This window comes from Streptomyces sp. NPDC001717, assembly GCF_042892775.1.
Classification (GTDB): Bacteria; Actinomycetota; Actinomycetes; order Streptomycetales; family Streptomycetaceae; genus Streptomyces.
In genome coordinates this window covers 55585-112118 of record NZ_JBIAUK010000027.1, presented here as the reverse complement: position 1 = coordinate 112118, position 56534 = coordinate 55585, and the positions used below count along the sequence as shown (strand labels likewise).

The 56534-nt window shown below is 71.5% G+C and carries 53 protein-coding genes and 2 pseudogenes (1 of these 55 running past the window's edge); 38 read left to right on the top strand and 17 right to left on the bottom strand.

The annotated features are described in order from the left end of the window. Window positions 1–453, top strand: the end of a protein-coding gene (locus ACFYZL_RS31540; RefSeq protein ID WP_388683719.1) for an MFS transporter. Its footprint begins 897 nt before the window's first position; 453 of the gene's 1350 nt are visible here — the last part of the coding sequence; its start codon lies off the left edge, out of view; its stop codon occupies window positions 451–453. 33 nt (window positions 454–486) lie between these two features. Continuing rightward, the gene (locus ACFYZL_RS31535; RefSeq protein WP_388683703.1) at window positions 487–780 is read left to right on the top strand and encodes a DUF1330 domain-containing protein; all 294 of its coding nucleotides are present in this window, start codon (window positions 487–489) and stop codon (window positions 778–780) included. Window positions 781–1067: 287 nt separating this feature from the next. Here ACFYZL_RS31535 and ACFYZL_RS31530 read toward each other — a convergent pair whose 3' ends face one another. Beyond that, window positions 1068–1613 (bottom strand): RICIN domain-containing protein, encoded by a 546-nt coding sequence (locus tag ACFYZL_RS31530; RefSeq protein WP_384752164.1) that lies wholly within the window; start codon window positions 1611–1613, stop codon window positions 1068–1070. Between the two features lie 554 nt (window positions 1614–2167). Here ACFYZL_RS31530 and ACFYZL_RS31525 point away from each other — a divergent pair. From ACFYZL_RS31525 to ACFYZL_RS31515, 3 genes are all read left to right on the top strand, one after another. Then, window positions 2168–2905, top strand: a complete 738-nt coding sequence (locus ACFYZL_RS31525; RefSeq protein ID WP_388683700.1) for a dienelactone hydrolase family protein — start codon at window positions 2168–2170, stop codon at window positions 2903–2905. Between the two features lie 385 nt (window positions 2906–3290). After that, complete coding sequence (locus ACFYZL_RS31520; protein WP_388683698.1) at window positions 3291–3713, top strand: hypothetical protein; 423 nt, start codon at window positions 3291–3293, stop codon at window positions 3711–3713. A 9-nt stretch (window positions 3714–3722) separates the two neighbouring features. Continuing rightward, entirely contained in the window at window positions 3723–6104 is a 2382-nt protein-coding gene (locus ACFYZL_RS31515; RefSeq protein WP_388683696.1) for a hypothetical protein, read from the top strand. Window positions 6105–6215: 111 nt separating this feature from the next. On the opposite strand, the gene ACFYZL_RS31510 is transcribed toward ACFYZL_RS31515, so the two are convergent. Together ACFYZL_RS31510 and ACFYZL_RS31505 are read right to left on the bottom strand one after the other, a co-directional pair. Beyond that, window positions 6216–7022: an ABC transporter permease gene (locus ACFYZL_RS31510; protein WP_388683715.1), complete on the bottom strand. Its 807-nt coding sequence runs from the start codon at window positions 7020–7022 to the stop codon at window positions 6216–6218. Window positions 7023–7078: 56 nt separating this feature from the next. After that, complete coding sequence (locus ACFYZL_RS31505; protein ID WP_388683693.1) at window positions 7079–8017, bottom strand: ATP-binding cassette domain-containing protein; 939 nt, start codon at window positions 8015–8017, stop codon at window positions 7079–7081. A 161-nt stretch (window positions 8018–8178) separates the two neighbouring features. Between ACFYZL_RS31505 and ACFYZL_RS31500 the strand changes: the two genes are divergently transcribed. The 5 genes and pseudogenes from ACFYZL_RS31500 to ACFYZL_RS31480 all read left to right on the top strand — a co-directional run bounded on the left by ACFYZL_RS31500 (window position 8179) and on the right by ACFYZL_RS31480 (window position 11299). Next, window positions 8179–8817, top strand: coding sequence for a PadR family transcriptional regulator (locus ACFYZL_RS31500; protein WP_388683691.1), 639 nt, complete (start codon window positions 8179–8181; stop codon window positions 8815–8817). Between the two features lie 596 nt (window positions 8818–9413). Then, complete coding sequence (locus ACFYZL_RS31495; protein ID WP_388683688.1) at window positions 9414–9779, top strand: hypothetical protein; 366 nt, start codon at window positions 9414–9416, stop codon at window positions 9777–9779. A gap of 212 nt (window positions 9780–9991) precedes the next feature. Further along, window positions 9992–10218 (top strand): annotated as a pseudogene (locus tag ACFYZL_RS31490) (IS110 family transposase); the annotation flags it as partial. Between the two features lie 500 nt (window positions 10219–10718). After that, window positions 10719–10958 (top strand): hypothetical protein, encoded by a 240-nt coding sequence (locus tag ACFYZL_RS31485; protein ID WP_388683686.1) that lies wholly within the window; start codon window positions 10719–10721, stop codon window positions 10956–10958. Further along, a complete protein-coding gene (locus ACFYZL_RS31480; protein WP_388683683.1) occupies window positions 10955–11299 on the top strand; it encodes a hypothetical protein in 345 nt (114 codons plus the stop codon). Before ACFYZL_RS31485 ends, ACFYZL_RS31480 begins: the two co-directional genes overlap by 4 nt. A 108-nt stretch (window positions 11300–11407) precedes the next feature. Here the strand turns inward: ACFYZL_RS31480 and ACFYZL_RS31475 are convergent, their stop codons facing one another. Then, window positions 11408–11821 carry a hypothetical protein gene (locus tag ACFYZL_RS31475; protein WP_388683681.1) on the bottom strand — a complete coding sequence of 138 codons (414 nt, stop codon included), beginning with the start codon at window positions 11819–11821 and terminating at the stop codon, window positions 11408–11410. 208 nt (window positions 11822–12029) lie between these two features. Here ACFYZL_RS31475 and ACFYZL_RS31470 point away from each other — a divergent pair, with 208 nt between their 5' ends. Both ACFYZL_RS31470 and ACFYZL_RS31465 read left to right on the top strand, forming a co-directional pair. Next, on the top strand, window positions 12030–12263 hold the full coding sequence (locus ACFYZL_RS31470) for a hypothetical protein (RefSeq protein WP_388683679.1): 234 nt from the start codon (window positions 12030–12032) through the stop codon (window positions 12261–12263). A gap of 35 nt (window positions 12264–12298) precedes the next feature. Beyond that, window positions 12299–12821, top strand: a pseudogene (locus tag ACFYZL_RS31465) (transposase); the annotation flags it as partial. A 270-nt stretch (window positions 12822–13091) separates the two neighbouring features. Here the strand turns inward: ACFYZL_RS31465 and ACFYZL_RS31460 are convergent. Then, window positions 13092–14030, bottom strand: coding sequence for a LysR family transcriptional regulator (locus ACFYZL_RS31460; RefSeq protein ID WP_388683677.1), 939 nt, complete (start codon window positions 14028–14030; stop codon window positions 13092–13094). A gap of 71 nt (window positions 14031–14101) precedes the next feature. On the opposite strand from ACFYZL_RS31460, the gene ACFYZL_RS31455 reads away from it, so the two are divergent. Beyond that, on the top strand, window positions 14102–14836 hold the full coding sequence (locus ACFYZL_RS31455) for an SDR family oxidoreductase (protein WP_384746823.1): 735 nt from the start codon (window positions 14102–14104) through the stop codon (window positions 14834–14836). Window positions 14837–14861: 25 nt separating this feature from the next. Here the strand turns inward: ACFYZL_RS31455 and ACFYZL_RS31450 are convergent, their stop codons facing one another. Beyond that, entirely contained in the window at window positions 14862–15812 is a 951-nt protein-coding gene (locus tag ACFYZL_RS31450) for a hypothetical protein (protein ID WP_388683674.1), read from the bottom strand. Between the two features lie 453 nt (window positions 15813–16265). Here ACFYZL_RS31450 and ACFYZL_RS31445 point away from each other — a divergent pair, with 453 nt between their 5' ends. From ACFYZL_RS31445 to ACFYZL_RS31375, 15 genes are all read left to right on the top strand, one after another. Beyond that, window positions 16266–17069: a hypothetical protein gene (locus ACFYZL_RS31445; RefSeq protein WP_388683672.1), complete on the top strand. Its 804-nt coding sequence runs from the start codon at window positions 16266–16268 to the stop codon at window positions 17067–17069. An 83-nt stretch (window positions 17070–17152) separates the two neighbouring features. Further along, complete coding sequence (locus ACFYZL_RS31440; RefSeq protein ID WP_384746818.1) at window positions 17153–18289, top strand: hypothetical protein; 1137 nt, start codon at window positions 17153–17155, stop codon at window positions 18287–18289. A 22-nt stretch (window positions 18290–18311) separates the two neighbouring features. Continuing rightward, window positions 18312–18704 carry a hypothetical protein gene (locus tag ACFYZL_RS31435; protein ID WP_384746816.1) on the top strand — a complete coding sequence of 131 codons (393 nt, stop codon included), beginning with the start codon at window positions 18312–18314 and terminating at the stop codon, window positions 18702–18704. Between the two features lie 2 nt (window positions 18705–18706). After that, window positions 18707–18985 (top strand): hypothetical protein, encoded by a 279-nt coding sequence (locus ACFYZL_RS31430; RefSeq protein ID WP_384746814.1) that lies wholly within the window; start codon window positions 18707–18709, stop codon window positions 18983–18985. 3 nt (window positions 18986–18988) lie between these two features. After that, window positions 18989–19489, top strand: a complete 501-nt coding sequence (locus ACFYZL_RS31425; RefSeq protein ID WP_384746812.1) for a hypothetical protein — start codon at window positions 18989–18991, stop codon at window positions 19487–19489. A gap of 42 nt (window positions 19490–19531) precedes the next feature. Next, entirely contained in the window at window positions 19532–19885 is a 354-nt protein-coding gene (locus ACFYZL_RS31420; RefSeq protein ID WP_384746811.1) for a hypothetical protein, read from the top strand. Continuing rightward, window positions 19882–21600, top strand: a complete 1719-nt coding sequence (locus ACFYZL_RS31415) for a hypothetical protein (RefSeq protein WP_384746809.1) — start codon at window positions 19882–19884, stop codon at window positions 21598–21600. The genes ACFYZL_RS31420 and ACFYZL_RS31415 overlap by 4 nt, the downstream gene beginning before the upstream one ends. Then, entirely contained in the window at window positions 21600–21944 is a 345-nt protein-coding gene (locus ACFYZL_RS31410) for a hypothetical protein (RefSeq protein ID WP_384746807.1), read from the top strand. Before ACFYZL_RS31415 ends, ACFYZL_RS31410 begins: the two co-directional genes overlap by 1 nt. A gap of 14 nt (window positions 21945–21958) precedes the next feature. Continuing rightward, window positions 21959–22357, top strand: coding sequence for a hypothetical protein (locus ACFYZL_RS31405; RefSeq protein WP_384746805.1), 399 nt, complete (start codon window positions 21959–21961; stop codon window positions 22355–22357). A 3-nt stretch (window positions 22358–22360) separates the two neighbouring features. Beyond that, window positions 22361–23671: a baseplate J/gp47 family protein gene (locus ACFYZL_RS31400; RefSeq protein ID WP_384746803.1), complete on the top strand. Its 1311-nt coding sequence runs from the start codon at window positions 22361–22363 to the stop codon at window positions 23669–23671. Further along, the gene (locus tag ACFYZL_RS31395; protein WP_384746801.1) at window positions 23668–25890 is read left to right on the top strand and encodes a hypothetical protein; all 2223 of its coding nucleotides are present in this window, start codon (window positions 23668–23670) and stop codon (window positions 25888–25890) included. Before ACFYZL_RS31400 ends, ACFYZL_RS31395 begins: the two co-directional genes overlap by 4 nt. Then, the gene (locus tag ACFYZL_RS31390) at window positions 25887–26504 is read left to right on the top strand and encodes a hypothetical protein (RefSeq protein WP_384746800.1); all 618 of its coding nucleotides are present in this window, start codon (window positions 25887–25889) and stop codon (window positions 26502–26504) included. The genes ACFYZL_RS31395 and ACFYZL_RS31390 overlap by 4 nt, the downstream gene beginning before the upstream one ends. A gap of 11 nt (window positions 26505–26515) precedes the next feature. Then, window positions 26516–27508 carry a hypothetical protein gene (locus ACFYZL_RS31385; RefSeq protein WP_384746798.1) on the top strand — a complete coding sequence of 331 codons (993 nt, stop codon included), beginning with the start codon at window positions 26516–26518 and terminating at the stop codon, window positions 27506–27508. A 16-nt stretch (window positions 27509–27524) separates the two neighbouring features. Beyond that, window positions 27525–31340, top strand: coding sequence for a hypothetical protein (locus ACFYZL_RS31380; RefSeq protein WP_388683666.1), 3816 nt, complete (start codon window positions 27525–27527; stop codon window positions 31338–31340). Then, window positions 31337–32920: a hypothetical protein gene (locus tag ACFYZL_RS31375; RefSeq protein ID WP_388683663.1), complete on the top strand. Its 1584-nt coding sequence runs from the start codon at window positions 31337–31339 to the stop codon at window positions 32918–32920. Before ACFYZL_RS31380 ends, ACFYZL_RS31375 begins: the two co-directional genes overlap by 4 nt. A 60-nt stretch (window positions 32921–32980) precedes the next feature. On the opposite strand, the gene ACFYZL_RS31370 is transcribed toward ACFYZL_RS31375, so the two are convergent. Together ACFYZL_RS31370 and ACFYZL_RS31365 are read right to left on the bottom strand one after the other, a co-directional pair. Next, a complete protein-coding gene (locus ACFYZL_RS31370) occupies window positions 32981–33703 on the bottom strand; it encodes a B3/4 domain-containing protein (protein WP_384746792.1) in 723 nt (240 codons plus the stop codon). Window positions 33704–33924: 221 nt separating this feature from the next. Then, entirely contained in the window at window positions 33925–34761 is an 837-nt protein-coding gene (locus ACFYZL_RS31365; RefSeq protein ID WP_384746790.1) for an EamA family transporter, read from the bottom strand. 119 nt (window positions 34762–34880) lie between these two features. Here ACFYZL_RS31365 and ACFYZL_RS31360 point away from each other — a divergent pair, with 119 nt between their 5' ends. The 4 genes from ACFYZL_RS31360 to ACFYZL_RS31345 all read left to right on the top strand — a co-directional run bounded on the left by ACFYZL_RS31360 (window position 34881) and on the right by ACFYZL_RS31345 (window position 37596). Next, window positions 34881–35456 (top strand): helix-turn-helix domain-containing protein, encoded by a 576-nt coding sequence (locus ACFYZL_RS31360; protein ID WP_384746788.1) that lies wholly within the window; start codon window positions 34881–34883, stop codon window positions 35454–35456. A gap of 143 nt (window positions 35457–35599) precedes the next feature. Beyond that, a complete protein-coding gene (locus ACFYZL_RS31355) occupies window positions 35600–36121 on the top strand; it encodes a MarR family winged helix-turn-helix transcriptional regulator (RefSeq protein WP_388683660.1) in 522 nt (173 codons plus the stop codon). A gap of 114 nt (window positions 36122–36235) precedes the next feature. Beyond that, on the top strand, window positions 36236–36697 hold the full coding sequence (locus tag ACFYZL_RS31350) for a hypothetical protein (RefSeq protein ID WP_388683658.1): 462 nt from the start codon (window positions 36236–36238) through the stop codon (window positions 36695–36697). Between the two features lie 32 nt (window positions 36698–36729). Next, complete coding sequence (locus tag ACFYZL_RS31345) at window positions 36730–37596, top strand: NmrA family NAD(P)-binding protein (protein ID WP_388683656.1); 867 nt, start codon at window positions 36730–36732, stop codon at window positions 37594–37596. 359 nt (window positions 37597–37955) lie between these two features. Here ACFYZL_RS31345 and ACFYZL_RS31340 read toward each other — a convergent pair whose 3' ends face one another. The 3 genes from ACFYZL_RS31340 to ACFYZL_RS31330 form a co-directional block, all read right to left on the bottom strand. Then, window positions 37956–38435 carry a hypothetical protein gene (locus ACFYZL_RS31340; protein ID WP_388683654.1) on the bottom strand — a complete coding sequence of 160 codons (480 nt, stop codon included), beginning with the start codon at window positions 38433–38435 and terminating at the stop codon, window positions 37956–37958. Window positions 38436–38671: 236 nt separating this feature from the next. Next, complete coding sequence (locus ACFYZL_RS31335) at window positions 38672–39112, bottom strand: nucleoside deaminase (RefSeq protein ID WP_388683652.1); 441 nt, start codon at window positions 39110–39112, stop codon at window positions 38672–38674. After that, window positions 39109–39927, bottom strand: a complete 819-nt coding sequence (locus ACFYZL_RS31330; RefSeq protein ID WP_384746776.1) for an LLM class flavin-dependent oxidoreductase — start codon at window positions 39925–39927, stop codon at window positions 39109–39111. The genes ACFYZL_RS31335 and ACFYZL_RS31330 overlap by 4 nt, the downstream gene beginning before the upstream one ends. Window positions 39928–40020: 93 nt before the next feature. Between ACFYZL_RS31330 and ACFYZL_RS31325 the strand changes: the two genes are divergently transcribed. Continuing rightward, a complete protein-coding gene (locus ACFYZL_RS31325; protein WP_388683648.1) occupies window positions 40021–40467 on the top strand; it encodes an Lrp/AsnC family transcriptional regulator in 447 nt (148 codons plus the stop codon). Between the two features lie 58 nt (window positions 40468–40525). Here the strand turns inward: ACFYZL_RS31325 and ACFYZL_RS31320 are convergent, their stop codons facing one another. From ACFYZL_RS31320 to ACFYZL_RS31310, 3 genes are all read right to left on the bottom strand, one after another. Then, window positions 40526–40672: a LuxR C-terminal-related transcriptional regulator gene (locus tag ACFYZL_RS31320; protein ID WP_384746827.1), complete on the bottom strand. Its 147-nt coding sequence runs from the start codon at window positions 40670–40672 to the stop codon at window positions 40526–40528. Between the two features lie 190 nt (window positions 40673–40862). Then, the gene (locus ACFYZL_RS31315; protein ID WP_388683711.1) at window positions 40863–42245 is read right to left on the bottom strand and encodes a carotenoid oxygenase family protein; all 1383 of its coding nucleotides are present in this window, start codon (window positions 42243–42245) and stop codon (window positions 40863–40865) included. Between the two features lie 213 nt (window positions 42246–42458). Beyond that, window positions 42459–43796 (bottom strand): PLP-dependent aminotransferase family protein, encoded by a 1338-nt coding sequence (locus ACFYZL_RS31310; protein WP_388683645.1) that lies wholly within the window; start codon window positions 43794–43796, stop codon window positions 42459–42461. A gap of 89 nt (window positions 43797–43885) precedes the next feature. Here ACFYZL_RS31310 and ACFYZL_RS31305 point away from each other — a divergent pair, with 89 nt between their 5' ends. Further along, a complete protein-coding gene (locus ACFYZL_RS31305; RefSeq protein ID WP_388683642.1) occupies window positions 43886–44512 on the top strand; it encodes a DJ-1/PfpI family protein in 627 nt (208 codons plus the stop codon). Window positions 44513–44529: 17 nt separating this feature from the next. On the opposite strand, the gene ACFYZL_RS31300 is transcribed toward ACFYZL_RS31305, so the two are convergent. Beyond that, window positions 44530–45636: a protease gene (locus ACFYZL_RS31300; protein ID WP_388683640.1), complete on the bottom strand. Its 1107-nt coding sequence runs from the start codon at window positions 45634–45636 to the stop codon at window positions 44530–44532. A 395-nt stretch (window positions 45637–46031) separates the two neighbouring features. On the opposite strand from ACFYZL_RS31300, the gene ACFYZL_RS31295 reads away from it, so the two are divergent. Then, a complete protein-coding gene (locus ACFYZL_RS31295; protein WP_384746764.1) occupies window positions 46032–48071 on the top strand; it encodes a M4 family metallopeptidase in 2040 nt (679 codons plus the stop codon). Between the two features lie 108 nt (window positions 48072–48179). Here ACFYZL_RS31295 and ACFYZL_RS31290 read toward each other — a convergent pair whose 3' ends face one another. Continuing rightward, the gene (locus ACFYZL_RS31290; RefSeq protein WP_384746762.1) at window positions 48180–49073 is read right to left on the bottom strand and encodes a hypothetical protein; all 894 of its coding nucleotides are present in this window, start codon (window positions 49071–49073) and stop codon (window positions 48180–48182) included. Beyond that, complete coding sequence (locus ACFYZL_RS31285) at window positions 49070–53530, bottom strand: caspase family protein (protein WP_388683636.1); 4461 nt, start codon at window positions 53528–53530, stop codon at window positions 49070–49072. Before ACFYZL_RS31285 ends, ACFYZL_RS31290 begins: the two co-directional genes overlap by 4 nt. A gap of 319 nt (window positions 53531–53849) precedes the next feature. Here ACFYZL_RS31285 and ACFYZL_RS31280 point away from each other — a divergent pair, with 319 nt between their 5' ends. The 3 genes from ACFYZL_RS31280 (at window position 53850) to ACFYZL_RS31270 (ending at window position 56399) form a co-directional block, all read left to right on the top strand. Further along, complete coding sequence (locus ACFYZL_RS31280; RefSeq protein WP_388683633.1) at window positions 53850–54404, top strand: GNAT family N-acetyltransferase; 555 nt, start codon at window positions 53850–53852, stop codon at window positions 54402–54404. Between the two features lie 179 nt (window positions 54405–54583). Then, entirely contained in the window at window positions 54584–54856 is a 273-nt protein-coding gene (locus ACFYZL_RS31275) for a hypothetical protein (protein ID WP_388683631.1), read from the top strand. A 274-nt stretch (window positions 54857–55130) separates the two neighbouring features. Then, window positions 55131–56399, top strand: a complete 1269-nt coding sequence (locus ACFYZL_RS31270) for a TerD family protein (RefSeq protein ID WP_388683630.1) — start codon at window positions 55131–55133, stop codon at window positions 56397–56399. The last annotated feature ends 135 nt before the right edge of the window (window positions 56400–56534 follow it).

Below are 56534 nucleotides of genomic sequence, written 5' to 3'. Positions count from 1 at the left end.
CTGGGGTTCGTCGCCGGCAAGCTCACGCCGCGCATCCGGACGCGCATCGCCGATCCCCTGCTCCTGGCCGGCAGCGCCGTCGTGGTCGGCGGCGGGTTCGCCCTGTTCGCGGCGGCCCGGTCGGACCTGGTCGACGTGTTCGCGGCGATGGGCGTGCTCGGCTTCGGCGTCGGCGGCTTCTCGGCCGCGATGCCCGGCGTCATCCTGGCCGTCACCCCCAAGAGCGAGACGTCGAGCGCCATGAGCTTCAACTACGTCGTTCGCAGCGTCGGCTACTCCCTGGGCAGCGCCATCGGCGGCCTGATCCTCGCCGCGGGCACCGGCCCCGGCCACCTCTTCCCCGACGACAGCGCCTACACCACCGCGGCGATGGTCGGCATCGGCGCCATGGCGATCACTACGCTGACGAGCGTGGCACTCGCCCGCCGACGCCCGTCCGAGACCAACCCGTAAGTCAGATGCACTCATCCCCACACTGGAGGTTCCATGCCCAAGGCCTACTGGGTCAGCGTCTACCGCACCATTTCAGACCCCGAGAAGCTGGCTGCCTACAGCGAGTTGGCCGCTCCGGCCGTCAAGGCCGCAGGCGGTCGGACCCTCGTCCGCGGCGGTCGGGTCGTGGCGCACGACGACGGAATCGCCGAGCGCACCGTCCTGGTCGAGTTCGACAGCTTCGAGCAGGCCGTCGCGGCGCGCGAGAGCGCGGCCTACCAGGAGGCGCTGGCCGCCCTCTCCGACGGCGTCGAGCGCGACTTCCGCATCGTCGAGGGCATCGACTGACCGAGGTCCGGTCGGATCTTCGGCGAAGCTCCCCGCGGCGCGGCCCGAACCCCTCGACGAATGACCACGCGGACAGGCCACCGAGGACGGGGCTTCGGTGACCGCTTCCCGTTCGAAGCGATCGCCCTGGTCGCCGGCCCGTAGGCCGGAGGCGTCCGGGGTCCGCGGCGGCCACTGACCGACGGTGCCCTGCCCACGGCTGTGGGCAGGGCACCTTTGCGGGTGACTCCCGATGCCCCAGGCACACCTGTCGTGCCCGCGAGCCGGTTTTTTCTACCGTGAGGTCGTCACCCCACGCGCCACCTCTGGTCCGCGAGACCGACGCAGTCGTACTGGAACACCGGGGAGTTGCTGTAGCCCTGCGCCACCAGGCACTTGGCGCTGTTCCAGTTCTGGAGCCCGTACCCCGCGTTGCCGAAGTCCTTCAGGTACCAGTACTGGTCCTCGTAGTTGGCACAGTCGTACTGGAACGCCTGGCGATTGTTTTCGTCGGTCTGGACCACCAGGCACTTCTGACTGTTGAGGTTCCTCAACCGGAAGTGGTTGGCCGTGCCTTCCCGCATCCAGTACTCGTCGTCGAAGTTGGTGCAGTCGTACTGAACGGCCTTGTTGCCGTTGGCGTAGCCCTGGATCAAGAGGCACTTGCCGCTGTTGACGTTCTCCAACCTTTCGTAGACGCCCGGGACGACGCTCGACAGGCCCTGGGCTGCCGCGAGGCTCTGGGCCTCGGCCGGCGTGACCACCTTGGACTGCGCCTTGTCGGTCGGTTGCGCCTTCGGTGCGGGGCTGTCGGCCGATGCGGTTCCGGTGGCAGCGGTTGCGATGAGTCCCAACGAACCGAGGACAATGGCCATGCGACGGAGCACTTGATTCCCTTTCAATGGAACGCAGATTGAACGAGAGTGGGCAGCCCGACTCACCCGACTCACCCGAAGGTCGAAGGGGTCGGGAGGCCGCCGCTGTGCAGGGCGAAGACACGGCCGATACGGACGGGCCGCCACCGTCGGTGTGGGCGACGCACCAGGCCGGGTTGTAGCCCCCTGGATCGGTTCGATCGTGCCCGTGCCTTCGCGGAACGAACCTCTGCCCGCCCGGCGCGCAGGGGTGTGCGTGGTGTGCCGGATCGCTGTGCTGTGCGTGCCGCCCGAGCGGCCGGAGAAAGCGCGCGGTCTTCCGTCTACGTCATCCCGTAGGCCTCTCGGAAGGCCGCCTGAACCCGCCGACGCTGCAGAACCCCCCAGCGGGCCGCGATCGCCTGGGCGGTCCGGCTGCCCGGCCCCTGACCGTTCTTGTGGCCTTTGCCGTATCTCGGAAGGACACCCTCACTGTTCTGCCGGCGGCAGAACGGCGGCCGGACCGGGCTCGACGATCGCTACCGTCCCGTCTCATGACGACGATCACGACGCGTACGGTCGAGTACCCGGCCGACGGTTTGACGATGATCGGGCACCTCGCGCTCCCGGCCGGTGTCGACCGCCGGCCCGCCGTGCTGCTCGGACCGGAGGGCATGGGGCTCAGCGACGTCGAGCGCCGCCGGGCCGATGCTCTCGCCGAGCTGGGATACGTGGCGCTGGCCTTCGACCTTCACGGCGGGCGCTATTTGGGTGACCCCGAGGAGATGCTGGCCCGTTGCATGCCGCTGCTCGCCGACCCCGACCGAATGCGGGGCATCGGCCGTGCGGCGCTGGACGTGTTGCGCACCGAACCGCGGACCGACCCCGACCGGATCGCCGCCATCGGTTACGGCACCGGGGGCGCCATCGGGCTGGAACTCGGACGTGCTGGCGTCGGCCTGCGCGCGATCGGGACGGTCAACGGACTGACCACGGGCCGACCGGGCGAGGCGGCGCGCATCCGCTGCCCGGTGTGGGCCGGGGTCGGGTCGGAAGACCCGATCATGCCGCCCGCGCAACGGAACGCGTTCACCGCCGAGATGCAGGCCGCGGGCGTCGACTGGCGCCTCACGGTCTACGGCGGCGCCTTGCACGCCTTCCACCACCCGCCGGTCGACCACCCCACGGTCCCCGGCGTCGGCTACCACCCACGGCACGCGCAGCGAGCCTGGCGCGACGTCGTCGACCTGCTCGCCGAGTGCTTGCCCGTGACGGACGATCTGAGGAAATGACCCGGGTAGGCATGCCGGCGCCGGGCCTGGTCGGCGTCGGGCACTGACCGTCCCTCCCCTCCCCTCAAGCCCGCACAGCAGCAGGTTCCCCGTGGTCCGCGGCCGAGCCGGGACCGCTGCAGCGGTGCAGACCGCCGGAAGACGCCGCCGTGCCGCCCCTCCCGACGTCGGCCGGCCCCACGCGAAGACGGCGGGGTGGGGGCGTATCGGTGCGGGCGCCGTGGCGGCCGGCCGGATCCTTACCGCCCTGGTATGGCCCACTCGACTCTCGTGCCGGGGGACGGGCGTCCGTACGGTGAGCGCTTGGTACCGAGGACACGACACGGCACGGCACGGCACGCACTACAGCGCACTACACCGCACCACACATCGAAGCGGGGGGCGTATGTCGTTCGAGGAAGAGTGGCGGCAGGCGCGCGCGGACGCGGCCGACCAGCGCGCCGTCGCAATGCGGCTTAACCAGACCGGAGGCGGCGGCGCCACGCCCGATCTGGCCGTCAAGAGCGACGACCTGGGCGCGATCGGCGCGGACGCGCACGTGCTGTACGAGGGGGTGAAACGGGACACCGAGACCGTACGGGTGTCGAACTACGAGGCGGCCAAGACGCTCACCTCGTACCAGTTCTCTTCCGGCGCCCAGCTGATGCAGGCGCACGAGCGGTGGTACACGCAGGTGGGGACCCTGCGGGACGCCTGCGCCCAGATCTCCAACCACCTGGACTACTCGATCGCGGCGCACGCCAAGGACGACGCGGAGATCCGCGGCGATCTGATGACCGTGTCCAAGATCAACGAGCTGCTGAAGTAGGTGGCGACCATGCTGACGTACTGGGACGTGCTGCACATGCCGCTCGACAAGCTCAAGACGGCTGTCGACGACTGGTCCGCCATGGCCGGCAAACTCGCGCTGCTCGCCACCGACGCCCGCGACGGGATGCAGAACAAGGCCGAAAAGGCGAACTGGGCGGGAGTGAACGCGGAGGTCAGCCAGGCGTTCATCCGCAAGGTCGCGAAGGAGTTCGACGACGCGGCCAAAGAGGCCAAGGGGATGCACCTGCTCCTGCTCGACGGGTACACCGCGTTCAAGAAGGCCCAAGACGCCCTCCAGACGATCCTCGACGGCGCGGTGGAGGCGGGCATCGTCGTGGACAGCCAGGGCCTGGTCACGGCCCGGTACCCCGTGTCCGCCGACACCGCGCTCCGGCACGACCCGGACGCGGATCAGGAACGGGCCAAGGAGCGGGCCACACTGGACGCGTGGACCGAGCGGATCCGCGCCATCGTCGCCGGCTGCACGGCCGACGACGAGTCGCTCCGGCTGGCCCTGGCTGCGAACTTCGGCGACGCCCACGACTTCAGCGCCCCCAAGTACAGCAGCCTGGACGCGGAGGAGGCCCAGCGCGCCTACGAGCTGGCGGCCAAGGGAGCCAAGGGCGAGGGCCTCACCCATGCCGAACTCCAGCAGTTGAACGAGCTGCTGGCGGCGAACCAGTCGTCCGTCGAGTTCACCACCTCCTTCTACGAGAAGCTCGGCCCCAAGGGCACCCTGGACCTGTTCGCACAGATGTCCACGGACACCTACACCACCGCCGGACCCAAGGCGGAGCAGCTGAAGGACGTCCAGGACCTCCAGCGGAACCTGGGCTTCTCCCTCGCCACGGCGACCGACCCCGACAGCAGGATCCTGATACCCGGCGGCAACGGAGTCCCCGTCAACCCGCTCGGCGACTGGTCGGCCGAGTTCCGCAGGCTCGGCCCCCAGAAGTTCCCCCTGTTCCCCGGCGACACCATGGGCGTGTACGGGTACCAGGCGCTCTCCGGGATCCTGCGCTACGGCGACTACGACCCCCGCTTCCTCAACCCGATCGCCGGGCACGTGGTCCAGCTGCACGAGCAGAACCCGCATCTGTTCGCCGACAACAAGCGCGACGCCTGGCAGCAGAACATCTTCAACCCGTCCGGCGTCAACGGGGCGGGCTACGACCCGCTGGTCGGTGTCCTCGAAGCCCTCGGCCACAGCCCCGAGGCGTCGAAGCAGTTCTTCTCGGAGGAGCCACCGACCGCGTACAACCCGGACGGGACGGTCAAGGTGGGCGCCCAGCCCGACCTCGGGAAGCAGGACGGCCGGCCGATCGGCAACTATCTCGACTACTTCACCCGTGAGGGCGGTGCGATGTCCTTCGCGGACGTCGGCCGCAACGATCCCAAGGACATGGCCGGCACGGAGGCGTATCTGCCGTCCGCGCTCGGCCACGCCCTGGAGTCGGCGACGCTGGGGCACGCCTGGGACGATCCGCAGCCGGTCCTCGTCAAGGACGAGACCACGGCGAAGATCACCCAGGGTGTCATCGAGGCGTACAGCGACGCGAAGCTGCTCAAGGAGCAGGAGGGGCTGGTGGAGAGCATGGGACGCATCGGCGCCGGATACCTCGACGACCTCCACTGGGCCCTCGACGTCGAAGGCGGCCAGCAGAGCGTGTTCACCCCGCGGACGGATCCCGAGTCCCATACGAGCGTCAGCCGGGACGTGGCCAGAGACTTCCTGACCGCGCTGGGGCAGCACCCCGAGTCCTACGAGACGATCTCGGTCGCGGAGCAGATCTCCACGACCACCACGCTGGAATCGCTGCCGCGCCGTCCGGACAGGGACGCTCCGCTGCCCGACCAGGGACCGGCCAAGTGGGTGATCAACACGGGTGCGGAGGTGCAGGGGCTGCTCGACCATGCACGCGGTGAGCAGATCAGGGCCGAGGGCGTGAAGACGTACGAGGCGTACGCGCAGGAGCACGAGAAGGTGAAAGCCCTGATCGAACTCGGCACCGGTGCCGTCGTCGGAGCGGGCGTCGCGGCGCTGCCTTCGAAGGCGGCGAGCGTCGGCGCCGCGGCGGTCCTCGTGCCGGTGGCCATGGACACCGGCGCGGGCTACGTGGAACAGGTCATCAACGACATCCTCGGGAAGTACGGCGAGCAGGGTCTCGAGCAGAAGAAGGAGAGCATCGAGGAACAGATCCGCCGGGACTCCAAGGACATCTATCTGGCCGGTGAGAGGCGCCTGGAAGCGCCGGTCGACCGCTATCTCGCACTACAGCTCATCGATCGCAGATCGGACATGGCCTTCCAGCTCATCAACGCGGGAAAGACCGGATACGGGGAGGGCAACCTCAAGGCGGCGCAGATGGGCAACCCGCCGCAAACCTGATCGCCCTGTGGCGGCCGGCTCCGCCCGCCGGGTCCGCCCGCCGGGTCCGGCCCCAGGGCAGCCCTGCCTCGGTCTCCGGCTGACCGGGCCGGAGACCGAGGCAGGGTTCCCTCAGCGGCTCAGGTCCCGGAACCGCTTCACCGCCAGTGGGAAGAACACCGCGGTCAGGGCCACCGGCCAGGCCACCGCGAGGAGTTCCGCGTGCACCGCGGCCCAGGAGTCGCCGTCCGCACCCGGGTTGCCGAACAGACCGCGTACGGCGGTGGCCGTCGCCGACATCGGGTTCCACTCCACGATCGCGCCCAGCCACGCCGGCATCGATGCGGGCGAGGCGATGGCGTTGGAGAAGAAGCTGACCGGCCAGACCAGGATCTGCACCGCCTGCACCAGTTCCGGCTTGCCGGCGACCATCGCCAGGTGGATGCCGATCCACAGCATCGCGAACCTCAGCAGCAACAGCAGTCCCGCCGCCCCCAGGAAAGAGGCCAATCCCCCGTGCCAACGCCAGCCGACCGCGTACCCGACCGCGATCATCACGGCCAGGCCGACCGCCGACTGCATCATGTCGGCGACGCTCCGTCCGACCAGGACCGCGCCCGAGGTCATGGGCATCGACCGGAACCGGTCGATGACGCCCTTCCCGAGGTCCTGGGTGACCGAGAGCATCGTCGACTCGAGGCCGAAGGCCATGGTCATGGTGAGCATGCCGGGCACGAGGTAGGCCTTGAAGTCCCCGTCGACGCCCTGTCCGCCGCCGATCAGGTAGCTGAACATCAGCAGCATCATCACCGGGAAGACCAGGCCGACCACCACCTGCACGGGCCGGCGCGCCCAGTGGGCCAGCTCGCGCCTGGTCATGGTCCAGGAGTCGGCGGCCGCCCAACGCAGCTTCGAGCCCGTGCCCGCACCCGCGCCCATGCCCGCGTCCGCTTCCGCGTCCGCGCCGTACTCCGTGTTCACACCCTGCGTCACGCTCACGCCGCGTCCCCCTTCGTCAGATGCATGAAGACCTCGTCGAGCGTCGGCCTGCGTACCGCGATGTCCTCCGCCTCGATGCCGGCTGCCTCCAGCGCCCGTACGGTCCCGGTCAGCGCGGCCATCCGGTCGGCGACCTGGGTGCTGACCATCCGCCGGTCCTCGTCCACCACCACGTCACCGGGCAGGAGAGAGACCGCGCGCGCCAACTGGGCCGTGTCGCGCAGGACCACGTCGATGCGGTCACCGCCCGTCCTGGACTTCAGCTCGTCCGCCGTACCCTCCGCGATGACCTTTCCGTGGTCGACCACCGCGATCCGGTCGGCCAGTTGGTCGGCCTCCTCCAGGTACTGGGTGGTCAGCAGAACGGTCGTGCCGCCGCCCACCAGTGAGCGCACCGCGTTCCACACCTCGGTCCGGCCTCGGGGGTCGAGCCCGGTCGTGGGCTCGTCGAGGAAGAGCACCTGCGGCCGGGAGATGAGGGACGCCGCCAGGTCGAGGCGCCGCCGCATGCCGCCGCTGTACTGCTTGACGGCCTTGGTGCCGGTGTCGACGAGCCCAAACCGGGCCAGGAGCTCGTCGGCCCGCGCCCCGGCGCGGCGTGCGCCGAGGTGGTGGAGGCGGCCGAACATCTCCAGGTTCTGGCGGCCGCCGAGTTCCTCGTCGACGGCGGCGTTCTGGCCGAGCAGGCCGATCAGCGAGCGCACTTCGTCAGCGCGGGTCCTCACGTCGACTCCCCCCACCTCGACCCGTCCCTCGTCGGGGCGCAGCAGCGTGGACATGATGCGTACGGCCGTGGTCTTGCCGGCGCCGTTCGGGCCGAGGATCCCCTGGACGGTCCCGGTTCGGACCGTGAGGTCGAGGCCGTCGAGGGCCTGCTTGTCGCCGTACCTCTTCCGCAGGCCTTCGACGACGATCGCCGAATCGTGGTCAGTCAAAACAGCCTCCCGCAAGCAGTAGTCAAACTTGACTAGGACGGGAAGGTACGGCACCGCGAGCCGACTAGTCAAACTTGATTACCTGCGAACGCCGCCCAGACCCGCCCCGTTGGTCCAACTTGTACAGTGGCCCTGGCCGAACGACCCGAGGAGAGACGCACATGTCAGCGATCCGGCTGCTGATCCTCGGAGCGGTCCGCCAGCACGGACGGGCGCACGGCTACCAGGTACGCAACGACCTGGAGTTCTGGGGGGCCCACGAGTGGTCCAACGCCAAGCCGGGCTCGATCTACCACGCGCTCAAGCAGATGGCGAAGCAGGGACTCCTCGTCGCCCACGAGGTCGCACCGAGCACCGTCGGCGGCCCGCCCCGGGTCGAGTACGAGATCAACGACAAGGGCACAGAGGAGTACTTCACGCTGCTCCGCGAGGCCCTGAGTTCGCACGAGCAGAAGACCGACGCGCTCTCCGCCGGCATCGGCTTCATCGTCGACCTGCCGCGGGACGAGGTCGTCGCGCTGCTCAGGAAGCGAATCGCGGGGCTCGAACAGTGGCGGTCCGCGGTCACCGGGTACTACACACCGGAGGGGGGGCCCGAACAGCTCGGGCACATCGGCGAGATCATGAACCTGTGGGTGCACTCGGCCGATGCGGGCGCGGAATGGACGCGCGGTCTGATCGAGCGGATCGAAGGCGGCGCGTACACCTTCGCGGGAGAGGGCGAACCCTTCGTGGGCGTACTCGCGGACGATGAGCCGAACCCGTACGCGACGGGCCCGCACCCGCAGGACAACCGCTAGCGACGCAGCCCGGCCGCCCACCCTGGCGCCGGACCATCGCGACGGGACCCCTGCATCGGACGCGCAGCCAGGGGCGAGGGCGCCGACGGCGCCCACGGGGCCGAGGCGTTCAACGGCCTCACTCACCATCGGACACCTCGCCCGCCTGTGCCGGCTCAGCGTGGAGCAGCTACGGCACTACGACGACAGGTGACCGTGCGGCAGGGCCGCACACACGGAAGCAGACGGGTGATCACCAGGAGCCGAGTGCCTTCGCGATGACAGGGGCCGGGGCCTGGAGGACGAGCTGACGGATCGTCGAGGACCTACGCTCCACTGGCCCCGAAGGGGCATCCGTCCCCTGTGCCGTTCGCGCACTTGGGCCTGCCCAGTCCCGACACCGTGCCGAACGCCCGCACGGGGAGCATCGGCATCACCTTCCAGGACGTCGGAGGCGGAATCAGCAGGGTCCATCTCAGGGGACGGTGACCGAGCGCGGCCGCGGTGCTCGCTGCCAAGCCGTGGGGCTCCTGATCTTGCCGACACCAACTCCTTGCGCATGGTGTCCCGACTACGCTTGCCATGGTCATGGCCAAGATCGAACGAGGGGGACTCCCATGCCGTACGAGACCGGCGCGAAGGTGAAGCTGACCAGGGATGTGCAGGTCACCGCGAACGACACACCGGGCAGGATCGGCTTCGCCGGTCCGCTGTACTTGGCGGAGGGCTTGGCGGGTATCGTCACGGACTCGGCAACGGAAGCCGGCGGCGCTGCCCAGGCCGGGCTTGCGGAATTCGAACGGCAAATACGCGGCGCCCAGTTCGACGGCTTCACGACCGGCGTGATCGACAACCTCCGTCAACGGATCATCCAGCACGGAGGGCTCGACACCGGAGTCGGCGCTCAGATCAAATACAGGGTGCGGTTCGAGAACGGGTTCGTTCTGGGCGGTCTCGAAGAAGGCTGGCTGACCGAAGCCTGATGACCTGCCCCGGCACCCTCGCCGCCCGGCAGGCGGGGGCACCGGGGTCTCCGAAGACGGTTCCGCGAGTATCGGTCCGGCCGGTCCTGGTCATGCGCAGACCGTCTGCGGTCGGGCGATGCCACACGAACGGACTGCCGAGGTCTCTTGCGGCGGGGTCGCCCGGTACCTGGTTACGTCAGGGACGTTCTCTCAGCGGCGACCTGTGAAGCCCGCGGCGATACCACCGCCGGCTCCAGCGCGTGCTCTACGCCTCCGCCCTGTTCCGCATCCGACGGTCCGAAGAGTCCCGCAGTCCTACGACCGCAAACGTGCAGAGGGCAAGCGCCACACCCAAGCCTTCCTTGCCCTCGCACGTCGCCGTGTCAGCGCCCTACGGGCTCTCCTGCGTGACGGGTGGTGCTGCGAGGGCGCGCCACTGGAGCCAGTCATGGCATGAGGTCTGTGCGGCCGATCTGTGATCCTGGACAACCCAGTCGCCAGGGTCAGCTCCGCTGGGGCATCGAAGGACGGTGCCAAGCCTGCGCCGACGGGTGGTGCGAGAGGGGCATCGGCCCAGCTCCCGAAGAGATCAAGCAGGCACTGCCGGCCCGGCACGGGTTTGCTCGCCTTCGCCTGGCAGCCGAGACCAATCTCGTTCCCGTGCTGCGCGCCCTTCGCGAGATGCGTCACCTGTCACTGGGCGAGGCCCGGCTGGCGGCCGCCGAGCTGAGCGGACCGGGCCTGGTCGGCACCTTCGTGGAAATGGCGCATCTGGCAGAAGGGCTTCGCAGGCGGTCCGTCTCACGACCTGCGTTCCGTCGCCCGCCTGACCGCCCGCGAAGCACTCGGCCGGTTGACAGACGGCATCAGGAATCGACGCGACGGGGCAACAGTGCACCCGGACGGAGGACAGGCTGCCGCTCGCCAAGATATTCGAACAGATGCTCTAATAAGTGGATGACGTCCATCCGCTTCCCCGACGACCTGCTCGACCTCCAGGCCGCATGGCTGCGCACCTACGCCGACCTGGCCCGCCGGCCCGCGCACGCGGGCACCACCACGCTCCGCCGCCGGCTCATCACCCTCTCCTGCGCCATCGCCGCCCACCCCTTCTGGACCGTTCCGGGCCGCTCCACGGCCGCCCGCGTCGAGCTCCGGCGCCGCGCCCGAACCCGTATGTGGGCGACGGCGGCGTGAGCACCGAACCGGGCGGCCCGCCACCGGCCGCCGGGTTCCCGGACGACCTGGTCGCCCTCCAGCAGCACTGGACGAGGATCTTCAACCGGTTGGCGAGCAGCCCCCCTCCAGCCGACGGTCACGACATGCGCATGGGGCTGCTCCGCCTCAGCCTCCGCCTGGACTCCCACCCGCACTGGGCGACCACCGAGGCCGGGTGGAGCCGGGAGGCCCGCAACGCTCTCCAGCGACATGCGACCACGGCACCGGGCGGTGAGGAGCAACTGGTCACGCTGTGCGTCGACGGCCGCATCATCGCCGTGCCGCCGGGCGAAGTCGCATCCCGGCGGCCACGCGGATGAGCACCCCGGCACTTGCGGCCCCGCACCGGCCGATCAGCCCTCGTCCTGTGAAGGCCAGGACGAGACCTGCTTGTCGCGGCGGGAGAAGGGACGGGAGCTGGCCCATGGTCAGAGTTCGTACGGGTAGAGAGCGATCTTCTCGCGCTCGATGAAGATCTCGACCCATGTGCCGGCAACCCCTTCGGGTACGGGACCGGCGAGATCCAGAAGGATCTGCGTGCCATCGAGATCGAACACGCCTGCGCCGTCCACGGTGAGGTTCAGCCGTCCTCGCAGGACGACGCGGTGCCCGACAGGTCGGACGCCCGGTCCGACGCCGACGGCCGGCTTCGCGTTCCGCCCCCAGACGATGTCCTCGTCGACCGTCCACTCGACGTGATACTCGCCCGGCTCCGAGGCCGTGTCCCCACACCAGCCGACCATGGTCTCTCCGAAAGGCGTCCGGACCTGGGCCGGCCAGGGACTCCGGTGACTCCGGGGACTCCCGGGAGACGTTACGACCTTCATCAGTTCGACCAGCATGGTTCGATCATGCAGCATCCGAATTGCGTTCGGAACGCGTGAAGTTTCGGCGCTGCCTGGCACGGGTTCGCCGGCGCGTGTGCGCTTTGGCGACCAGTCCCGGCCGCCCGCTCGGCTCAAGGAACCAGATGCCCGCCGGCCGCTACGACGTGCACGCGAGCCCCGAACGGGGTCGAGGCGCCTTCAGACTGCATGGGACCATCTCCGCATGCGCCTTGTAGCTGACAGCACCACGCCGACCTCGCGTTTGGTACTGGTGGAGGAACTCGAGACCGACGACGGCCACGCCTTCGAGCCGGCGAACCCGCTCTTCCTGGCTGTCGGCGATCGAATCGGTTTCGAGGGCGGAAGGCTTGTCGTGGTGCGGGCCGGCGGAGACCGGATGACGCCGGCTGGCGGCTGGTCGACTCGTTGCGGACTCGGGGCGGGACACCGGCAGTAGAAGGGGACCGGGTTCGGCTGATCCTGTGCTCCGGCCAACTGACCGACGCGCTGTTGTACGCGTACGGGCCGGTGACGTCGCCGGTGGACCTGGTGCCGGCCGAGCACCGTCGTGAGCACGGCGCGCTGTACGACGCGCTCAAGCGCGGTCGACTCGACGTGGTGCGGCTGCGGCGGACGTTGGCCGGGCTGTCCCAGCCGCAGGCCGCCGTCGACCGGCTTTCCATGGCGGTGGACGTGAGCAACTGGCTGCGACCGGAAGCCGAGTGCAGCCCGGACAGGCTGTTCTGCCACACCTTCGGCCGGGGCCGGGACCGGCACCTGATGATTCCGGGCCGGCCGTATGCGTTCGTCGCCGCGCTGGAGAGCGGCCGCACGTCCTGATGCCGGCTGTCGGACGCAGTACGGATCGGCCCCAGAGAACGACGTCGCCGAGGTCACCGCCGTCCAGGTCCGCCGTGTCGTCGAGGACATGATCGACGGCGGACGCTGGTGCGAAGGAGATCTGGGCATCCTGGTCGTCTTCGACGCCGGCTCCGACGCCCCTCGCATGGACTACAGGCGCCGCGTGAACTGCGGCATCTGGTGAAACCGCTCGACGACCTCTACATCGCCAAAACCTGGCCCGACCCCTGCGCCTCGCCCGACGACGGATGGTGGGTAAGACGCTGTTGGGGATAGACCTACGTCGATCGCCGCTCCAGCACCGTTGTCTGTCCGGCGAAGACGTTGAACGGCAAGCTGAGGGGCACCGGCCCTTCTTCGTGCGGGTGGTCGTCTGAGATCGCTCACGTGGTGATCGTCATCGTCGAGGGGTGGGTGCCCCCGGTCAGTAGCCGGCCAGTCCGGTCATGTGGTCGGGGTGGTGGGCGGCGACGTCGTGGGCGGCTTGGACGAAGGCGGCGACGGCCGCGGATCGCGAGGTCTCCGGCCAGGCGACCATGACCGCGCTGGGGCTGAGGCCGGTGACCGGCCGGTAGACGACGTCCGGACGCTGGTGCCGCTCGGTGGTGGAGCGTGCAAGGAACGCCACCGCCTGCCCCAGCGCGACCACCTCCAGGAGTTGCTCGACGCCGGACACGAGCGGTCCCTCGGGAGGGTCGGCCGGCGCCGGGCCCGTGGGGCCGTCGCCCGCTTCCCTTCCGTCGTAGGCGGTGGCGGAGGGGGCGGCTCCCTTCCAGCGCGGGATCGGTTCGCCCTCGAGGTCGGCCGGCCGCAGTCGCCGGCGGCCGGCCAGTCGGTGTCCGGCGGGCAGGACGGCCAGGCGCGGCTCGATCACGAGCGTCTCGGAATCCAGCCCTTGGCCGTCGAACGGGCTGCGCAGCAGCGCTACGTCGGCACGGCCGTCCCGCAGCATGGCGACCGGCTCGCCGCTGCCGCCGACGACGACTTCGGGCGGCGGCAGATGCGATCCCGCTTCCCGGTAGGCGGCGAGGATCTCCCGCAGCAGCCCGGCATCGCCCGCCGGCTTGACCGCCACGACGAGCCGGGGTGCTGGCTGACCGGCCCGGCGAGCGCGCCGGGCCGCCGCGTGCACCGCGTCGACCGCGATCCGCGCCTGGTCGAGGAGCACCAACCCGGCGTTGGTCAGGCTCACCTGCCGGGTGGTGCGTTCCAACAGGCGTACCCCGAGCCGGGACTCCATCTGGGCGATCGCCTTCGACAGCGGGGGCTGCGCCATCCCCAGGCGCCCAGCGGCCCGGCTGAAGTTCAGTTCCTCGGCGACCGCGATGAAGTACCTCAGCTCCCGCACTTCCAGCTCATTCATATCCGTGGACTATAGATCCAGAGTCTTCCGGTCTTTCCCTGAGGCCCATGGGCGAGGGGAGGGTGGGTGCCATGACGACTTCACAGAAGACCGCGCTGATCACCGGCGCGAACAAGGGCATCGGCAAGGAAACGGCGCGCGGGCTCGCGGCCCTCGGCATCACCGTGCTGATCGGCGCGCGCGACGCCGAGCGTGGCGAAGCGGCGGCCGAGGAGCTTCGCGCGGGCGGCGCCGACGTACGGTTCGTTCCGCTGGACGTCACCGACGAGAACTCGGTCCAGGCCGCCGCCCGGCACATCGACGCCACGTTCGGCCGTCTCGACATCCTGGTCAACAACGCCGCGATCGCCCCCGGACCGCAAAAGCCGAGTGAGACCCCCGCCGCCACCGTCCGGCAGGTCTACGAGACCAACGTGTTCGGTGTCATTTCGGTGACCCACGCGATGCTCCCGCTGCTCCGCCGCTCGGCCGCCGGACGCATCGTCAACATGTCCAGCGAACTCGGCTCCCTCGCCCACCAGGCCGACCCGGGCAGCCCGTGGGCCTCCTACACCTCGTTCCTCCTCCCCTACTGCACTTCGAAGAGCGCGCTGAACGCGATCACCGTGCTCTACGCCAATGAACTGCGCGCCGAAGGGATCCTGGTCAACGCGGTGAGCCCCGGCTACTGCGCCACCGACCTCAACCGCCACAGCGGGATGCGCACGCCGGAAGAGGGCGCGTCCATCGCGGTCGACCTCGCGACGGCGGGCGAGGACGGCCCTACGGGCGCCCTTCTGGCCGAGGACGGGCCGATTCCCTGGTGAGGCCCGGACGCGCCGGCACGTGGGTTCAGCAGTCGTGGCGGTGTGTGTACGGGGTATCCGGGCAGGTGCGGCAGACGAAGAAGTAGATGCCGCCGCCGCCCAGGTACATGTGGTGTCCGAACGTGTCGAGGGCGGCGGGGTCCGCCTCGGCGCGCCAGGACGGTGTCGCGGCATGGTCCTGACCGGGGTTCCGCTCGTCCAGGGGGAGCCAACGGCCCATGCCCGCCTCGGTCGCGGTGATGCTGAGCAGGTGCTCCATGCGTGTGCCGCAGGCCGTGCACTCGGGCCAGTCCGGCGGCTGGGTCCAGCTCGGATAGCCGCCGATCTTGCTCTGTTGGGTGGTGGCCACCTCGAAGTAGTCGAAGCCGCGTTCCTCCCGCAGAGCCTCGAAGCGCTCGCCGAGCTGCTCGCCGAGTCCTTCGGGCAGGTCCCAGTTGGGATATTCCACGGCTGGTGTCGGGGACACCATGCACGGCCGGGGCAGGTAGTCCTCCTCCGCGGTATGCGGGCGGGGCGGTTGCCCACCGGCGGCGTCAGCGGCCGTCAGAGCCGTGTTGCGCCAGCGGAGCCGGGGGTTGGCCGCGTACTCGTCGTCCTCGTGCACGAGCGGGCACCACAGTATCTGCAGCAGGTCGGTACCGGCGGGGAAGACGAGGTCGGGCACGTCCCGTGCGTACAGCTGGACCACCGGAACCATCGCGACCGGATCGGGCCCGACGGGCTCGTCGAGTGGCTTGTAGTGGTCTGGTTCGGCGCACATCGGCCAAGGCTCACCGGCCGGCCACAGCAGGGGCCCGCCGATGGAGCTGTCGCTCGGGCCCGGCTGCCCGGCCCGGGGGTAGAGGAGGGTGACCGTGCGCGCCGTGCCGGCGAGCTCCGGGAAGACCGACTCGACGTCGAAGGGGATCGGCGCCAACGGGCGCGGCCCGACCGGCCGGGCCTGCGGGGTGTCCTGCTGTATGTGCCCTGACGGCATGAGGTCTCCTGCTGCTGATGGTCGTACGCCGCCGACCTTAGCCCCCGCCCCCGACAGCGGTTCTGTGCCTCCGGCAGCCACGTGCGATGCGCCGCTTCGGCGACTGGCACTGCCGGTCGCACCCGAGGGGACTCGCGTTGACGACGGGACGGTGTCGCGCGCACGTGAGGTGACGTCAGAACTCTTGCAAATGCGGGGAATTGTCGACGGCGCGACCGTCCGCGCGCGCCCCGGCGCACACCCCCCACGGTGCTCGCGCGCTCGCCCGAAGGGGCAGGTGAGGGCGGGCGAAACACCGATCGGGGCGCAATCGCCCGATCGGTGTCTCTTCTCCTCCGCAAGGAGTAGGAGACCTTGTCGCCCGGTGTGCGGGCGTGCATCCCTATGTCTTGCCGCACGCCGGAGCCGCACTTTCGTTCTGCGGTCCGCCGCGGCGCGAAAGGACGTGTGTGCATGGGGGGCATCCAGGACCGGGCCATGGCCCGGCTCGCCGATCCGGTCTTGCTCGGCGCCTTGCTCGAACCCCGGGCCCGGTTCCTCGTCGAGCGCACCCATGAACTGGAGTACGAGCGCATCGACTCGGTGGCGGCGCTGCGGGTCCGGAAGGTCGCGGCGCAGTGGCCGGTCTTCCCTCTCGACGCCCGCCGGGGCAACTGGAGTCAGGTCGTACCGGGCACGACGCTGTCCGACTTCCGCTGGGAGGGCGAGACGGCCGAGCCGGTGTGGATCGACGTCCTCGCCGAGCTGGAGATCGACGTCGTCGCCGAAACCGACCCCGGCGGCCTCGACTCCCTCGTCGTCAAGGCCGTCGACGCGTACGACACCCTGGACGAGTTCCGCGACCAGTTCCGTTTCCTGGACCTGGACGCGTTCATGCGCAGCCACGGGCTCGTCACCGTGGAGGACCTGCGCGAGTCGGGCGAGTACCTCCGCACGGAGGTGAAGCTGCGCCGGCCGCCCGTCTTCGACCCGGGGCACCCCGCCAACCGGCGGACCGTCGCCGTGGACGCCGCCGTGGTGGTCGGCGCCGCCGACGATGTCGCAGGAGCGGTACGGACGGCCCGTCTGGTCGCCGCCGCGGCCCGCGACCGTCCGTTGCCCCCAGGATCCTTCGGAGTGCGCGTCGCGCCGTACGCGCTCGTCGCCGCCTTCCCGGCCCCCGTGCCGCTGCCGCCGCCCGCCGAGCCGGGGCTCACCCGGGCGCAGATCGAGAGTCTGCTGGAGGGCGCGGGCATGGCGGCGGTGTTCCTGACCTGACGCGATCGCCGCCTTCGGGCCCGTCCGGGCCACCGGTCGGCGAGCGCCGAAGACCCACCCCGTTCCGGAAGGAAGCACGTCCCATGCCCAACACTCCCGTCCGCTACGTCCGCGTCAAGACGGAGGGCTTCCCCTTCGCCCCCGCCGCCCGCGCCTACGGGAACATCGCCGTCGTCGGCGTGGCGACCCCGCCGACGACAAGCCCGCCCGGGGACTTCCTGGCGCCCAACGTCCCCCACCTGTTCACCGACGTCAACGAGGCCCGCAGGATCGCCTCCGGCCCCCTCGGCGACGCCATCGCGACGGCCCTCGTGCAGGAGCCGGGCCCCAGCGAGGTCTGGGGCGTGCGGCTCGCGCAGTCCGACGCCCATGACGACGCGTTCGCCAAGGTGGGCACGCTGAACGTGCAGATCGTCGTCGTCGCCGACACCGAACTGGCCCTCGTCGCCCCGCCGGGCGGCGGCCCGGTCGCGCCGACCCCCGGCATCGCGAAACTGGCCGAGCACGTCTGCGCCCCCATGGCCGACGGCATGGAACGCATCGGTGTCGCGATGCTCGCCAAGGGCGCCGCCGACCCCGCCGTGGTGACCGGCACCCTGGTCACCGACCGCATGGTCTACGTGGCCCACAAGAGCGACGAGGACGTCGCCGCCGCCGTCGCCGGGACCATCGCGGGCTACGAGCCGCACGTCTCCCTGCTCCTGAAGAAGGTCAAGGTGAGGTCCGACGCGTTCTCCGCCGCGGACCTCGTCAAGCTGAACGGATCCGAGGAGGAAGGCGGCGGACCGGGCGGCAAAGGCGTCAACTGGCTGGTCGACCCGCCGCTCATCCCCGGCGCGGGCGTCTACCTCGGCGAGGGCTACACCGGCGACACCCGCGGAAAGAGGTACATCGATGTCGTCCGCACCGTCGACGACATCACCTTCCGACTCAAGGCCCGCCTCATCGGCACCATCGGCAACCTCCGCATCAGCCGCTCCGGTCTGCGCGGGCTCGTCGCCGAGATGGAGACCGTCCTCGAACCCCTGCGCAGGGCCGAGGTCATCGAGGAGTACGAGATCGTCGTGCCCATCCTCGCCCTGCTCGACAAGCCGCAGCGCACCCCGACCGAGGACGGCCTCGTCCGGGCGGCCCAGACCGACCGCGCCGCCGAGGCCATGGTGCGGGTCGTCTACGCGGGCGCGATCCACCGCATCAACATCACGCTCAAGTTCGTCTGACCCGACCAAGGAGCCGTTTCCCATGTCCGACTGGAACACCCGGCTGGAAGTGAAACTCGCCGGCCGGACGATTTCGCCGATCACCAACTTCTCCCCGTCGTTCAACGTGCCGCACACGGTGATCCACAGCCTGGAGGCGGACGGCGTCGGCTATGTGCGCCAGCCCTTCACCTTCACCTTCACGCTCACCATCCCGGCCATCGCCTCGGCCGTCGCCGATCTCACCGAACTCGCCGTCAAGGGAGGGGAGTTCGCCATCGCGGTCGCCGAGAAGAAGGGCAACGACTGGGCGTTCTCCTCGCTCAAGTTCAGTCGTTGCGTGGTGAGCGCCGCCCAGCCCAGCAACATCACCGTCGACGGCGTCCCGCAGGCCACCTTCACCTGCATGGCCCTCAACGTCGGCGTGGAGGACTGACCGTGCCCCCCGAGACCTCCGATGACGCCACCGCACCCGCGGCTCGCTCCGGCGACCGGGTGGAGCGCACCGGCATCGCCCTCGTCCACGAGGGCGAGTACATCGTGCCCGCCCCCGGCAGCGAGGCCGTGGTCTCCCACCGGGGCGACGCCGGCCAGGTCGTGCACTACCACTTCCCCGTCGAGGTGGAGGTGGTCGGCGCCCTCCAGGACCACCACCTCCGTCGGATCGCCGCGCACGTCTTCGAGGAACTCGACCGTGAACTCGGCAGCCGGGGGTAGCCCGTGGCGGACAAGGTGCTCATCGGCACGATCCCCCTGCTGTACGTGCAGAGCCTCACCATGACCGAGGGGTACCGGGTCGAGCGGATCCTGGGCAGCAGGTTCTCCCAGGCCACCCAGCCGTCCACGAAGACCCTGACCGTCGAGGCGGTGCTGCTCGGTCCGGACCGCTTCGCGACGAAGAAGGCCCTGGAGGTGCTCGCGCTCACCTCGCGGGCACTGCTCTCCGCCGCCGGACCGGCGCTCGCCGCCACCGGCATCCCCGTGGTGTGCGGGCTCACCCTCAGCCTCGACATGCAGATCACCGACCTGCGGTTCGCGCAGAGCGTGCAGAAGCGGGACGCCTTCGACCTGTCCATGACCCTCCAGCACGTGCCCCGCTCCAGCCTGGGCGCGCTGATCGGCGAGGCCGCCGACCTGGCGCTCGCAGCCGGGAGCCCCGGCGTCCCCTCCATGCCGGCCCCCGGGGCCGTGCCCCGCTCCCCCGGCCCTCCGTTGCTCTGACCCACCCCCACGACCAGCCGCCCCGTCCCGAGAGGAAGCCCGATGCAGGCGAGTCTGCCCGTCGACGCCGACGAAGGATTTCCGCAGTCCTTCCGGCTGCGCTTCGGCGAGCGCGTCTACCGGATCGAGCTGTACGTCAACGCCGCGGAGGAGACGGTGGCCGCGGGCGGGGTGCTCGACCTGCTCGGCGGCGGCGGGCCGTTCCTGGTGATCGCCGTGGCCCGCGAGGAGCCCGGCGGACTCGTCCCGCTGCTGCGCCGCAAGGCCGTCCGCGGCCTGCCCTGCCCGGCCGGCGAGCTCCAACTCGTCTTCCGGGAGGCCCGCGTCGACGTGCGCAACCTCAACGGCACCGGCGGCTACGGCTCCAAGGTCCTCGCGGGGGTGGGCGCCCGATGAGCTTCGCCATCCGCTACAGCCTCACCGTCGCCGAGGAGGAGACCAAGGGCTCCGTCACCGGCGTCGTCGCCAAAGCCGGAGCCGCCGCCGAAGCCGCCGCCGAGGCGGCCGGGCCGCTGACCGGTCTCGGCGGGCTCGCCACCCTGCCGCTGACCGTCTCCAACGACGTCCTCGGCGGCTCCCTGGTCCTCGACGCCGACATCACCGTGACCATGGGCGAGGGCGCCGTCGCGAGCACCTTCGAGGTGGTCCTCGTCAACCTCCCCGCCCAGACCGTCACCACCCTGCGCGACACCCTCGCCCGGCGCCCGCTCGCCGCCACCGTCCGGCTCGGGTACTTCGACGACCCGACCGTCGGCCGCCACCCCGTGATGACCGGCCGGATCGTGAAACTGAACTCCTGGGTCGCCGAGGACGGCCTCAGCAGGGTCCGGCTCACCGGCCAGGACGCCGGCGGCTACGCCCTGCGCATGACCCCCGCCGGCGTGCACCGCGCCGAGTCCGCCACCGCCCTGGAGTTCGCCGAGAAGGTCGCCGAGGCCGCCGGACTCACCGTCGCCGACAAGTCCGAACTGGCGACCCCCCTCACCGACCACACCGTCCGCAACCCCTCCGCGCTCGACGCGCTGCGCGAACTCGCCGACACCGCCCGCGCCCCCGTCGTGATCCGCGACCGGCGCGTCCTCATCGGCCGCGCCGTCGGCACCGACGACCCCGCCCCGGTCGCCTTCGACCCGGAGGTCAACCTCGTCTCGTACGGCGACGCCCAGGGCGAGGAGACCCTCGTCGTGGCACCCGGCGAGGAACGCCCGCCCACCCGGAACTCGCTCGACCTGGTCGTCCTCGGCCACCCCGACCTGCGGGTCGGCCAGACCGCCGCCTTCCACCGCTTTCCCGACGCCCCCACCGGAACGCTCCGCGTCAACCGGCTCGTCCACCGCTTCGGCGTACGCACCGGCTACGTCTGCGAGGTGCAGCTCGTCGCCGCGCGCGCCGGGGAGTTCGTCGAGGCCGTCGACGGCGTCCGCGCCGTCGCCGACCGCCTCGACGCCGGCGCCCAACGCACCCTCCTCGCCCGCCCCTCCGTCGACGTCGGCGAGGTCAGCGCCTACAAGAGCGCAGGCCACCAGGTCTCCCTGCGCTACGGACAGTCCCCGCCGCCCTCCACGAGCATGCCCAGCGTCACCGCACCGGTCGGCGACGACGTCCTCCTCGACAAACCCGTCGCCGCGCCCTTCGCGTTCGGCCCGTGCGGGCTCATGACACCCGTCTACCCCGGCATGCGCGCCCTGCTCGCCCACAACCGCAACCTGGTCAACGACGCCGCCGTCGTCGGCTGGCTCTGGCCCCGCACCCCCGGCGCGCGAGCCCCCGCGCCCGAACCCGGAGACCACTGGCTCGCCCTGCCCACCGGCACCGGCTCCGACGGGCAGCCCACCGGCCCCGGCGTCAACGACCTCACCGACGCCAAGGGCGGCCGGATCATCCAGGCCCGCGGCCTGCACATCCTCGTCGGCACACCGAAACTGCCGCAGGTCGGCACCCGCCCCACCCCACCCGACGACGACACCGTCACCATCGAGCACCACACCGGCACCACCATCGCCATCGACCCCTCCGGGGCCGTCACCGTCCGCACCGACGGCCCCGCCATCACCCTGACCAACGGGACCGTCAGCCTGTCCCTCGACGGCGCCTCCGTGCAGGTGACGTGATGCCCGAAGTCCTCACCACCGCCTCCGTCCTCAAGTGCGCCCACGGCGCCACCGTCCTCGCCACCGCCTCGCAGAGCGCGCTCACCGTCGACGGCGCCCCCGCCCTGCTCGTCACCGACCTGCTCACCGCCACCGTCCCCGCCTGCCCCAACATCGACGCGAGCAAGGGGCAGGCGCCCTGCGTCAAGGTCACCGCCGTCAGCACCGGCGCCAGCCGCCTGCTCAAGGTCAGCGGCACCCCCGTCGCCCTCGCCACCGCGAAGGGCACCACCCAGGCCGTCCCCGTCCTCCCCGTCGCCTGGCAGGTCGAGGACCCGGGCCAGACCCTGCTCCGTACGGACTGAGGAGCCGCCAGCCCATGACCAGCCCCGCCCCGCTCGAACCACTCGGCCACAGCCTGCTCCTCGACGACGGCGACCTCGTCGTCCGCGGCGGCGCTCTCGCCGAGGTGCACGGCCTCGCCAACCTCGTCCAGGCCCTCACGCTGCGCCTGCTCACCCCGTACGGCAGCGACCCCTGCGACCACCGCTACGGGCTCAGCGCCGGGCAGGCCTTCACCCACCCCGGCGGCACCCGCGTCCTGAAGGACCTGCTGCGCCTGGAGATCGTCCGCACTCTGGCCGCCGATCCACGGGTGCGGGAGGTCGTCGACGTCACGTTCACCGAGGACCACGCCGTCCGGGTCCTGACCGTCCGCGTCCTCGTCGAGGCCCTCGACGGCCGGACCACCGCCCTGACCGCCGAAGTGGAGGTGTGAGCGATGACGTACGGCGTGACCCCCGACGGCTTCGTCCTCAAGGGCCTCGACGTGATCCTCGCCGAGAGCAAGGCCCGCACCCGGGCCGCCCTCGGCGCCGACGTCGACCTGTCGCCCACCAGCCCCCTGGGCAAGATCCTGGAAGTGGTCGCCCAGGAGGACGCCGAACTGTGGAAGCGCATGGAGGCCCTCTACTACGGGCAGTTCACCGCCACCGCCGACGGCGCCGCCCTCGAACTCCTCGGCGACGACGCGGGCCTCGCCCGGCACGCCGCCCGCCGCGCCGGAACCGTCGCCCTCACCCTGACCGGCGGCGTCCCCGGCCGGACCTACGTGGTGCCCGAGGCGACGGTCCTGCTCGGCGACGGCGACCCCGCCCGGGCCTTCGCCACCACCGCCCCCGTCGAACTGACCACCGCCGCGCCCGCCCGTACCGTCCGTGTCCTCGCCGTCGACCCCGGGGAGGGCCCGGTCGCCGCCGGGAGCGTCGACGACGTGCACCCGGCGCACCGCGCCCAGTACCTCGCCGACTGGCCGCCCGCCGCGCTCGTCGTCACCAACCCGGCGCCCTTCGACGAGCTGATCCCCGAGGACGACGACGCCTACCGGGCCAGGATCATCGCCCTTCCGCGCGCCCTGTGGACCGTGGAGAGCGTGCGGCAGGCGGCCCTGGGCGTGCCCGACGTCATCGACGCCCGCGTCTCCGACCCGCTCGGCGGCATCGACGTCTCCCAGGCCTACTTCGGCGGCTTCGACTTCGGCGGGCGTACCTTCAGCGACGAACGGCGCGTCGGCGAGCCCTACTTCGCGGAGGTCGCCGTAGCCCACCACGGCCTGCGGCCGTGGCGCACCCTGGCCGCCCCGGGCTCCGTCACCGGCGTGTACGAGCTCGTCGAGGCGGCCGTCGACCGGGTCCGGCCGATCGGCGTCCACGTGAACGTCGTCGAGGCCGACCACATCGACGTCGCGGTGCGCGCCGAGATCGTCCTCGCCGCCGGCTTCGACGGCGCCACCGTCGTCGACCGCATCCGGACCCGCCTCACCGCCGACATCGGCCGGCTCCGGCTCGGCGACGACGTCCTCTACGCCCGCGTGATGTGCGCCCTCGCCGAACAGCCCGGCGTCGACGACGTCCGCCGGCTCCATCTGCGGCGCTGCCCGCCCGCGTTCGGGCGCTTCGGCTTCGGCGGCGTCCTCTACCAGCTCGGCACCGTCGAGGCCGCCGTCGGCGAATCCCTCGCCATGGGCCCCACCGAGATGGCCGTGTTCGCCGCCGACCCCGCCCTCAGCAGCATCGAGGTGGTCGGCCGATGAGCAGCACCCTCGACACGGCCGCCCCCGCCGTCGCACCCGACCCGCCCCGGCTCGCCGCCGCCGACATGGCCGCGCGGCTCACCGTGCCGTTCGCGCGCGGCGCCGACCGGCTGCGGCTCGTGGTGCGGGGCACGGCCGTCGACCCGTACGACTTCCGGCTGCACACCGCGCAGTTCGGCGTCACACCCCGCCCGCTGTACATCCTCCAGGCCCGCCGGGACGTCCCCGCCGGGACCACCGTCACCCTCGGCGTACGCGGCGCCCCGGCACTGCCGGTACCGCTGCCCGACGGGCTCACCACCGGAACCTCCGTCCCCCTCCCCGACGGCACCGGCATCCTCACCGGCATCCAGTCCGGCCTCGCCGGACCCCAGGAGGACTGGTGGCAGCTCACCGCCCTCCTCGGCACCATGGGCCGGCTGCTGTGGGCCGTCGGCTGGGAACGCGACCACCTGCGCCGCCAGCTCTCCCGCACCGCCGCCCAGCGTTCCCTCGCCCACGCCTTCGGCGTCCACCTCGACCGCAACGGCGCGGGCCTCGGCGTCGTCCGCGCCCCCGGCGAGACCGACGCCGCCTACCGGCGCCGCCTCACCGTCGCCCGCCGCTGGACCCTGCCCACCCCCGCCGGCCTCCTCGCCGCCCTCAACGACGCCGTCGGCCCCGTCGACGGCATCGCCGACCCCCTCGTCCTCGACGACACCGACGCCGAACTCCGCCGCGGCCTGCTGCCACTTCGCGTCGCCCCCCTCGACCTGCCGCCCGGACAGAGCGTCGACCTCCTCGGCACCATCGGCACCGACCTGCCCCGGCCCCCCGTCGACGAGGTCTTCCACCCCGGCCTCCTGGTCGCCCTGTCCCCCTTCGCCGCCGAATCCCGGCCCCTCCCCGGGACCCCCGAACCCCTCCTCGTCCAGTCCGTCGTCGTCGCGGCCATCGCCCGGCTCAACCTCTTCGCCTCGCTGTCCGTCGTCCACGCCGGATACGACCCGAGGGCCGACGACGCCCGCGCCACCGGCCGCGCCGTCCTCCTCAGCCACGACACCATCCCCGGCGAACGGATCGCGGCCCTCGCCCACTGGTCCGGATTCGACCTGGTCACCCACCGCCCGGACGGACTCGTCTACGCCGAGTGCGCACCCGGCGAACTCCTCGGCATGGACACCGGCAACGGAACCATCCCCGTGGACGGCGGCCTCCCCGTCGACGGGACGACCACCCTCTCCGTACGGCCCCTCGTGCCGCCCCCCGGCTCCCTCGTGCGCTGGTACCTGCTGCGCGACGGCGCGGGCCGCGGTGAATTCGTCGGCCCGGCCGAAGGGGCTTCCGTCGTCCTGCGCGGCAAGGCCCCCGGGCGACTCGTCGTCGTCGCCGAGCTCCGCCTCGCCGGCCTCACCGCCTCCGCCACCCGCGAGCTCGTCGTCCGGCCCGTCACCGTCGCCGACAACACCGCGATCGGCGCCGACGGCACCCCCGATCCGGCCCCGCCCCCGCCCATGCCGCCCGGCGAGGGTCTCCACCCCGCCTTCCTCGTACGCCACGACGACCCCGCCCACGCCGAGTACGGCACCGACCCGGAGACCCACCGAATGCGCCGCGAGGTCGCCGAACGCCTCGACGCCCTGATCGCCCTCGTGCCGGCGGCGACCACCGGCAGGCTGGCCGTCCGCAGGGACCTGAGCGCGACGGCGAGCCCCCTCGCCAGGGAGGCGCGCGAACTGCGCCTCGGCCATCCGGGGCTGCCCCCGGGAACGCTCGGCGCGCTCGCCCACCGGGCCGGCTTCAGCTACGTACGCGTCGCAGGCCCGGTCGTCACGGTCGCCCAGGAACACCAGGACCCCGTCCGGGTCACCACCGGGCTCTTCCGCGACGTCCTGCCGATCGGCACCACCGTGCCGCTGACCGTGACCCCCTCGCCCGCCGAGGTCGGCGCCGCCGGCGTCCTCGGCTGGTCCACCGGCGACGGCGCCGCCGCCCTCCTGACCACCGCCCCCGGCACGATGTCCGTACGCGGCGAACACGGCGGACCCGCCTGGGTGCAGGCCGCCTACCGCGTCGGCGACAAGACCGGCCCCTACCAGCTCACGGTCCGGCTGCGCCCCGAACTCACGGGCCACACGCTGCCGCCCGCCACCCGATCCCTGATCGTCCAGCTCCTCGACGACCTGCGCCCGCTGGGCGTCGAGGTCGTCACCCGTCTCCTGCCCGGAGGAACCCCGTGACCGACATCGTCTTCAGCCCCACCTTCAAACACGTGGCGTGGGTCGACAACCGCGACCGCGTGGCGGCGAGCGGGCAGAACGGCTTCAACGTGCGCTTCGACTCGATCCAGCGGGACCTGGAGAGCCTGTCGAAGGTGGTGGCTCAGATCGACACGGGCTTGAAGGCGGCGGGTCAGCGGCCGACGGTGGAGCGGAAGCTCACGCTGGCACCCGCCTTCGTCCCCGTGGAGGGCGACCCGCCGTGGAGCCTCGACTCCTTCGGGGTGGCGACCAGGAAGGACGGGTCCCGTCCGAGCCTTCGGGGGATCATGAGCGTGCCCCTGCCCGACGGCGTCGTCCTGCGCCGGCTCCGCGCGACCGGCCGGAACACCGGCAGCGGCAGTCTGCAAGTCACTCTCTTCCGCATCCCGCTCGCGGACTCCAGCAACCTCGAGACGGTCGTCCAGGTGTCGTGCTCCGGGGGGCCCTTCGGCGATCCGCAGGACGTGCCGGCCGACCGGAACCGGGTGGACATGGGCACGTACCGCTACTTCATCGACGCGTACGCGGAGAACGCCCCCGCCGGAACCTCCCTCGTCATCACGAGCATCCAGCTCTCGTACCTCAGCATCTGAACGGAGGCCCCATGGCCGACACCTTCTTCATCCCCATGGACGGCAACGACGGTGGCTCACGGCCGTGGCCCGACAGCAACACGACCAAGTTCTGGGACAACAACGGCCTCTGCATCCGCACCTATCCCATTGCCGGCGACCGCAGCCGCTACGAGGACGGCAACACCACCAGGGTGGACCTGGAGACCGTGGTCAAGGTCAAAGTCCAGAACAAGACCAGTAACCTGATCCAGGGCGTCCGGGTCCAGGCGTACCTGTTCTCACCGGGGTACGGCCCCTCGATGACACCTTCGGCGAAGTACAAGCCGTTCGACGAGGCGCCCCCCACGGACATCCCGGGTGGGCAGGCGGTCGAGATCGTGGCGCCCCCGGTCTGGAAGCCCACCACCACCGAGCTCGGGATGACGAGCGCCACCGCGCACTTCTGCGTCGCCGCGAACGTCTACACGACGGGGCCGAATGCGGAAGGGGCGCTGCTCGCCGAGAACCAACCGTTCGAACCCGTCAAGAACGCGCACCACGCCCAGCGCAACATCGTCCTGAGGGAGGCATCACACGGCCCCGGCACCTCGTCGAAGGTCCCCACGACGCAGTACCCGCCGCCGGGAGGAGGGGACACGATGTTCAGGGTCAGCACCGAACACGTGACGACGAAGCCCAGCGAGAGCCAGCTCGCCATGCTCGTGCACCATCCTGGCGTCGTGGCGACCGAGGCCGGGATCGCCCGGGGGGAGATCAGCCTGACCACGTCCGGCGGGCTCGTGCCCATCACGGTCGGTACCGAGCCGTCGGCAATCGCCCTGCGGTCCGATCTCGTCCCCGGGCTCGACACGCTCTTCAGCCTCCCCCCGGACCGTCCCGACCGGATCGACACCGACCTCGTCGTCGACCTGCCGGAGGGCGCCCCGCTCGGCAGCCTGCACACCTTCGACATCGCCCTGTGGAGCGAGCGCGGAGACATGCTCGGCTGCCCGCTCCGCGTGATGATCCTGGTCACCGAGTAGCGGAGCCGGACCCGCGATGGAGACCCACGTCCACGTACCGGTGAGGATCACCCTCACCGGCGAGCCCGGCCCCGACGAACTCGCCGCACTCACCCGACGGCTCACCGCGCTCGTCGCCGGGCGGCTCGCACAGGCCGAGCGGGAACTCGGGCGTGGGCGGCCGGCCCCCGCGTGGACGGCGGGCGGCGGGGTGCGGGAGGTGCACGAGCCGGACCGGGACGTGGCGGGCGGCTACGCGCTGCCGTCCTACGCCGACGCCGGGCGCCGCACCACCATCCCGGTGGCGGGCCCGGCGCCCTGGACCATCGTCGGGACCGCGCGGGCGCGGATGGAGGTCGGGCGGTTCATCGGCTTCGTGGAGGGCGAGCTGCGGCAGCCGTTCCCGCAGGGCGCCCTCTACCGCTCGATCGCCGGCTCGGTCCGCGCGGTGGACATCTGGCTGGTGCGCGTCGACCAGGTCCAGGAGCCCGACGAGCTGGGGCGGCAACTCGTGGCGCTCGGCTCCGCCGAGGAGGCGAGCGGGGCGAGCGAACCCGCCTGGTTCGTCTCCGGATCCACGACCGCACTGGGCCGGCTCGCCGAAGCCGACGCGAGCGGGACGGTCGCCGCCCGCCTCCCCCGCCTGCCCAGGAACCACGCCGTCTTCGCCGCCATGCGGCTGCCCCGCGTCACCCTCGCGGACGTCGCCCACATCGGGCCCGCCCTCAAACTCGCCATGACCGTCCGCGACGCCGGGTTCTGCGTGGACCCGGCGGTGTTCGAGCGGGCCACCGGCCTGCCGTGGAGCCGGTACGCCGAGGAGTACGCGGAGGAGACCACCACCGTGTGGATGCAGCCCGTCGTACTGCGCGCCGCCTCCAACGCGGTCCGCACTCCCACCGGAATCGAGCGCGACGCCCTGCGCCTGCTGCTCGAACGGCACGTGGCGCACGGCCCCGCGCACCGCGAACCGGCCGCCCGCCTCTTCATCGCCCCGAGCGGCGTCCCGCACGGCGTGCCCGACTCCGTCCGGGCGGCCGCCGTGTGGCCGGACGAGGAGGGCGAGCGGGTGCTGTACTGCCGCGCCGCGCTCGATCTCGGCCCCGAGACCCTGGGCGCCGCGTTCTTCCGGCCGGAGGCCCGGCGGCTGGCGGGCGAGCTCGTCCCGCTCCTCGGGGAGGACGAGTTCGCCGCCGCCCTCGACGCGCTGCTCACCAGGAGCGTCTCCCAGGACCGCGGGCGGGCCGGCACCCTCCTCCAGTACGTGCTGATCAGTCTCGAACGCCGGGGGAAACTGGGCGAGTTCTTCGCCGCCGCCGACGCCACCCGCCGGTTCGCCCTGCGGCTGCGCCTGCTCCGGCAGTGCGAGGCCACCCCGTACGCGCACCACGAGAAGGTGGCCGCCCTGCGCGCCGCCCTCGCCCGGGAGCGGGCCGCCACCACCGCCCACACCTACACCGTCGGCGGCCCGGGAAAGGGGGCCGTGCGGCTCGACCGCCGTCCGGACGGCACGGTGCTCGCCGGAGAGGTCCTCGGGAAGGCCGACCCGCTGTACCGCAAGCGCCGCGACATCACGCGCCCCAAGCCTGGCCGGGCCGAGGCCCTGCGGGACGCGCTCCTCGCCGAACGCGGGCACATGGTGGGGAACATCCTCGCGGGGGACGACCGACGCGACTACTCCGAAGGGGAGTTCAGCACCGCCGCGGTGGAGCGGGCCGCGCGGGCGGTGCGGTTCACCGCCGACGACTTCGAGAAGGTCGAGGTCGAGTACGGCATCGTCCTCCTGGAGGTGTTCGACGCCCAGGAGCAGGGACTGCCCTCCTACGAGATCGGGTTCTCAATCGTCTCGCGCGTCGTGGGCGACGGCGGGAAGTGGGAGACGGCCGCCGGTCCCCTGCGCGAACCCGTCGGCGAGTTCGAGGCACGGCTCGTGCACTGGCGGCTCGGCCGTGCCGGGGACGCCTACCGGATCGCCGGCCTCACCGTCGCCGTCGTCGGCGGCGCGGCCCTCGCCTGGGAGGCGGGCGTCGTCACCTCCCTCATCCGGCTTGGCGGCTCCCTCGTCCGGCTCGGCGGCGGCATCGGCGCGGTGAGTGCGAACATCGGCATCACCGAAGCCGCCTATCTGATCAAAGTCCTGCTCGGCCACGAGGAGTTCAGGGTCGGCGGGTTCCTCATGGCCGCCGTCGACGGCTACCTCGACGCCCTCGGCTACCGGGTCGGCAGCGGACTCGGCGGCTGGACCGGGAGCCGGATCGGCACCGCCACGCTGCGCGGCCGGATCGCCGCCTGGATCGCCGGGCAGCTGGTCACCGGCGCGGTGGGCGGCGCCACCGCCGCCGCCCTGCGGACGTTCGCGCACGACATCGTCGCCGGCAGCTGGTCCGGCGTCGACAGGTACGTCGCCACGATGGAGGAACAGGCCGTCTACGGCGTGGTCCTGGCCTTCACCGTCGATCCCTTCCTGCGGGCGCTCCTCGCCCGGGTCGGGCCCACGCTCATCAAGACCGCGTTGGTGACGCGCCTGCTCAGCGCCGAGGGCGTCACGGCCGAACGCTGGGCGGAGGCCCTGGCCCTGACCCGGCAGCGGATGGAGCACTCCCTGAGCCAGACCCTCCCGGCGGCGGAGGCGCGGGCGTGGGCGCGGGCGATCGGCGCGCGCGCCGAGGAGGCGGGCCGGGGGCTCGCCCACGCGCGCCCCACGGGGACGGCGTCGCGCGTTCCCGCCCGGATCACACCGGCGCACGAGGCACCCGGGCACGGGGCATCGGCCCGCGAAACGCCCGCCCGTGCGGCGACCACGCACGAGGCACCCGCCCATGCGGCACCGGCGCACGCGACACCCGCGTCCGCGCCCGGGTCCGCGCCCTCCACGCTCGCCCCGGTCGCCGAGGCCGCGCGTGCCGTCGCCTCCGTGCACGCCGGTGAGAGCGCGCGCCCCGGCGCGGACGCCGCATCCCAGGCCGAGGACGCGCGCCCCGGCGCGCAGAGCCCGCCCCCCGCCACCGAGGCCCCCCGCCCGCGCCCCCAGCCCACCACGGTGTGGCCCAGCTGGGCGCGGCTCAGGGAGGCCTCGCTCATCGACCGGGAAGCCGCCCTGGACCGCCACTGGTACGAGACGGCCCGCATCGAGGAACTGAGCGCCCGCGAGGCCCACGACCCCGTGGCCAAGGAGCTCCTGGACAAGGAGTGGGGCGGTGCCAAGCGCCCGTACCAGCCCGAACGCCCCACCGACCCCGCCATCCAGGACCAGCTGCGCGGTGACCTGCGCGAGGTGCGCGCCGCCGTCGAGGCGGAGCGGCGTCGGCGGGAGGCGGATCGGCTCCGGCGGGAGGGGCCGGGGCGGCGCAAACCGTCCGCCCGCGAGCCCGCGGGATACGAGCGGCTCACCACCCGGGCCGGAGCGTACTGGGTGGAGCCGACCGCGAAGGCCGCCGCCGCGTACCGGGGCACGCTCGGCGTCGCCCGTTCCGACATCCCCGCCCTCGCCGGGGAGCTGTTCGCCGGCGGCTCGCCGAAGGCCTTCGGCTCGTATGACCCCGCCCATGAGATCCGGCCGGCGGACAACGTCGCCCCACAGGCCCACGGGCACGCCGAGCAAGACCTCGGCCAGCAGCTCGACGCCCGTCTCGCCCGCCTGACCGAGGCCGAACGGGCCGCCGCGCGCGGCCACACCGTCTACATCCGTGTCGACCAGGAGGTCTGCGGGCCCTGCGCTGCCGGACTCGGCACCGGGACCCGCCTCGGGGTACTGGCCCGACTCAGCACCCTCCACCCCGACATCGTCTTCGAGGTCACCGCCGACGACGTCAGCACCGTCTACCGGATCGTCGCCGGAAAGAGGGTGCGATGAGCACCGGCCGCCACGAGCGCCGCTTCCACCCGCCCGAACTGCCCGTCCGGCCCGAGGGCCTCGCCCCGGAGACGGCGCGGCTCCTGGAACTCGCCGTCAGGCAGGCCGTCGCGGACGCGGTACAGGCGCTCGACGGCGACCGGACCGGCGGGCCGACCACGCCGGCGGCCCCTCCCGGTGGGGCCCGGCCCGCCGCGGAGGCGTCCCCGGCGTCCGCGCCGCGCGCTTCCGTGGACGGCTACGAGGTGCCCAGCTACGCAGACGCCGGCCGGCCGGTCGCCCTGCCGCTGCTCGACGGCCCCGGGCCGGCCGCGACCGGCACTGTCGGACGGCCCGCGGGCGGCCTCGGCCTCGCCGCCCACACCGGGAGCGGCGCACGCGACCTCGGCGCCGGCGCCCGCCCCTGGGGCGCGCCCGCGTCTCCCGCGTCGTCGCCCGCGCACGAGGGAGAGTGGGCGCCCGAACGGCTCGCCACCCTGCGGACGCGCATGGGCGACGGGTTCCGGCACGCGCCGCTCGGCAGCATCTCCCTCGACCGCCTCACCGTCGGCTCCGCCGAGCTCCCGCTCGTGCCCGCGCTCGGCGGCACCGGCCCGGAGCGGACGGTGGCCGACCGGCTCGGCGCCGGGGCCTTCTACCTCGACCCGCTCGCCCGCGAACGCCTCGGCCCGGCCGCCACGACGCTGCCCGGCGCGGGCTACGCCGTGCACCGGGTCACCGACGACGGGCACCGCCACGACACCGGGCTCCGCGTCGTCACCCCGGACACCGGCACCGTCCCGGCCGGCATCCTCGCGTACACCGTCCCGTACGCGGGAGAGATCGGTCCGGGAGCGGACGCCCGCCCGTACCCCCTCGAAGGCGCCGACGGGGCCTGTCTGTTCAGCGGCCTCCTGTGGGGCGCCGACGAGCACCTGGACCAGGTCGTCGAGTGCGTCGGCGCGCTCGCCGCGGCCGTGCGTCCCGCCGGGCACGCCGGGGACGCCGGGGACGCCGGGGACGCCGGGGAAACGCTCTGGTTCTGGGGCGCGAGCGCCGACTGCGTCGAGCATCCGCTGGTCCTCGCCGAGCAGGGCCTGCGGGAGTTGCGCGAGATCTACCGGGAGAAGCTGGAGCAGGGCGAGTTCTTCGACGCGGGACGCGTCCTCTGCCAACTGGTCCTCACGCTCCTCAGCCTGCCCGGGCGCCTCCCCGTCCCGCAACGGCCCGCCCTGCGGCGCGTCGCCGTGGCGGATCTCGGCGGCATCGGAGTACGGGCCCTGGACGTGATCGGCTTCCTGCTCGGCGAGCCGCATGCCACGCTCACCGCCGAGGGAGCCCTGCTCGCCCTGGCGGGGGACCAGGCCGTCCTCGTCGCCGTGCCGGGCGACAAGGGCACCCGGGCGCTCTCCCGTTCCGAGCTCGCCACGGCGCTGGAGGCGGGCGACGTGCCGCTCACCGTCGCCGAGGCGGAAGGGCTGGCGCGGGCCCTCGGCGGGAGCCCGGGGACCGGGCCGCGAGAACGGCGCGTCCGGCGCGAGGCGGCCCGCAGGGTCGGCGTGCCCACGCGTCCCGACACCCCGCCCGTCACACCCGGTTGATCTTCGCCTTGCCCGGGTGCAAGGAGGAGGGGTACGGGACGTGCCGTTCGGCCTTCGCCGTCACCGGGCGTGGTGTCGGAGGGTGGCCTGCGGGTGTGCGGGGCTGAGGTAGTGGACGGCGCTCTGGGCGGAGTGTTCGGTGAGGAGGTCCCGCAGTTCGTCGGCGGCGGTGGTCAGGAGGTGGCCGTCGCGGGTGGCGTGGACGGTTTCGAGGATGAAGGCGACGTGGGTGGAGTCCTCGGTGACGCGGGTGCGGTGGGCGTCGCGGTGGTTCCAGTGCCGGGTGAGGACGTCGGTGGTGTCGGTGTAGATGATCTCCCCGGTCTTGGGGTTCTCGACGGTGTCGGGTTCGCCGAGCGGGGTGAACGTCTCGGTGCCCTCGGCGTAGCGGATCTCGATGTCGCCGGTGACGTGGTCGAGGTCGAAGGCGCCGGCGGGCAGGCCGTGGCGGACGGAGACGGCGTTGTAGGAGTCGACGGCCGGGTTGATCCGGGGCAGCGTTCCCTTCTTCGCCAGGCGGCGGCCGAGGGCGTCGACGCTGGGCCGTATGCGGCGGGGGTTGGTGCCGAAGGAGCGGTAGGCGGTGTGCCACGCGTCGATGCGCGGGTCGGTCTCGTCGGCGGGGGTCCAGGCGCCGGAGGCGAGGTCCTGTTCCAGGATCTCCACAGCGGCGGCCGTGCGGGGCCAGGGCCGACGGCCGTGCAGGCCGGTGGCGGTGACGACGGCGATCAGGGTGTCGGGGAAGGCGTCGGCGACGGCGGGGCTGATGCGCAGGGTGGTCATCGTGAGAGCGGTTCCGTTCCGGGAGTGGGTTGGGGTGAGGGCGGTCGGGAGTTCCGGTTAGCGACGCGGTCCAGGCGGTCCAGACGGCGCGGGTAATGGGCAATGGTGGGCACGTCCGGCGCGGTGCCTCGTTCGGTGAGCCGGCGGGCGGTGTCGGTGCTCTGTTCGACGGGCTCGTGGTGGTCGTACCAGTCGTGGCCGTCCGCGCCGTACGGGGTGGTTCAGGTGAGTGCGAGGAGGCTGACGGCGACGGCGGCGGTGCCCAGGCCGATCAGCTGCCCGCGGTGGATGCGCTCGGCCAGGACGCTGCGGGCGAGCAGGACCGTCCCGGCCGGGTACAGGGCGGTGATCACGGCGACGACGGCCAGGTCGCCGCTGCGGGCGGCGAGCAGGAACAGCAGGTTGGCCACCGAGTCCAGCGCACCGGCCGCCGCCGAGACCGCGTACGCGGGTTTCTCCGGGCCCAGGCGCCGGAACATCACACCGGCGGCGGCCAGGGTGACGGCGGAGGAGACGGCACGGCCGACGATCAGCGGGCCGACGCCGCTGTCGGAGGGCGCCTGGTGCAGGAAGACCAGCTGCAGGGCGATGGCGGCACCGGCGCCGAAGGCCGACAGCAGCGCGGTACGCGAGGGGCGTGCCGACTTCGCGCCGTGCCCGGCGCTGACCATGACCACCGCCGCCAGTGCGAGCGGCAGGCCGATCAGCCCGGCCGGGCCGAGGTGCTCGCCCTGCACCAGCCCGACGCCGACCGGCAGCATCGCCGAGATGAGCGCGGTGATCGGGGACAGCACGTTCATCGGGCCGATCGCCAGCGTGCGGTAGAGCAGGGCGAACGCGGCGGCCGACGCGACGCCGGAGGCGGCGCCCCAGGCGAGGGTGGCCGGGGCGAAGGAGGCGCCGAGGAAGGGCCACAGCAGCAGTTCGATGGTGAGCGAGGCCGGGGCGGCGATCATCACGGTCCGCAGGACGTGGGCTTTGCGGGCGCCGAGGCCGCCGAGGAAGTCGGCGCACCCGTAAGCCAGGGAGCTGCCCAGGGCCAGCAGGAGAGCGATCACGGTACGTACACCCTTACTATCAATGGAACGACTACACCGTACAACGCACCGACCGTCGGCCGTCAACCGAACGACCGCGTGGTGCATCACACCGACCTGCTGCTGGAGGGACGAAACCGATGGTCGAGACCGAGGCGGCACTGCGGACGCTCGCGCACAACGTCCGCGCGGCCCGAACCCGCGCCGGGCTGTCCCTGGACGAACTCGGCCGCCGCGCCAAGGTCAGCAAGGGCGCCCTCGTCGCCCTGGAGAAGGCCCAGGGCAACCCCAACTTCGCCACTCTGGTCCGCCTCGCCGACACCCTCGGAGTCTCCGTCTCCGCGCTGATGGAAGGCAGCCCCGAACAGCGCGTGCGGGTGGTGAGCGCCGACACCGTCGTGCCCCTGTGGAAGGGCGAGCGCGGCAGCGAGGCCCGACTCATGCTGACCACCGGCGGCCCGGCGGCCACCGAGGTCTGGCGCTGGTCACTGGAACCCGGCGAGGAGTACCCCAGCCACCCCCACCAGGCCGGCGTGACCGAGACCGTCAGCGTCACCAGGGGCGAGATGGTGCTCGTCGTCGACGGCGCCGAGTACCCCGTCGCCGCCGGACAGACCGCCGCCTTCGACGCCGACGCCGGCCACACCTACCGCGGTTCAGGCGCCGAGACCTGTCACCTGATCATGACCGTCCACCTGCCCCCGGGACCCGCTTAGCATCCTCACCCGAGGCGGACCCTGTCTGCGGTGAGGGCCCCGGGCGCGGCGGGCCGCAGTCGGGGGCGGAGCCGTCCGCCGTCTGCGACTGCGAGGCTCTCGGCGACTTGACCGGCAGATGGTTAGCCACCATATTACTTCTCATGAGTGACGAGGATGCGAACCCCGGCGCTGCACCCACGCTCGAACAGGCACGGAAGCAGATCGCGCGGTACGGGCTTGAGGCCGACCCGCAGGCGGTGCTCGTCGCGGTGCGCCTGATGGCTGCCGGGGCACGCCTGGACCGGGCGTCCGAAGTGCACTTCGCGCGTTCCGGGCTGTCGACCGGGCGCTACCGCCTCCTGGTGGACCTCGAGGACAGCGACGGCGAGAAGTCGCCGTCGCAGCTCGCCAAGAGTCTTGGCGTCTCGCGCGCCACGGTGACCGGCCTGGTCGTCGGCCTGGAGCGAGAGGGCCTGGTGGCTCGCCGCGCCTCAACGGAGGACGGGCGGGGCGCGGTGGTCGTACTCACGGCGCGCGGCAGCCGGCGGTTGCGCGACATGGCCCCGGACCACTTCGCACGGCTTGAGGCGCTGGTCGGCGGGCTGGCCGCCGACGAACGCGGGCTGTTCCTCGACCTCTTGGAGCGGATCACTCACCGCATCGGCGCACTGACTGCCGAATAGCCGCGACATCACGTCCGCGCGGGGCTGCCTCGACCGCGCGGCACCCTTTCCCGCGCCCGAATAGTTAGCCGCCTAATCAACTACTTAGCCAGCTAATCACCTTCGAGGAGTCACATGAGTCCCCCTCCCAGAACCGCCCAGCGCGGTTTCGCCACGCGACCGTTCACCCTGTGGAAGGAAGTCGCGACCGCCTACCTGGCCCCCGCGCTCACCGCCGGGCTCGGCGGATTCCTCAGCGGCCGGCCCGACCTCACCAGGGCCGCCTTCACCTCCATCGGGGCCACATCGGCCTTGGTGGCCTGCATCGTCGGCGCGTGGCTGCACCGCCGTGGCCGACCCCGATGCTGGACGACCTCGGCGCCACGACCGGTGCTCACCCTCGGACTTGTCATTACGGCGGCCGGAATCGCCGGCCTGGCCGGATGGTTCGGATCCGACTGGCTGCCGTCGCACACGCCGGTGCCCGATGCCGGATGGCTGGAGCGGCTGCGGATCGACCTGCCGCTGTCGGCCGGCCTGGCCGCCGCCATCGTCACCTGGCGGTGGCACGGCACGACATCCCGGCACCAGGCCTGACCCACCCCTCCCCCACCCACGAAAGGGACACTGTGATCACCCTCATCGGCGCCACCGGCGCCACCGGCGGCGCCCTGCTCCGGCGGCTCATCGAACGCGAAGTCCCCTGCCGCGCCGTCAGCCGTACGCCCGAAGATCTGCGCGCCGCCCTCGGCACGAACACGCCGGTCGAGATCGTCGGTGCGGACGCCGCAGACCCTCCGACGCTCCGCGACGCGTTCGAGGGATCCACGCAACTCTTCCTCGCCATGGCCAACAGCCCGCGTCAAGCCGAGCTGGAGACCAACGTGATAGACGCCGCAGCCCACAGCGGGGTACGGCACGTGGTCAAACTCTCCGCGCCGGCAGCCGAGCCCGCCTCGCCGGTGGCCATCTCGCGCAGCCACTGGCGGGTCGAGGAACACCTGGCGACAACCGAAATGACGGCCACGCTGCTCCGGCCCTACGCATTCATGCACAAGCTGCTCCTGAACGCGCCGGCGATCGCCGAGGGCGTACTCATCGGGGCCATGCGCGAGGCGCCCTGCAACTACATCGACGTCCGAGACATCGCCGACGTCGCCGCCGAGACCCTCCTGCGCCCCGGCCTCGCCGGCGCCACCTACACCCTGACCGGCCCGCAGGCCTTCAGCCACCCCGAGCTCGCCCGCCTACTCGGCGAGCTGACCCGCCACCCCGTGCGCTACATCGACCTGCCACCGAGCGAGTTCCGCAGCCACCTCCTGACCACCGCACACATGCCGCCCTGGCTCGCCGACCACGTGGTGGAGATCCAGCAACTGGCCGTCGCACGCCCGGAATCTCCCAACGACACCATCGAGACCATCCTCGGCCGCCCCGCCAGGACCCTGCACACCTTCCTCCGCGAACATCTCCACACGTTCACCAAGACCGCCTGACCGCCCGTCCAACCGCCCGCCCCCTCACCCTTCTCCGGGATACCGGTCCCGGTATCCCGGAGAAGGGCCTGCGAGACGGACCTCGTGTAGGAGACCTCGCGCAGGCCGGCCGAAGGCCGTCAGGCACGCAAGGAGGGACGCCTCCAAGATCTCAACGGGGCGCGGCCCGGAGAACATGGCCACGCTACGCAACCTCACCATCGACACCCTCCGTCGGGCCGGGAACCGCGGCATCGCGGCCGGCCTGTGCGAGGTCTCCTACGCGCCCCGCACCCGTCCCCTCGGCCTACTCAGGCTGCCCTGCCCGGCAACAACCCGTGGCCTGCGGGTGGGAGGCATATTCGGCCTGTCCGGGGCAGTCAGCCATCGAGACGACTGGCGACCTCGCGCAGGGCTTGGGACTCGGCGTCGCGGATACTCGTGCGGACCAGTGTCCGCATCATCGCCGCGCCCGCCACCACGGCGGAGAGGTGCAGCACCACCGCGACGGTGATGTCCTCCGGTGGCGTGGCATCGGCCGGATCCGACATCGCCACGTACAGGGTGAGGGGCAGCTTCCAGGCGCTCCATGCGAACAGCGAGCCCGATCCGACCCACCCGAAGGTCAGCGGGAGCCGGCGCGGCCGCACCAGCGCGAGTGCCAGGGCGATCCCGATCACCGCCATACCGACCGTGACGGTGTTGAGCACCACCCACTCCGCCAGTCCGAACCCATTGCCGATCGGCAGCACCCCCACGAGAGAGCCGACCACCCACGCGACTTTGATCAGCAAGTACGGCGACAGGGCCAGAGCAGCCCCGTACGCCGCGCTCCGCCCGACCTGATCCCAGCGATCCACCCGAACTCCCCCTCATCAGCAGGAATCCCAGCATCTGGCCCGAACGGCTCGGCCACGTCCCCCCGCAGGACGCATCCGCCTCCCCCACCCGGGGGAGGCGGCGGACCATTTCTGCCCGTTGTTCCCCGGACCCACCTGCCCGTCAGGGGTGCCCGGACGGCGACTGCGCCCCCGCCTCCGGGCCGGGGGACGGCCGCTGCCCCGCAGCGAGGCGGGTCGGGGCCGATGGGCGGTCTTCAGGGTTGGGGCCGGTAGTAGTCGTCGATGGGGGTGCGTGCCTCGTCGAACAGGGCAGGGCCGTCCTGTGGCACCGTCGGCCACGCGCCCGACTCCGGGTTGAGTTGCACGAGTTGTTCGGTGGAGAGCGCGTAGACGACACGTCCGAGTCCGGAGCGGACGATGCCGCCGGCGCACATGCCGCAGGGCTGGCAGCTGGTGTACAGAGTGGTGCGTGCGGCCGTGGCCTGGTCGAGTTCGCGGGCCGCCCAGCGCGCGAGTTTCAGTTCGGGGTGGGCGGTGATGTCCTGGTCCCGTCGTACGGTGTTGTGAGCTTCGGCGATGATCGTGCCGTCCGGGCCCGCCAGCAGGGAACCGTAGGGGGCGTCGCCCAGGGTGGTGGCACGGGCCGCGATGGCGACGGCCCTCCGCAGGAGTGCCTCGTCGGCAGTGGTGATCATGAGGATGCCCTCCAATGGGTGGCCACGGAAGTGAGTGTCCGCCAGGCCTCCTGGGGTCGGCGGGTTTCCTCGGGATCTCCGTGGTACGGGTCGAGCACGACGGTGTCGGCCCCGAGGCGGCGAAGCTCGTCGAGATCACCGAGGATCTGCTTCAGGGTGCCCACGCCCGCGAGTCGCTCGGGGTCGCCGACCGGTTCGCTGGTCAGCCTCAGGGCGATGCGGGGTGCGAACGCCGGCAGCGCGTGGGCCGTCACGACCGAGCGCATCCAGGGCAGGGTGCCCCGTAGCGGATGCCAGGCGTCACCGAACCTGATGGCGCGCCGGATTCCCGCCTCGCTGTTGCCGCCGATCCAGAGGGGAATCGGGGCGGTGTGTCCCTGCTCCTCTTCCTCCCAGGCCTTGCGCAGGGCGACAAGGTTCGTGTCGGTGAGCCTGCCGCGAGCGGTGAACGGCACGCCGAGTGCGTCGAATTCCTGGCGTGCCCAGCCGACTCCCGCTCCGAGAACGAGCCTGCCGCCGCTGAGTTGGTTCAGGTTTGTGGCCATGCGCGCCACCAACTGCGGATGCCGGTAGGGCAGCACGAGCACCGTCGTGCCCAGCCGCACCCTCGTGGTGATGCCGGCAAGCCAGGACAGGGTGGTGAACGGCTCGTAGAACGGCGCCGGATAGCGCGCGGCCACGTCCGGGGTGATGGCCACGTGATCCGACACCATGAGGAGATCGAAGCCGAGCCCCTCCACGACCCGTGCCCACTCTCTCAGCACGCCAGGATCGGTTCCGGGCCCGAAGTTCGGTACGTTCACGCCAAGTTGCATGCGTGGAGGCTATCTTGGCGATCAAGGAAAGTGACAGACCCTTCTCCCGGTCAACCGGCCATTCATCCATGACTTTCCCGGTAGAGTCGCGATATGGCCGGGAACCTTGATGACATCGACTGGGCGATCATCGATGAGCTGCAACGGGACGCGCGCATCTCCCTCAGCGAGTTGGGGCGGCGCGTGAGTCTCGGCTCCTCGGCCACCACCGAACGGGTGCGTCAGCTGGAGGCGACGGGCGTCATCACCGGCTACCGCGCCGTGGTCGACCTGGCCAAGGTCGGCTACCCCGTGCTGGCCGTCGTCCGGTTGAAGTACCCGGGCAACCGCCACCAGCCGTTGCGCAGGCTGCTCGCCGATCGACGGGAAATCCTGGAGTGCCTGCGCACCACCGGCGACGACTGTTACACCCTGAAGGTGGCCGCGACCTCCATGGAGCACCTGGAGGCACTCATGGACGAGCTGGCCGGCTTCGGCAGCACGACCACGAGCGTCGTCTACAGCCAGACGCTTCCCTATCGCGGGCCCGATCGGCCTTGACGTAACGCTCCCTGACGAAAGACCGAGCCGGCTGCGCCCGCCTCGGAGCGGGGGCGGGTCAGTTCGGCGTGATGCCGGTGAGGACGGCGAGAACGGCCAGACGGATGCGGTTGTCCCGGCCCGTCTTCGCCATCAGGCCGGCCACGTGGGTCTTCACGGTGGTGACCCCGACATGCAGCCGGTCGGCGATCTCCTTGTTGTACAGGCCTACGCCGAGGCCGGACCTTCCCCCGGAGGAACCACACCCGTACCGCCGCCGAGGAGGCGGTACGGGGGGCAGACGTACTGGTCGACGGCGTCGGCGGCGCCGACGGACACCGCCTCGTCCCCACCCTCGGACGCGGCGGCCCCATCGGCGCGGTCTCTCCCGAGGGCTACCGGACCGAACGGCCGCTTCAGCCGCCGCCGGTCGGCAGCCAGCAGCCGTGCAGGCCGAGCGGTACCCGGACCGGGACGCGGGCGCGGGCGACGGGGCCGGAGGCGGGGTCCTGGGCCGGGACGACCAGGAACCACGCGGACCCGTCGGTGCGGTCGGTGGCGAAGGTCAGCCAGTAGCCGTGCTCCTCGGAGTCCTTCCCCGGCACCGGCGCGAAGACGGGTTCCCCGACGGACAGGTCCCCGGCATCCCAGACGGGGGAGGCACCGGTTTCGGTGTCGTGGAAGCGCACGGCGTCGTACTCGCCGGGCAGCAGGTCCGAGCGGCCGGTCTCGGTGGCCAGCGCGGTGTGGCGGTGGCGGCGGCCGATGCGTCGGTCGTCGATGCGGGGGAACTCCACGCGGGCGTCGTCCAGAGGGGTGCGGGTCATGGTGCCCGCCACCGGATCGATGCGTGCCCGTACGAGTCCGCCGCTCGCGGGGGCGGCTCCGGGCTCCGGTTGTCCGACGGTCAGCCGGCTCCACTGCACGTAGTCCAGGACCACCGGGGCATCCGGGCCGGGCCCGTCGTCGTACGCGTTCACCGTGTGCCAGACCCAGAACGCTTCGTCGGCGGCCCAGCGCGGGGGTCCGCCGTCGCGCGGGACGAGCACCACGCGGGTCCCGCGCTCGGGCCGCCAGGCGAGGAAGGAGCCGCCTGACATGGCCTGGGCGAAGTCGAAGAAGGCAGGCGCGAGGACGATGACGACACAGCTCTCGGTCAAGGCCATGTCGTGGATCATCATCGGCTCGTCCACGCCGTCGACCGGTGTGGGCCCCCGCGTGACCACGCCATCGCGGCCGATGACCGACCAGGTCAGGTACGGCGCCTCCAGGCCGTAGCAGAAGACGACCATCTCGCCGGTGAGCGGATCGATCTTGGGGTGGGCGGTGATGCCCATCGGCAGCGCGCCGTCGAAGTCCTCGCGGCCGAGCGTCTCCAGACCGGTACCGATTCGGTAGGGGCACGCCGACTCGGCGAGCGCCAGCAGCCGCCGGCCGTGCCGTACGACGTTGATGTCCGGCATGTCCCTGAAGGTGCCCGCGAGTTCGGGCCCGACCTGACCGGCGTCCGGCATGATCATCGACTCCAGGCCGCCCCACAGGGCCCGGCCGGCCCGTTCCTCGGCACGCAGTGCGGGGGTGCGTACGAAGCGGTTGCGGTAGCGGGCGCGGCCCTCGGAGAGCCAGACCCCGTGCAGCATGCCGTCGCCGTCGATGGGGTACAGGTACGAGCCGATCGGCGTGAAACGGGGATTGGGGCCGTTGCGCAGGTACAGCCCGTCCAGCGCCGGCGGGATCTCGCCGGTCACCTCGAGGACCGCGACATCGACCTCTTCGCTCACCGGCGCGAACGGGCCCATCAGGTGGGGAACCCGGGTGGGGTCGAAGCTCGGCGGCGCATGCGTGTTCACGGGACCTCCCGCGGTGTGCCGGGTTCGCCCTTACCGTCACCTCCCAGTGAAACGCTGCGGCCGCACGGGTGCCAGCCGTCGGTCACCGAGGGAAGCGAGCCCGGGGCAGCCGGGCGCACGCACTGTGAAGTCTTTTGCCGGCGTGAGGGCAGGAGACCGGGTTCAGGCGTAGGCGTCCTCGACGGCGACCTGTCGCACGGTGCGCAGCGTCGACCTCAGGCTGTCCAGGTCGGTCGAGCCCAGGGCGAGGCGGATCGCCTGTGGTGTGTGCGTCGAGGTGGTGAACGGCTCCGCCGTGCTGACCGAGATCCGTCGGCGTGCGAGGGTGGCGGTCAGGCGGTCGGCGCGCGCCTCCTCGGGCAGTGACAGCCAGGTGAAGTAGGACGAGGGGTGGCCGATGAGCCGGAGGCCCGCCAGTTCCTGCCTGGCGAGTGCCTGGCGCGTGGTGGCGTCGTCTCGTTTCTGCGCCTCGAGGTGCCGCACCGTGCCGTCGTCGAGCCAGCGGCAGGCGATGGCGGTGGTGAGGGCGGGGGTGTTCCACGTGGTCGCCCGGATGGCGCGCTCGAGGGAGGGCACCGCAGGTGGCGGGGCCAGGACGAAGCCGACCCGCAGGCCGGTGGCGATGCTCTTGGACAGACCCGAGACGTAGACGGTGATGTCCGGCGCGGTCGCGACCAGAGGCGGTGGAGGGTTCTCGACCAGGTAGGCGTACGAGGCGTCCTCGATGACGAGCGGACCGTACTGTCGAGCGATCCTGATCAGGCGGGTACGGTCGGCTGCCGGCATGACCCAGCCCAGGGGGTTGTGCAGGGTGGGCATGGTGTAGATCGCGCGCACCGGGCGGGTCGCGCACAGTCTTTCCAGGGCATCGAGATCCGGTCCGTCGGTGGCGATGGGGATGGGCTCCAGGTCGAGCTGGAAGGCGTGCGCGAGCACCTTGAAACCCGGGTAGGTGAGTGCGTCGACCGCGACGACGTTGCCGGCGCTCAGCATGGCCATGACGGTGATGGCCAGGCCGTGTTGGGCACCGTTGGCGATGAGGATCCGATCCGCGTCGGCGGTGATCCCCCGGCATCCGAGGTGTCGTGCGATGGAGGCTCTGTCCTGTGGACGCCCTCGGTGCGGTTGGTAGCGCAGCAGCGAGTCGAGATCACCGGAGGTGGCCACCTCCCGCAGGGCCTGCCGTAGGAGATCGGTCTGGCCGGGCAGCGACGGGTAGTTGAAGCTGAGGTCGACCGCGTCTGCGCCGACGGCTTGCTGATCGATGCCATGACCGGCGGGGACCGCGATGTCACGCACGAACGTGCCGCGGCCCTGTTCTCGGCTCACCAGGCCCACCGCTTCCAACTCGGCGTAGACCCGGGTCGCGGTCACCAGGGCGATGCCCTCGCGGGCGGCGAGAGCGCGGTGGGTGGGCAGCCGTGTCCCGGGGGCGAGGCGCCCGGTCCGGATCTCCGATGCGAGCGCGTCGACCAGCTTTTTGTATCGCGGGGCAGCCATGCGCCGGATTGTATCCATGACAATTCTTTGACTGTCCTGCTCGCGGGTCCTTACGGTCGCATCTCACCCATCCGGAAGGGACACCCGTCGTGCCGCACATCTCCATCCTCACCTTCGAGGGCTACAACGAGCTCGACTCCCTGATCGCGCTCGGTGTACTGGGCCGCCTCAAGTCCGACGACTGGCGCGTCACCATCGCGACCCCCGGCCCCAAGGTGACGTCGATGAACGGGGTGGTCATCGAGCAGATGTCCACTCTCGAGGAGGCCTGCGCCGCCGACGCCGTCATCGTCGGCAGCGGCATCGCCACCCGCGAGGTCACCGAAGACCCGGCGATCATGAACGTCCTGCGGGGCTTGGACCCCTCGCGCCAGCTCATCGCGGCGCAGTGCTCCGGCGCGCTCGTGCTGGCCAGACTCGGCCTGCTGGGCGGCATCCCCGCCTGCACCGACCTCACCACCAAGCCATGGGTCGTCGCCGCCGGCATCGAGGTCCTCAACCAGCCCTTCTACGCCAAGGACAACATCGCCACCGCGGGCGGCTGCCTGGCCTCGCCCTACCTCGCCGCCTGGATCATCGCGCGCCTCAAGGGGAAGGAAGCCGCCGAAGGCGCGCTGCACTACGTCGCCCCGGTCGGCGAGAAGGAGGCATACGTCGAGCGAGCCTGGCGCAACATCGCCCCGTACCTGCCGGCTCCCGCACCGGCGCTCGTCTGACCGACCCGGACGGGGTGTCAGCCGCGGCGTCCTTCGCGGGCGAGGGCCGGGACGAAGCGGGCCGCGTCAAGGGTGCCGACGCCGGTGGCCATGTCGTAGCCGTTCACCGCGGTGTAGCCGGTGACGCCCTGGTAGCCGTTGTTCGTACCGTCGTTGACGTCGACGATGCCGGTGGAACGGTCGTACGCGGAGCGCCCGTACAGGCGGTACAGCGCCTCGTGGATGTCGCCCAGGCGCTTGCCCGCGGCCTGGTCGGCCAGGGCCACGATGCCGGCGAACAGCGGGCCGGCCTCGCTGGTGCCGCCGGAGACGTCCCAGCCCGTGGCCGCCGGGTCGTAGCTGGAGTAGAGCCACGCGCCGCCGTCGCCTGAGGAGGCGAGCACGGTGACGTGGTTGCGGGCGGCGGCCTCGAAGGCGTAGCGCAGTTTGCCGATGGCGGAGAAGTCACCCCTGTCGAAGCCGGGGAAGGTGTTCTCGGTCGCGCCGAAGCTCTGGGTGATCACGTCGCCGATGCCGCGGTCGATCAGGGCCTTCTCGGCGTCCATCATCTCCGGGAGCCCGATGGTGCCCTCGGTCTCCCCGACCGCCGTCCCCACCAGGACGATCTTCGCGTCCGGTGCCACCGCGTGGGCCATCTCCACGTCGAGGGTCGTCTCGCCGGCCCAGCCCAGCATGTCGGCCTTCTTCGGGTCCCACTTCGGGACGTTGCCCCACTTGACCACCTGCACCTTGGTGCCGGGTATCCCGAACTGCCTGCTGTAGACGTCCAGGTCGTGCTGGACGGTCGGCGAGCCGAAGGAGTCCACGATCACGATCGTGCGGCCCTTGCCGGTGATGCCCGCCTCGTAGAGCGGGTCGAGGTCGTACGCCTCTCGGTACTGCGGCGGGGTGTAGCACGCGATCTTCCACTTGGTCCGGCACTCCTCGACGGAGAGCGGACTTCCCACGGCACGGACCAGTTGGTGGCCGGCGACGGCGGGACGGGCCACGGTGCGCGGGAACGCGGGGTCGTGCGCGGAGGCGGTCAGGGTCCCGGCCACCGGAGCGGCCGCGGTGAGTGCGAGGCCGGCTGCCCCGGCGGTGACGGCCGCGGCGCGCGGCCACGTTCGACGGGCTGGATGCATTGCGGACTCCCTTGGGAGGTGGCGCCGCTCGGAGCGACTTCTCCGCGACCAGACCTGTCAAGTCATGTTCAGAACAAGATTGTTTGACGCTTGATGCCGAACGCTTTACCTGATCGCGAAATACGCCATTCACTGTCTTGACCCGCATCAAGCACCGCCCGAAATAAGGCGAGTTAGCGGCGAATAGGCCCATCCATACAGGACCCGAGCGTCCGTTCAGCGGACGCTGTAGGGCGAAATCCGGACGGGTTTCGGCCAATACCTGACGTGTCCATGGCGATCATGAGGATCGCCGGCAACCTCTCCACATCCCCAACAGGACGAGATCGACAGCTCCGCCCGGCCGGCCTCATCCCGGCCGCCGGTTCCACCCCCCACGCATCGAAGGAGTCCGCGTGAAGTCCACGCACCGGCGGAACACCACCGCCATGGGCGCCCTGTTCGCCGCAGCCGCCCTCCTCACCGTCGGCGTCCAGGCCGGCACCGCCAACGCGCAGCCCGACCCGTCCACGAACGCGGCCGCCCCCAAGGGCCAGGTCCGCAACCCGGGCGCGCTCCCCGCGCAGCTCTCCCCCTCCCAGCGCGCCGAGCTCATAGCCAAGGCGCAGAGCACCACGGCCGCCACGGCCAAGGAACTCGGCCTCGGCCCGCAGGAGAAGCTCCTCGTCCACGACGTGGTCAAGGACCAGGACGGTACCACCCACACCCGGTACGAGCGCACGTACGAGGGACTCCCCGTCCTCGGCGGCGACCTTGTCGTCAACCGCACCGCGGCCGACCGCACCCAGAGCGTCAGCAAGGCGTCCGAGGCCCAGCTCCAGGGCGTGTCCACCTCCGCCCCGGCCGACGCCCCGGCGGCCGCCTCCGCCAAGGCCCTCGACGCCGCGAAGGCGGTCGGCTCCAAGGCCGACAAGGCCGACGCCGCCCCCCGCAAGATCGTGTGGATGGCGAACGGCGTGCCCACCCTGGCCTACGAGACCGTCGTCGGCGGCCTCCAGGACGACGGCACCCCCAACCAGCTCCACGTCATCACCGACGCCAAGACGGGCGCGAAGCTCCACCAGTGGCAGGGCATCGAGACCGGTGTCGGCAACACCCACTACAGCGGCCAGGTCACCCTCGGCACCTCGTCGTCCGGTTCGAGCTTCACGCTGAACGACGCGGCCCGCGGCGGCCACAAGACGTACAACCTCAACCACGGTACGTCCGGCACGGGCTCGCTCTTCACCCAGTCGACCGACACCTGGGGCAACGGCGCCAACTCCAACGCCGCCACCGCGGGCGCCGACGCCGCCTACGGCGCCGGGGTCACCTGGGACTTCTACAAGAACGTCTTCGGCCGCTCCGGGATCCGCGGCGACGGCGTCGCCGCCTACTCCCGCGTCCACTACGGCAACGCCTACGTCAACGCGTTCTGGGACGACGGCTGCTTCTGCATGACGTACGGCGACGGGACGAACAACAACGACCCGCTGACCTCGCTGGACGTCGCCGGCCACGAGATGTCGCACGGCGTCACCGCGGCCACCGCGGGCCTGGAGTACAGCAGCGAGTCGGGCGGCCTGAACGAGGCCACCTCCGACATCATGGGCACGTCCGTCGAGTTCTACGCCAACAACGCGAGCGACCCGGGCGACTACCTCATCGGCGAGAAGATCGACATCAACGGCAACGGCACCCCGCTGCGCTACATGGACAAGCCGAGCAAGGACGGCGGCTCCGCCGACGCCTGGTACTCCGGCGTCGGCAACCTCGACGTCCACTACTCCTCGGGCCCGGCCAACCACTGGTTCTACCTGGCCTCCGAGGGATCCGGCGCGAAGGTCGTGGGCGGCGTGAGCTACAACTCGCCCACGTCAGACGGCCTGCCCGTCACCGGCATCGGCCGGGACAAGGCACAGCTCATCTGGTACAAGGCGCTCACCACCAAGTTCAACTCCACCACGGACTACGCCGGTGCCCGCGCCGGCACGATCGCGGCGGCGACCGAGCTGTACGGGGCCGGCAGCGCCGAGGTCAACGGCGTCACCGACGCCTGGGCCGCCGTCAACGTCGGCGCCCGTTCGGGCGGCGGAAACCCGACCCCGGGCAAGGTCTTCGAGAGCACGACCCGCGTGGCCATCCCGGACTCCCCCGGCCCGGCGGTCACCTCGTCGGTCGCCGTCACCGGCATCACCGGCAACGCGCCGAGCACCCTCAAGGTCGGTGTGAAGATCACCCACACCTACATCGGTGACCTCCAGATCGACCTCGTGGCCCCCAACGGGACCTCGTACCGCCTGCAGAACTCCTCCTCGGACTCCACGGCGAACCTGGACAAGACCTACACGGTGAACGCCTCGGCCGTGGCGGCCAACGGCACCTGGAAGCTGAAGGTCCAGGACAAGGGCGCCGCCGACGTCGGCACGATCACCGACTTCAAGCTCACCTTCTGACCGACCGGCCACCCGACCGATCGGGCGGCCATGGTCTGAAACAGGTGCCCGGAGCCGCCACGGCTCCGGGCACCTCCGCATGCCCGAACCAGCGGCCTGCCGGCCGACTCAGATGCCGAGGTACGGAGCGACGGTGGCGGCCGTCGTCGCGGACTGGAGGTAGCTCGTCGCGTGGTGGAAGCGGAACAGGCCGCCGACGGTGGTGGTGTGGTCGAGGCTGATGCCGTCGAAGAAGCCGGCGAGGTGGGGAGGGACGGCGACCGGGTCGCCGGGGTCGGCGATGTTGACCCAGCGCGTGCCGCCGGGCATGCCGGCTCCTCTCGCGGCGGAGCCGTCCGGGCGGGGTGCGGGGGTGAGCCGGTCGAAGACCGCTCGCGGGAGCGCAAGGGGCGAGCCCAGGGTGAGGAACAGTTCGGGCTGCAGTTCCGGGTGGGCGTGCAGGGCCTCGTAGGCGACGACCGAGCCCAGGGAGTGGGCGATCACGATCCGGGGCCGGTGGCGGGCGATCCGTTCCGCCACTTCCTCGCGGGCCGCCAGCCGCTCGCGGGCGTCCGGTGCCCTCAGGTAGGCGGCGACCTCACCGCACCACATGCGCAGAAACACCCGCAGCGGCCCCTCCGCGAGGTCGAACCTGCGGGCCACCCAGGACGAGAGGGCCCGCAGCGGCATCGTCGCGTGTCCCTGTGCCGCCTCGTCGGGTACTCCCAGCGCGCGGGCCAGCCCTTGCAGGATCTCGGACGCCGGATCATCCAGGAGGTCGTCGTCCCCCGCCCCCTGGGCGACGTGTTCGCCGGCCAGTTTGTCGGCGTAGTAGGCGAAGTCGAGGTCGATCCGGTCGGGCGCGACGCCGAGACCGCCGGCCAGGTGCCGGGTCCAGAGGTCGGCCTTCAGTGCGCGGAGCTCCTCCGAGCGGGGTGCTCGGACTCCGGATCCGAAGCTGTTCCCGATGCCGTGGACGGCGACGATCCGCAGGGCCGGGGCCGGGGCGAGGGGGCTGGTCAACGGGTCCTGCCTTTCAGGGGTGTGGTGATGTCGAGGACGACGACCTCGTTGACGACGCCGAGGACGACCGTGCCGTCACGGGTGACGGCCGCGGCGCTACAGGTGCCGGGGAGGTGGAATGTGGCGAGGCAGGTACCGCTGTCCAGGTCCCACAACCGCGCGGTCCCGTCCTCGCTTCCCGTGACCGCGTACGAGCGGCCGTCCAGCTCCGCGACGGCAACCGCCCGTACTCCGCCGGTGTGGCCGGCCAGGGTGTGCACGCAGGTACCGGTGTTCAGGTCCCACAGCCGTGCGGTCCCGTCCTCGCTTCCCGTGACCGCGTACGGGCGGCCTTCCGGCTCCGTGACCGCGACGGTGTACACCGCGCCGGTGTGACCGGCGAGAACGCGGGTGTGCTCGAGTCTTTCGGGGGCGAGGTCCCAGATCCACACGTCGTAGAAGGCGCCGCAGTCGATCGCGTGCGGACGTCCTTCCAGCGAGGCGACCTCCATCGCGTGGGTCCTGTAGACCTGGTACTGCCCGTTGGCGGCCGGGCCCCTTCGGGTACCGGTGGCCAGGTCCCAGGCCTCGACCACCCCATCTCCCTCCATGTCTATGGTCGTGGTGATCACGTGCGGGTCACCGTCCAGTACGGCCAGCGCCGCCGGCACCTGGAAGCGCCGACCGGTGCGGATGGTGCTCACGACGTCGCCGGTGGCCGGGTCCCACACCTTGACCTCGTCCTGTGCCGTGCCGACGACCACGAGCGGGCGACCGTCGAGTTCCGCGACCGTGATCGTGTACACCTCACGGAGGAGGCCGGTCAGGGTACGGACGCACTCGCCGGTGTCCAGGTCCCACAAGCGCACCGAGCTGTCCCCGTCACCGCCGCCGGTGATGGCGTACGGACGGCCGTCCAGCTCCACCGCGGCGACGGCGGTCACCGCGCCGGTGTGGCCGGCCAGAGCCTGACGGGGGACGCCCCTGGCCAGGTCCCAGACCCGCACCTGACCGTCCCAGCCGGCGCCGAGGACGTGCGGACGGCCGTTCAGCTCCGTCACCTCGACCACGGGAACGTTCTCGGTGTGGCCGGTGAGGGTGTGGACGCACTCGCCGGTGGCCAGGTCCCAGACGCGCACCTGGCCGTCGCGGCCGCCTGTGAAGGCGTGCGGCCTGCCGTGCACCTGTGCCACGACGGCCGTCGAGACCTCCTCGGTGTGGCCGGTCAGGGTACGGACGCACTCCCCGGCGGTCAGGTCCCAGACCTCCACCTGACCGTCATGGCGCGAGGTGAAGGCGTGCGGGCGGCCGTTCGCCTCTGCCACCGCCACGACGTCCCTCAGCCCGTCGTAACGTCCCAGCGGGAGGGTCCATGTGTCAGTGGCCGGGTCCCACTGCCGGACACCCGTGTGGCGGCCCCAGCCGCCCGCGCGCTCGACGACCGCGTACACCCGGCCGCTCAGCACGAACAGCTTCTCCGCCCGCAGGTGGGCCAGGTCATGGGCGCACGTTCCCGTCGCCAGGTCCCAGGACCGCACCTGTCCGTCTTCGGCGCCGGTGATCGCGTGCGGCCTGCCGTTCAGCTGCCCGACCGCCACTGCCGTCACGTCTCCGGTGTGGCCGGTCAGTGTGCGGATGCAGGCCCCGGTGGCGATGTCCCACACCAGTACCCGGCCGTGGTGGCCGTCGACGACCAGAAGCGGCCGGCCGTCCACCTCCGCCACGGCCATCGACCGCGTGAGGCCGGTGAGCGGCAGGGTCCGGATCATCGCTCCCGTGGTGAGGTCCCACACTCCGGCCGGCTGCATGAACCCGACGGTGATCACGTGCGGGCGGCCGTCCAGCTCCACCACCGCCATCAACAGGCCGTGGCCCGGCTCGCCGAGCCCGGGCAGGACGCGGACCAGAGACGGTGAGACCTGGCTCCCCGTGGCCCACCGCACGTGCCAGTCCCGGTCGCCCGGCAACTCGGCCCGCAGTCTCCGGTGGCCGAAACGGGCCGCGTCCAGGGCCAGCAGCCGGCGCCTGGCTCCTGCGGGCAGGTTCCGGTGGACGCCCCAGGAAGCCCGGTACACGGCGGCGTTCAGCTGGGCCTGGTCGGAGCGGGCATGGGCCATGGCCTCCGCGAGGCCGTGAGGGTCGGCGTGGACGAGGAAGCCGACGTCCTCGATGAGTGCGTCGACCCGGCCCGCGTCCACCGCGTGCCGGGCGATGTGGCGCAGCAGGTACGGGAGGGCACGCTCCCACTGAGGGCGGCCCGCGTCATCGCGGTCCACACATCCCATCAGCCGCTCGTACAGCGCGACGCGCAGGGAGGCTCCTGTCATCGTCCGCCCGGCGCCGTCCGTTGCGGGGTGCGTTCCGGCCGGGTTGTCCCGCATCCAGTCCGCGAGGCCCTCGTGGAAGAGCCGGTAGAGCGTGGTTCCGTCGTCGTCGACCTCGCGGCGCAGGTAGAAGCGCGCCTCGCCGTCGAGGAGTTCTTGCAGTTCCTTCCACGGGACCGGGCCGGCGTCCCCGGATGCGGTGAAGGCCACCGCGGCCTCGGCGAGTACGGATTCCGGCATCCCCCGGCCCTGTGCGAAGGCCAGGGCCGTCAGTACCGGGCGCAGGAGCGGACGTGCGCCGTGGCGTCGCAGGTCGAGGTCGAGGAAGGCGGGGAGGGTGCGGGGGACGGCGCGGCCCAGGTCGGCGGCGTCCTCCACGGTGTCCCGGGCCTGCTCCGTGTTCAGGAGGTAGTGGACGTAGAGCCCGGCGGTCAGGAACTCGCCCCATTGCAAGGCCTCGCGCCGTTCGTACGGGTCCTGGTCGTCGTGGTCGGTGAGTTGCCCGGCGATGGCCCCCACGAGGGCGTTGCATGCCGGGCGCCGGGCGGCGTCGGCGTACGGGGACCCATCGGTGGTCAAGAGCCGGCCGACGTACGTACCGAGCGCGCGGCGGAGCGTGGCCGGGCTGGTCGTGCCGAGGTCGGTGCAGCCGTTGTCGGCGTGGGCGAGGTCGAGCAGTGCGCGGAACCGCGGGTCGTCGCGGGTGCCGACCAGCAGTCGCATCCGGCTTCCCGGCGTCTGTGCGTGCCGGGCGAGAGGGGTCAGGACGGTGGTGGTGAGCTCCTCGGGCAGGATCGCTTCGTCGAGGGCGTCGACGATCACGGTGACCGGAGGTCCGTCGGCGGGCAGCAAGCTCAGCAGGAAGTCGGCGGGTTCCCCGATCGGGTCCGGTGGCTCGGCGCCCGGCTCGACGGGGTTGCCTCCGGACGCCCCCGGTGGATCAGCAGGGCCACGGATCTGGCGCAACTGGCGGGCGAGGGAGTCCACGATCTGCTCACGCGCGAGCCGGCGGGCGTGGACCACCGCGATCCGCTCGTTCTTCCCCGGTGCCCGCTCGCCCAGCGCCCGCCAGAGCAGCTCGGTGTGTTCGCGCAGCAACGGGTGGGCGGCACAGACGAGGATGCCCAGCAGCGCGGACTTGCCCGCACCGGGTTTGCCGGTGACGACGCGCAGGCCGGGGGCGAGCGTGGTCCCGTCGAGCCAGGGTGTGAGTTCGCCGAGCTCCTCCTCGCGGCCCGCGAAGTAGCCCTTCTCCCAGCCCCGACCGACGGGCTCGGCGCCACCGGCGCGACGTATGAAGTGCCCGGGGTCCATCCCCGCCCAGTCCGTGAGCCGGGCGATCTCCGGAGGCAGACCGGCGACGGGGTTTTCGTCCTCCCGGTAGGCGGGGTTGGGGAAGAACGGCAGATGGGAGAGGTCCGAGTGGGAGGGTACGAGGCTCGTGCCGATCTGCTGTTCCAGGCCGTCGGCCTGCTGCCACAGGCCGTCCACCGCGTGGCCGATCTCCCGCCAGACGGCGGGCGCAGGGATGTACCGGACGGACGGATCGAAGCGGATCTCGCCCGAGCGGTACTTCGCCAGTACGCTCACCAGCGCCCGGCTGAGCCGGAAGTCGTACGCCCGGTCCGTGGGGCCGGTGGCGGCCAGGACCCAGGCCCGGCGCGCGGCCGGGTCCATCTGCCCGTGCCACGACAGGACGGCCGGCTGCCCCGCGTGGCAGACGTCCAGGATGAACAGCGTCATCGGCCGGTGGTCGAGTTGGTCATCCTCGATCAGCTCGAGCCATCGGCTCACCGGCGGCTGCATGGGGCTGCCCGCACCGTCCAGGAGGTACAGCTGCCCGCTGCCGTGACGTGCGAGTTCGCCGTGCCCGGCGAAATGCACGACCAGCACGTCGGCGTGCGCGCTTTCCAACGCTGCCTCGACCCGCTCCGCGAAGTTCCGGCCCGGGGCGACCACCTCGGCCGCCGCGTAGCCGAGACCGGAGAAGGCGTGCGCGACCTGCGAGGCGTGTTCGGGGGCTTGGTCGAGTGGGTCGAGATCGGGCCTCGGCGAGTCTCCGTCCTCGGTGCGCTCGAGGGACTGGCCGAACGACAGCACCAGATGCCGCGGCTGCAGCGCGTCCCCCGACCCGTTCGCCGATCCGTTCGCCACTTCCCCCGCCCTGCCCGCGTTCTCCCCGGCACCACCGAAGATAGAGACTCCGTGACCTCTGTGTCAGGGCAACGGGGAGATCACCTGGCCGGGGTCGTACGCACAAGTCGCGGACGCCGGAGGCCCGGCGTACACGCCTGGCGGCGGCCTGCTGCCGGGGGGTCCGGCGTTTCGTGGCACCGGGTGGAAAGGTCCAGCGGGATCCGCCGGATTTCGTCCGGCCCGTCGAGTTCAGGGATCTGTAAAACGCCGGATCAAAGGCCATCCGAAGCTGCCTGAAAGCCTGTACCTCGCACGCTGAAACATGATCAAATAGGGGATGACATCGTACTGGACTGGTCAACGGGTACGCCTGCGCGGAATCGAGCCTGACGACTGGAGCGCGTTCATGCGTTTCGCCGAGGACGAGGAACGTTTGGGAGACCTGCTCAACCCACCTCGTTCCGCGGAGGGATTCCGCACCTGGGCGAAGGAACAGGCCACCGCCAAGTCCGACGGCGACTGCTTCGGTTTGGCGATCGAGGCGGTCGAGACGGGAAAGACAGTCGGTGCCATTGGCTCGCACCGGGCTGATTCACGTGCGGGCTGGTTCGAGTACGGCATCACGATGGAAGCTGGTCATCGACGCAAGGGCTACGCGTCGGAAGCGGTGGTGATGCTACTGCGCTTCATGTTCGACGAGCGGCGCTTTCACAAGTGCGGAGCGCGGGTCTTCGCGGACAATGAGGGCTCATTGGCATTCCAACGGAAGCTCGGTTTCGTTGAAGAAGGTCGCCTCCGCGACCAGGTGTTCTCTGCCGGCCGACATCTCGACATCGTCATGATGGGCTTGCTCGCTGACGAGTTCGCCCAACTTCACTCGCCGAGCGCATAGTTCTTCAGCCACGTAACTACACGCAGGGCCTGTTCCGGTTGAGGCCGAATCGGCGGTCGGCGGGGCGCGCGCCGCTCGCCGCGGTCCACCGACGCCGCCGGGCTGTCCGACTCCCCCGGCTCAGGCTGTCGGCGAGTGCACGTACGGCTGCCGCGTGCGGGGCTTTCGCGCGTCACAGGATGATCACGGACCGCCCGGAGCACCCCCGCCACGGCGACGCCGACTCGATGCGCACACACCACGCCGTCACCATCCTCGCCGCCGCCGGGGTCCTCGCCCTCACCGGTTGCTCCAGCGACACCAAGGCTCCCGCCGCCGCAAGTCCGGCGCCGGACGCCACGAAGGCCGCGCCGTCCGCGGACCCGAACGCGCCCGCCTCGGCCGCCGCTGCCACCGGCATCCCGCCCAGCCCTGCGCCTGCACAGCGCGCGACGTACCTCGCCGCGCCGTAGAAGCGAACCTCTGCCCCACCTACTGATTACCGAGACCACCCGGGACGAGGGCCCGGATGCCCGCCGCCCTCGCCCACACCCGTCATCGCAGCGGTCGGGGAGTCATCGGTCGGTTTCTCGATCGTCGCGACGGGCTCCTCCCGGACCGAAGCGTCGACCGCCTCGAGCCGACGCCCACAACCTTCGGCATTCTGTCGGACACCCCGCCCTGAGATGGCCGGTACCTCGTACGCTGCAGGAGCGGCAGTGGCTGAAGCAAGGGAAAGGAATCTCCGTGGCCTTGCAAAAAGGTGCCAATGTACCGGTGGCGAGTACCGAGGTCCGGGTGGAGCTTGGTTGGCGAGGCGGCCCCGGAACCCCTGACGTGGACGTCTCGGCCCTGTTGCTGACGCCGGCCGGAAAGGTCCGGTCCGACGACGACTTCGTGTTCTACAACCAACCTGTCCATCCGAGTGGGGCCGTTCGTCACGAGGGCCGGCGCCAGGACGGCACGGGCACGATCGAGACGATCGGCGTGGCTCTGGCCACGGTCGAACAGGACATCGGGACCGTGGTGGTCGCAGCTTCCACCGACCGCACCTTCGGTCAGGTCTCCGGCTTGTTCGTACGCGTGTTGGATGCGCAGAGCGGCCGCGAGACGGCACGGTTCGACGCCACGGGCGCCACATCGGAAACCGCTTTCGTGCTCGGGGAGTTGTACCGACGCAACGGCGCATGGAAGTTTCGGGCAGTGGGACAGGGATACGCCTCCGGCCTGGCCGGTCTCGCCACCGACTTCGGCATCACCGTTGACGAACCCGCCACGACTCCGCCCCCGCAACAGGCAACTCGTCCGGCGACGTCCTCCGTCCCCGCGCCACTTCCCCCTGCGCCGCAGGCTCCGTCTCCCGCACGCCCCCAGCCCCCGTCACTGTCGAAGATCACCTTGACGAAGACGGCACCCACGATTTCGCTGACCAAACAAGGCGCCACTTCAGGGGGCATGCGGGTCCATCTTTCGTGGAGCGCCGCCAAGCCGCCGCGAGGTTGGATGAACAAGGGGAGGGACGCCAACCGGCTGGAGGACATCGACCTCGATCTTTCCTGTCTGTGGGAGCTTCAGAACGGAACGACAGGGATCGTCCACCCCATCAACAACCAGTTCGGCTCGTTCGAGCAGCCGCCGTACATCCGGTTGGATCAGGACGACCGGACCGGCGGGAGTGAGGACGGCGAGAACCTCGTGATCAATCTTGATCACGCATCCGAGATCAGGCGCATCCTGGTGTTCGTGTCCATCTACGCCGGGGCGTCCAGCTTCGCGGGCCTACAAGGGGTCGCCACGCTGTATCCGCCCACCGGGCCGTCGATCGAGGTGCGTCTGGACGAGTGCACGGTTGCTTCGCCCGTCGCCGCGATCGCACTGATCGAGAACGTGGGCGGGGAGCTGACCGTGCGGCGGGAGGCCCAGTACATCCTGCCGCCGCCCGGCATCTTCAACCAGCAGGCAGTGGACCTCCATTACGGCTGGGGAATGAGCTGGCAGGCGGCGAGCAAGGACTGACCGCCTGCCGGCGACGGTGTGCCGTTCACTGCGATGCGGATCAGGTACCGCACAGCTCAACCGAGCTGCTCGGTTTCACCGACCAAGGGCGCGCATGCGCTCAGCGGGCACGTACGGATACACGACGCCAGGCAA

Coding starts and splice junctions, on each gene's coding strand:
- ACFYZL_RS31535 (WP_388683703.1), top strand. CDS start 487: ATGCCCAAGGCCTACTGGGTCAGCGTCTACCGCACCATTTCAGACCCC.
- ACFYZL_RS31360 (WP_384746788.1), top strand. CDS start 34,881: ATGGTCGAGACCGAGGCGGCACTGCGGACGCTCGCGCACAACGTCCGC.
- ACFYZL_RS31335 (WP_388683652.1), bottom strand. CDS start 39,112: ATGATCACCACTGCCGACGAGGCACTCCTGCGGAGGGCCGTCGCCATC.
- ACFYZL_RS31380 (WP_388683666.1), top strand. CDS start 27,525: ATGGAGACCCACGTCCACGTACCGGTGAGGATCACCCTCACCGGCGAG.
- ACFYZL_RS31310 (WP_388683645.1), bottom strand. CDS start 43,796: ATGGCTGCCCCGCGATACAAAAAGCTGGTCGACGCGCTCGCATCGGAG.
- ACFYZL_RS31275 (WP_388683631.1), top strand. CDS start 54,584: ATGATCACGGACCGCCCGGAGCACCCCCGCCACGGCGACGCCGACTCG.
- ACFYZL_RS31460 (WP_388683677.1), bottom strand. CDS start 14,030: ATGAATGAGCTGGAAGTGCGGGAGCTGAGGTACTTCATCGCGGTCGCC.
- ACFYZL_RS31355 (WP_388683660.1), top strand. CDS start 35,600: ATGAGTGACGAGGATGCGAACCCCGGCGCTGCACCCACGCTCGAACAG.
- ACFYZL_RS31510 (WP_388683715.1), bottom strand. CDS start 7,022: ATGGGCGCGGGTGCGGGCACGGGCTCGAAGCTGCGTTGGGCGGCCGCC.
- ACFYZL_RS31420 (WP_384746811.1), top strand. CDS start 19,532: ATGCAGGCGAGTCTGCCCGTCGACGCCGACGAAGGATTTCCGCAGTCC.
- ACFYZL_RS31495 (WP_388683688.1), top strand. CDS start 9,414: ATGCCGTACGAGACCGGCGCGAAGGTGAAGCTGACCAGGGATGTGCAG.
- ACFYZL_RS31395 (WP_384746801.1), top strand. CDS start 23,668: ATGAGCAGCACCCTCGACACGGCCGCCCCCGCCGTCGCACCCGACCCG.
- ACFYZL_RS31325 (WP_388683648.1), top strand. CDS start 40,021: ATGGCCGGGAACCTTGATGACATCGACTGGGCGATCATCGATGAGCTG.
- ACFYZL_RS31410 (WP_384746807.1), top strand. CDS start 21,600: ATGCCCGAAGTCCTCACCACCGCCTCCGTCCTCAAGTGCGCCCACGGC.
- ACFYZL_RS31455 (WP_384746823.1), top strand. CDS start 14,102: ATGACGACTTCACAGAAGACCGCGCTGATCACCGGCGCGAACAAGGGC.
- ACFYZL_RS31485 (WP_388683686.1), top strand. CDS start 10,719: ATGACGTCCATCCGCTTCCCCGACGACCTGCTCGACCTCCAGGCCGCA.
- ACFYZL_RS31280 (WP_388683633.1), top strand. CDS start 53,850: ATGACATCGTACTGGACTGGTCAACGGGTACGCCTGCGCGGAATCGAG.
- ACFYZL_RS31470 (WP_388683679.1), top strand. CDS start 12,030: ATGCGCCTTGTAGCTGACAGCACCACGCCGACCTCGCGTTTGGTACTG.
- ACFYZL_RS31405 (WP_384746805.1), top strand. CDS start 21,959: ATGACCAGCCCCGCCCCGCTCGAACCACTCGGCCACAGCCTGCTCCTC.
- ACFYZL_RS31435 (WP_384746816.1), top strand. CDS start 18,312: ATGTCCGACTGGAACACCCGGCTGGAAGTGAAACTCGCCGGCCGGACG.
- ACFYZL_RS31500 (WP_388683691.1), top strand. CDS start 8,179: ATGTCAGCGATCCGGCTGCTGATCCTCGGAGCGGTCCGCCAGCACGGA.
- ACFYZL_RS31475 (WP_388683681.1), bottom strand. CDS start 11,821: ATGCTGGTCGAACTGATGAAGGTCGTAACGTCTCCCGGGAGTCCCCGG.
- ACFYZL_RS31415 (WP_384746809.1), top strand. CDS start 19,882: ATGAGCTTCGCCATCCGCTACAGCCTCACCGTCGCCGAGGAGGAGACC.
- ACFYZL_RS31350 (WP_388683658.1), top strand. CDS start 36,236: ATGAGTCCCCCTCCCAGAACCGCCCAGCGCGGTTTCGCCACGCGACCG.
- ACFYZL_RS31375 (WP_388683663.1), top strand. CDS start 31,337: ATGAGCACCGGCCGCCACGAGCGCCGCTTCCACCCGCCCGAACTGCCC.
- ACFYZL_RS31300 (WP_388683640.1), bottom strand. CDS start 45,636: ATGCATCCAGCCCGTCGAACGTGGCCGCGCGCCGCGGCCGTCACCGCC.
- ACFYZL_RS31445 (WP_388683672.1), top strand. CDS start 16,266: ATGGGGGGCATCCAGGACCGGGCCATGGCCCGGCTCGCCGATCCGGTC.
- ACFYZL_RS31385 (WP_384746798.1), top strand. CDS start 26,516: ATGGCCGACACCTTCTTCATCCCCATGGACGGCAACGACGGTGGCTCA.
- ACFYZL_RS31525 (WP_388683700.1), top strand. CDS start 2,168: ATGACGACGATCACGACGCGTACGGTCGAGTACCCGGCCGACGGTTTG.
- ACFYZL_RS31315 (WP_388683711.1), bottom strand. CDS start 42,245: ATGGGCCCGTTCGCGCCGGTGAGCGAAGAGGTCGATGTCGCGGTCCTC.
- ACFYZL_RS31330 (WP_384746776.1), bottom strand. CDS start 39,927: ATGCAACTTGGCGTGAACGTACCGAACTTCGGGCCCGGAACCGATCCT.
- ACFYZL_RS31520 (WP_388683698.1), top strand. CDS start 3,291: ATGTCGTTCGAGGAAGAGTGGCGGCAGGCGCGCGCGGACGCGGCCGAC.
- ACFYZL_RS31370 (WP_384746792.1), bottom strand. CDS start 33,703: ATGACCACCCTGCGCATCAGCCCCGCCGTCGCCGACGCCTTCCCCGAC.
- ACFYZL_RS31400 (WP_384746803.1), top strand. CDS start 22,361: ATGACGTACGGCGTGACCCCCGACGGCTTCGTCCTCAAGGGCCTCGAC.
- ACFYZL_RS31440 (WP_384746818.1), top strand. CDS start 17,153: ATGCCCAACACTCCCGTCCGCTACGTCCGCGTCAAGACGGAGGGCTTC.
- ACFYZL_RS31450 (WP_388683674.1), bottom strand. CDS start 15,812: ATGCCGTCAGGGCACATACAGCAGGACACCCCGCAGGCCCGGCCGGTC.
- ACFYZL_RS31515 (WP_388683696.1), top strand. CDS start 3,723: ATGCTGACGTACTGGGACGTGCTGCACATGCCGCTCGACAAGCTCAAG.